The organism is Paenibacillus sp. JT31N11 (assembly GCF_056269285.1).
Genome location: NZ_JBWDNQ010000001.1, coordinates 1,499,456 through 1,557,126, shown reverse-complemented (window position 1 = coordinate 1,557,126; position 57,671 = coordinate 1,499,456). Strand labels below are relative to the sequence as shown.

The following is a 57,671-nucleotide window of genomic DNA, read 5'->3' as shown; positions in this document are numbered from 1 at the left end:
AGAATGCCGATGGTGTCGTAATTGGCGAGGAAATCCTGCCAATGCGGAATCGCCCGCATTTCAATCGTCGCCAGAACAGGTTCGCCCAGGTAGCCGCGCTCAAGTACCGTCTTCAAAGCGCGAATCGACTGGTCGTATCTCATGTTGGAATTTACCCCGAGCTTGATTCCGGCTTCCCCGCAGAGCTTCACGATCTCCCGCGCCTCTCCGATATTCATCGCGAGCGGCTTCTGGCATAAAATCCCTCTGATGTGAGGGTACTTGACCGCATACCGCACGATTTCCAACTGACGGTCCGGCGGAACCGCGATATCCAGTATCTCCACCCGGTCGTCCTGAATCAGTTCTTCCCAGGTCCGGTACACATGAGGAATTCCTCTAAGCTCCGCAGCCGCCTTGGCATTCTCAAACGTTCTCGAGCTTATTGCAAAAGGGTGAAAGCCCGCATCGCGGTAAGCCACAAGATGGCAATCCCGCATGATAAAGCCGGAGCCGATGCAGCCAATCCGATAATCCTTTCGCTCAGGCATTTCCGGTTCGACATTCAGATTCAAATCGATCATTCCCACGATTCCTCCTACTGATTGATTTTCAAACGGAATCAACCCAAATGCTGGCCGACAGCTTGATGACTTCCCCCGGCTCTATCCCTCGCGCTCCCGTCAACTCCTCTCCATAGGGCAGGTTAAACGCGTCCGTCAGGCATGTGTAGGGTTCTATGGAGTAAGCTGCTCCCCAGTCCGGACGGAACAGGACAACATACGGAAAACCTTCGCCTATCCGGAAAGCGATCGAATAACCCTGTTCCCCGATTCCGATCCGGCATGTTCGTTCCCCTTCGCTTAAGGCGATTAATGAACAGTCGAGCGGCGGAATCTCGGCGAGCGCGGCTCCCTCATTCAGCGCAGCGGCGAATGGCGTCACGGAAGGCCGTCCCGTTACGAAAGCCTGATTCGTTACCGGCCATTCCTCCTTGGCGGGAACGGTCAGGGTCAGTCGTTCACCCGCATCGAAGGGGATGTTGAAATAGGGATGAAGTCCGAATGCGAATGGCGCCGCTTCCTTCCCTTCGTTCACGATCGTGCCGTGAAAATGCAGCCTTCCTTCATAAAGGCGGTACTTGACGGTGAAGACGAGCTCATGCGGGAAGTACGCCAACAAATCCGGATGGTCCGCATATCGAAACCGGCTGATCAGATAAGCCCCTTCCTCCTGCGAGGCCCCGATGCCGACAACCTCCCAGGCTCTTGAGCACAGCTCCCCATGGAGATGATGATCGGGCGGTTCGTTGATCGGCAGACGGTAGCTTCTGCCCCGGAACCGGTATGTTCCATTCTTGATCCGGTTGGGCGGGAACAGAATCGGCGTACCGTATTTGAAGCTCGCCGAAGGCTCGCTTTTCAAGGCGGGCAGGCTGTCCGGAGACATCATTATCTGGCGGCCGTCACATTCGAAACGGTAGAGATTATTGCCCGCCTCCGGTATGATTTCTACGGTTGAACGGCTTTGGGAATCGCTTAATTCATAAATCTGCAGGCCCATTTTTTCCAACGGTTTTGCTGAATACGTTTTCATTTCATGGCGCTCCACCTTTGCATGAAGTTAACTGCCTATCTGTATCCAAACCTTGCCTTCCTCGATCTTCACGGGGTAGGTGCGCAAATCGACGCAGACGGGAGCGCGCTTGGCCTGGCCCGTGGGAATATCGAATTTGCCGTTATGCTTCGGGCATTCGATGATTTGGCCGATGACGAGCCCGTTCGATAAATGAATTTGCTCGTGGGTGCAAAATCCGTCGGTCGCGTAGTAATCTCCCTTATCCGTACGATAAATCGCATACGTTCCCTCTCCATGGTCAAACCGGATGACGTCCTCAACCTCAATGTCGTTATCCGCACATGCTTCAATCCAATTCTGCAGGCTCATCACATTAGCTCCTTCTACTAAGTTGAAATGATGCTTTTTCATTCCGTGCCCGGGCACGACTTAGGGTAAAAAAAATCACATACTCTCCGGGATAATAATATGTGTCTCTGTAAAATAGTATTCCTGCTCCGGAGGCTTGCCCAGGAAGCGGTGATCGAACAGAATTCGCAGCGCCCGGTAGCCCTGCATGGATGGATTCTGAACGATGGTAAAGTCGATGATGCCTTCCCTCATGCCCCGCTCCGTTTCCGGCAGCAGATCATTGCATACGACTCTCACTTTCCCCTCCCTTTTATGGCGTTTTATGGCATCTATACATGCGCCGACATCGCCGGTTGCCATATAAATTCCTGCAATCCCGGGTTCCTGCACGAAAGCCTGGTCGATCTGGGAAAAGGTAAGCTCGTATTGATCGAACCCTTCGGCTACTCGCACGATTTCGATGCCGCTTCCGCTCTTCTCCATATTGTTCTCGAAGCCCTCCACTCTGGATCGGTGAGCGTGGAAATTCAAGCTGCCGGTGACGACGAGAACCTTGGAATCCGCTTTCAAAACCCTGCTCATCAGACCCGCTGCAATCCGTCCGCTTCTGGAAAGATCCTGGCCGACAAAGCAAATTCGCCTTGAATGCTCCACGTCCGAATTGAACGTGACGACCGGTACTCCCTGGCTGGCCGCGCGATCGATGCTGGCTCTGGTAAGATCGTCATCCATCGCCGCAAACAAAATGCCGTCCGCCCCCATGTCTACCAGCTTGTCGATGGCGGAAGCGCCCTCTTCATGCTTGCGGTTGTCCACATATTCGTATTCCAGACGAATTCCCAAGTCCTTCAATTCCTCGGCTGCTTGCTGAATTCCATGTCTGACTTCGTCAAAAAAGCTGATCTCCCGCGGCGGCATCACCACCCCGAATAAAATGGGCTTCTTGCTGTAAGCCAATGCTTTCGCGGCCACGTTCGGCGAATAATCCATCTCCTTGGCAATCGCTAGTATTCTCTCTCTTACGTCCGGTTTGACGCCTGCACGTCCGTTGAGCACCCGGTCTACCGTGCCCCTCGAAACTCCGGCCTTGTCGGCGATATGCCTGATCGTGATTGTCATTGTTTCTCTCCTTGGTTGTCTTCGTGCCCGCGCACATTTCCAATTATGAGGGAGACCCGGAAGGATTTCAAGCATTTTTTTCGTTCGCCGTTATTTCCGGCCAGAACTGCCAATTGAGACCATCCGTACTAAAGCACGCTGTATTCTATCGGCAGGGATAATAAAAGAAGAAGTCCGGGCGCATTCAAGCCGCAATCGGACTTCTTCGATTCGTGTTCAGCCGCGTTCAACGATGGTTCCGTTGTCCTTCGTTTCCTTCCATTCATACGTCAGCAGCGAGGCAAGGAATACAAGCGCCAATCCCTGTCCCCAGCCTTGAACTCTTCGGCGGGGAACCTCCTTATAGCCGTCTGCGTTATTCATTACAGCCGTGCCCGCAGAAACATCCGCAACAGAACCGTTTTCCGTAATGCTGCCGAGAATGCCCGCAATCGACTTTTGAATATAGGTATTGTAGAGAGGGCTGCCTATTGCTTCGTTATAGCGAACCAGCGCAGCCGCAATTCCGGACGAACCCGACACCTCGGCATAGGAGCTCTCATCCTGCAGAACCGTATGCCACAAGCCTTCGTCCGACTGCAGCCGGACAAGCGTGCTTAACTGGTCGCGAAGCGAATCGTATATTCTCATATAGGACGGATGGGTGACTTCCACCTCCTTCAAAGCCATAGCCATTGTATAGGCCGCCCAGCTGTTGCCTCTCGCCCAGAAGACAGCCGACATATTGCTCTTGGCAAGATGATCCCAGCCGTGATAATATAAATTCGTATCGGCATCCTGCAGAAAATCCTCATGCCCGTGATACTGCAGCAGGCCATCCTCCGTATAATCGCTGTTCTTCAGCAGCGCTCCCATCCGCACCAGAAAATAACCGGCCATAAACATCGTATCCACCCAGGCTTGCTCCGGAAAGCTGTAGTTCTGGGATACCGTATGCTGAAAAATGCCGCCCGCAAAACGCGGTGCTTCCGTCCGCAAATATTCCGCCATGCTGATTGCAGCATCCAAATATTTCTCCTGCTTCGTTTCTTTATACAAGTGAATCAATGTATGCCCTATGGAGACGGCATTGACCGTTAATCTCGGGATGCCTTCCTCCAGCTGCTCATCCGTCCAGCGGACCAGGGACTCCAGATAATGCTGCTGCCCGGTGGCCTCATGGGCCCTCGATACCCCATATAATGCAACTCCTGCAGGCCAATCCCATGTGAAATCCATGCGGAACACACGCTCCGTCACCCGGTTGATCGCCTCTTTAACCGCTATCTCGTTGAGCTGCAGCTTCGGCAAACTCCAAACCTCCCTTTCGAAACCCGGTCATAAGCTTTCCCGGTTAATCAGACTATTTTTGGAAATCTATAATTTTCGGGCAGCACAAGCTCGGGCAGCTGCGTGATATCCTCGGGAATATCCGCCAGATAGAGATTGCCGTAACCGTTTTTGTCGCTTGTGTACAGAAGCTTGTTGCCATCTGGCGTAAACAAAGGATGCGCATGAACCTTCTGCACATGGAAGCTGCAGCGGTGATCGAGCAGGACGCGCGGCCCGGCGAAGCTGTCTCCCTCCCTCTGCCACAGGCACATGGAAGTGACCGTATCCCTGCTGTCGACAACGACGCGGGAGAAATCGCTGGAGTACGAGTGCCAGGTTGTAAACGGGAATTCCACTTCTTCCAGTCCTGTATTGTCCGGTCGGATTCTGCCGAAGAAATTAACGCCGCTTTCCCGCATACCGTGGTAGCCTACGTATTCTCCTCCAGCCAGCCAGTATTCATGGCCCACCATCTCCATCGGCTCGGTCCGGCTGCGGATTTTCCATTTCCGGCCCGTATCCAGATCCAGACCCCAGATCCGGTGATCGACGATATTCCAGGGGCCTTCATGGCAGAAGGTCAGCAGATTCGATGCGGTCGGGGAAGCGTTGATATGGCCGATGAAGCACTCATCCTCGAACACCGTCTCCACTTCCCCGGTTTGCAGCGATATGCGAAGAATGCGGCTCAGCGGCCGTGCCCGCATGACCTCTTCGAACCCGACATAGCCGTTCTTCAAATCCGACTCCACCCTGGAGGAAATATCTTCGCCCAGCGCCAGCAGCAGGTGTCCGCCGTCCGCCGTACAATTGAAGCTGCCGATATTGAAGCCCTCCGGCTTCTCATATAAGGTCCGCTGCTCCAATGTCTCCAGATCAAGGGCAACCAGGGAATGATTATGGTGAAAATAGACCTCGCTTCCTTGCGGATGAAGACAAGCGCTCAGGTAGGAAGGTCCTTTCCCCAGATCGGTCAGCTGGAGAATATGGCCGGTTTGCAAATCGATGCTGAACAGGTTCGAGGTATTGTCCCGGTCAGACCGGAACACCAGATTTCTTCCCTCGTTATACCACCCCTTCTCCGTAAAGTAGAGATGATAGCTGTGGCCCATATAATTCGTTAATTGGCAGATGTTCACGCCTGTTGTCCGGTCCTTGGCGAAGGACCATTCCGGCGCCCATATTTTTCCTTTGCCCATATTCGTCAAACCTCCTGTAATTATAATCGGGATCATATCTTCTCCTTATTTCTGCTGGCTGGCGGCATAGGCTTCATTCATTTCCTTCACGTACTCATCCCCGCCGCTTTTCTTCCACAGATCCATATCGGCTTGAAATCCCGCTTCGTCGATTTTGCCGACGATAAACTTGATTCTGGCATCGGCCGCGATCGTATCCAGTTGTGCGCCCTTCTCCGTGTAAGTTGCCGAGTATAACGGCTCGCCGGGATTCGGCACGACGATGTCCAGGTTGGCTTCCTGCACCTCCTGCACTTTGCCGCGCAGCGGGGTAGCCGGTTTAAAGGCGGTTGTGAGCACATCCGGAACTCCGATCAACAATTGGTTGAAGCTCTTGATATTGATATCTGCGGGCTGCGGGTCCGTATTCAGCAGGATCGGAATCATTTTGCCGTCCTCTACCTTGTAATGCTTGCCTTCAATGCCGTATGAAATCAGAATCTGCATATCCTTGTCTTCGATTTTGTCGAAGAAGCTCAGCACCTTTTTCAGATCCGCTTCTGTCTTCACCGATGACTTGGATATAAGGAAAACGCCGCCGTATCCGGTTGTCGGCAGGTTGTGCAGCCCTGTCGGTCCGCTCACGGCCCCGAACAGATCAATCGAGGCGGTCGTGTCGGGCTTAGCCGTCTTCATTGCTTCTTCGATTTGATAGGAGCGGTCGGCAACGTCAACGGCAACCCCGGCCTGGTCATTAATGATCGGGTCGTTCCACTTGGCGGAATCATAGACGGCAAAATCGGGATTGACCAGCTTCTCGTCATACAGCTTCTTGAAAAATTTAAGCGCTTCCATATACTCCGGCGTAAATTCCGCTTTTACCAGCTTGCCGTCCCCGCCCACGCCCCATTGATTCGGAACGCCGAACCAGGTCTGCATAATATCCCACGGTCCCGCATATTTCGTGACGACCATGCCATACGTATCGTTTTTGCCGTCCTTATCCGGATCGTTGTTCGTAAAGGCCTTCAGCATGTTATAAAAGTCGTCTATCGTCTTTGGTTCCGTAAGCCCCACATTGTCGAGCCAATCCTTGCGGTAGGATACGCCCAGTCTGCCGAGCGCCCTGGAGGTATATAAGCCGTAAACCTTCCCCTCTGTGGATACGTTGTTGAGAATGGTCGGATTCATTTTACTAAGGTTCGGATAATCCTTCAGGTAGGGGCCGACTTCCCAGAAGGCGCCTGATTTGATCGCGTTCGCTATGCTCGATATTTTCACGTTGGGAGCGAACATTACCATCGGCATCGAACCCGAGGCCAGCGTAATATTCATCTTGTCCAGATAGCCGGCATCCGGCGTGAATGAAATAGACAGCTTGGTATTGGTATATTCCTCCGTCTGCTTCCAGATGGTACTCTGCGATGTAATCATGTCATTATTAAAGCTCCTCATCATTACGCTTATGGGAAACGGAGCTTCTTCATTCGCCTGCGTTCCGCCCGCCGCCTGGTCCCCATCGGGTGTACCCGCTGTATTGGCGGTCTTCCCCGAGCTGCATCCCGCCGCGGATACAGCAAACGCCAGCACCAGGCTTACGAGAACAATAAATGATCGTTTGGACTTCATATTTTTTATCATTTTCATCGTTCCTCCCTTTATTATGGATCAAGCAGCTGCTGAGTCCTTCTAACCTTTCACGGCGCCAATCAGCACCCCTTTGGCAAAATGCTTCTGCAAAAATGGATACACCAGCAGAATAGGCAGGGTGCCTACGACAATCACCGCCATTTTGATCGATTGATCCGGTGGTTTGACGTAGTTGGGATCCATCGTCGAGATATCAAGCGCTCCGGAGGAAACAAGAATGATTTGCCGGAGCAGCACCTGAATCGGCCACATTTTCGGATCGTTCAAATAGAGCAGCGCATTGAAGAAATCATTCCAGTTCGTCACCGCATAGAAAAGCGCGAACGTGGCGATCACCGGCTTGGATAACGGCAGCACAATGCGCCATAGAATGCCGGTATCGGAGCAGCCGTCTATTTTCCCGGAATCGATCAGCTCTCCCGGAATCTCCTGAAAGAACGATTTCACGATAATCAGGTTAAAGGCGCTGATCGCAGCGGGCAGCAGCACGGCAAAATATGAATTCAAGAGACCCAGGCTCTTCACGACCAGAAAGGTTGGAATAATTCCGCCGCTGAATACCAGGGTGAAGATGATCATATTCATGAATACGGTTCTCCCCAGCATATCCCGGCGGGACAGCGCATAGGCCATCGTAAAAGTAAAAAAGAGGTTGATCAGCGTACCCGTAGCCGTGACGAATACCGATACAAGCAGGCTTCTGGGGAAGGTAGCGTCGTGAAAGACATACTTGTACGCATCAAACGAAATGGTCTCCGGGATGATGAAGAAAGCCCTCTTGATCATATCCGCTTCAGTTGCAAACGATCCCGCCGCGATGTACATAATCGGAATGATCATTACTGCCGCAATAACCGCAAGCAGCGCATAGTTGGCGGCATCGAATATTTTCCCGCCTATCGTGTTGTTTCTCATGATCCTCTCTCCCCCGATCAGTAGATGCCCGGATGGCCTGCCCGTTTGGCAAGATAATTAGACAGCAGGACAAGCATGATCCCGATTGCCGCTTTGAACAATCCGGCAGCCGTACTGTAGCTGAACGCGCCCTGCGTGATCCCGACCGTATAGACATACGTATCGAATACATTCGCGACCTCCCGGTTCAACGCATTGCCCATCAGCAGAACCTGCTCAAAGCCGCGGTCCAAAAAGTTCCCTGTGCGCAGGATCAGCAGCACAACAATCGTTCCCCGGATGGCGGGAAGCGTAATATGCCATAATTGGCGGAGTCTGCTTGCGCCATCCACGATGGAAGCCTCATATTGCTCCTGGTCGACTCCCGCAAGTGCGGCAAGAAATATAATCGTTCCCCAGCCGGCTTCTTTCCAAATCGTCTGGCCGATGATCATCGGACGAAACCAGGCTTCGCTCGTGAGAAAGTCAAAACGGTGACCCAGCAATTTGAAAAGCAGCTCGTTAATGACGCCTCCCTCCGTCGTCAGGAGGAGAAAAGAAATGCTGGCCACGATCACCATGGAAATAAAGTGGGGAACATAAATAAGCGTTTGAATGAACCGCTTGTAGCCGGAGATGCGGATTTCGTTCAACATCAAGGCCAGAACCAGCGGAGCAGGGAAGAAGAAAATCATGTCGTAGAGGCCAAGCAGGAATGTGTTGCGCATTAAATTCAGAAAAATCGGGTCCTGTATAAATTGTCTGAAGTTGTCCAGTCCTACCCATTCGCTCTTGAAAAACCCGAGAAACGGCTGGTAATTCTTGAAGGCGATCAAGAGCCCCCACATCGGCAAATACTTGAATACGATAAAATAGATAAGTCCCGGCAGTACAAGCAGCAGCAGCCATTTATCCTTCTTCACCCGTGAAAGCAAGCGCCGCCGGTTTTTACGGGGATCGGCTCTTTGGATCATGCTCCCCATGGGTTCGATACGCCCACTCATTGTTATCACTCCTTCGCATCTTATTTTGGGATTGCTCTGCCTTCGGTTTCACCATACGCACTGGCCGTTTTTCCCGCAACCGTACTTTTTTGATCAGGTCATTACTGGCCAGAACAGCCCGATAGGATTATTTTTCCGGACTTTGCCTTTATTGCAAACGCCATTATATTTCCCTGCTGGACTCCCGGTACTGGCCGGGTGTAATGCCCTGCTGCTTCTTGAAGATGCGGTTAAAATAACTCTGCTGGTAGCCCACGCCCTCGGCGACGTCGTTGATTTTCAGCTGCGTATCCCGCAGGAGCTCTCTGGCCTTGTCCATGCGCAGCTCCGTCAAATAATCGATGAAATTTTTACCGTACACCTGTTTGAAAATCTTGCTTAGCGTGACCGGATTCGTCCCGATGTGCTCGGCGCAGCTGTCAAGCGAGATCTCCTTCATATAATGGTTCTGCAAATAAATCATGCCTGCCTCGACTATTTTCTTTACATGCACATCCGCTCTGGCTTCGAATTCGCGCACAAAGGTTTGCACCACGTTATATTTGAACCAGTTGAACATTTTTTGCGGCTCGCGGATTTGCGACAGCTGCTCGTACATATTGACAGACTTGAAGATGCGGCCCGGACTCATCCCCGATTGGCGAATCGCATGCTGAATGCTGCCCAGCAGCTGCAGCATCCCCTGCTGCACTTCGATCTCATTCGAGCCAGTCAGTATTAGCGCGTCCATAAAAGCGGTGATGAAGCCCTCCGCTTCCTCCCGCTTGCCGGTCCGGATCGCCTGGATAATTTCCCGTTCCAGCACAAAAGGATAACGGAGCTCGCCCGAATCCTCCCAGACATTCTGTGATTTTAAATCGATGAGCTGATTCTGGCTTCCGAATCTCCGGTAGCCCGAGGCCTGCTTCGCCTCTTCAAAAAGGGAAGGAATTGCAATAATCGAGTTGGAGGATTGTCCGATGGTGATGCAAACATGCAGTTTCAACAGCTGATTAACCGCCTGCGTCAGTTCTTCGCTGAAAGCGCTGAACGCGTTATGGAAGGGCTGCTCATCCGGCAGCATCATGATCAAGCCGATCGTTAAGTCGTGAAAATTAATAACATCCGCCTGCTCCAGCATATTGGTTGCCACCTCAGCCGTAATATTGGCGGCCGCGAAGGTAACCAGACCTTCATCCCCTTGCGTGAAGCGGTCCTCCAGATTCTCGAAGCCTGTCAATTGAATATGCAGCACGAGGAATTGACGGTCATCTATTGCCCAGCCGTAACTGCGCATCCTCTCCCGTATGTCCTCTTCGGAGCAGGAGTACAGAAAACCCTGGAGCAGCTGCAGCAGAAAACCCTCCTTCACGTGGGGCAGCTGCTGCGCAAGCTTATGCTGAAGCGTTGTGCTCTCCCGGGTCAGATGCTGCCACTGCTTTTCAATCATCAGAAACTCGTCCCGGTGCTCCAGCATTTCGCCGGCAAGCGGCTTGCCGCCTGTCAACAAATGAACCAGCCGGTTCACGGGAGAATATATTTTTCTGGAGGCCAGCCAGGACAGCAATGCCGCAAGAAGCAGCGAGGCCATGCTTAAGGAAATAATAAATTTGGAAATAAGCACAACCGGCTTGGTGATAACGCCGATCGGCGCTGCCGAAACGTATTTCCAGTTGACGCCGATTCTTGAGAAGGTTCCATACGATACGGTATAGGTATTGTGATTCCAGCTGTAGAGAAACGAGCCTGCGTCGCTGTCCTGCAGGAATACCTGCTTTTTCAAAGCTTCATCGAAGGCGGTGGAATCGACTGTGCTCGAGTTGGAAATCAAGGTGCTCCCGTTTTCCTCCATCATGAAGGTGTCGCCGTCGTTATACGGCGTTAACGTTTTTAAGAAGCCTGCCGCCTTGTCCTGATCCAGACGGACCATGATAAAGCCGATCGGATGCAGATCATAACCCGGTATTTTATGAATGAGGGCCAGATCGGAGGTGCCGGGATTGTCCGGACTCGCCGCCTCCATCGACCAGAAGACCTGGTTTCCTTCCGTCAGCAGCGCATTATAGCTCTGCGCCAGCGGCTCATCGCGCATTACATCGTATTCCGGCGTGAATCTTACCGGCTGATCCTTGTTAATATACAGCTCCACCTGCCTCGCCAGGGGGTTCGAGCCCTGCATAATCTGAAGCGTCTTGGTAATATCCCGGGCCACTTGAAAATCCCGGATAAAGTCAACATTTTTAATGCTGTTGGAGAACTTGGGATCGAAGGCCCAGTGCGCCAGCGATAATTCCAAATACGAGAATTGATCGTCCATATTGGAGGCTCTTTGCCTGATCTGATTGGCATGCAGCTTCAACAGCTCGGTCTCCATCCGTCCGCCGGCCAGCCAATAAATAATCCCCCCGATAATGAGACCCGGTATGCTGGAAATAATCAGGATCAGGATCAAGCTTTTGCGATAATGCCTGCTCTTTAACAATTCATCTCACCTCCGGCTAAAATGACGGCATGATTTTCAGACGGATACATGTTGCGGGAACAGATTGACAGTAAGCGTTTACATTTATTCGCTTGACAAGCATCTAATCATCCTTTATTGCAGCATTATCCAGAGCCTCCTTTCTTCTCACAGGCTGTCAGTCGCGTTTGTTAACTTCCAGTATGTAATGCAGCGCTTTTTCCTGCAAGTGGACTTTTTTGAAAACTCGCATTATTTTGCCCATTCCTTAGCTGCTTGTTGATTCAGAGGGCATTCGAGCCCTTGGGATACCGCCGCACTCAAGTTCCTGAAGAGGGGTACCAAATAGTGAACAGAAAAAGGCGCCCCCTTAAGCACAGGGAGCGCCAGCCATATAATTGCAGCCTTCTTCACAGAAATCCGGGCAAACCGGTCAACTAAGTTCGTCGTCAAGGACAGCGATAGCCGTTTCTTCTTGCCGAGGTTCAATCAGATTGTAGCAGGTGTGTAGACATCCGTTGGTTTCAATGCATTAAGCATTGGAGCTCCAGTGCGATACCGCCTGACGTTCTCGCAGATAATATCCAGTGACCGTCCTGTGCGGTCAGGAACCTGCGGCGTGGTATGAGGTGTAATAAGCGTGCGCGGGGCATCCCATAAGGGGCTATCGGCCGGGAGCGGTTCCAGCGCAAAGGTATCCAGCCCGGCTCCGCCCAGCTTGCCGGCGTTTAATGCTGCAATCAGGGCAGCTTCATCGACAACCGCTCCGCGGGCCATATTGATGAGGTATGATCCAGGCTTCATCAAAGCAAGCTCCCGCTCGCCGATGAGATGATGTGTGGCGTTCGTAAGCGGCAGGGCGAGCACAACAAAATCGCACTCCGGCAGCATATCCTCCAGTCCCACGCCCTGCTCCTCGCAGAACAGACGATCAACTCCCGGAGGAAGCTCACCCGGGCTTCGGCGGTAACCGAGCACCTCCATGCCCATTGCCTTCGCCCGGATGGCCAGTTCCGTGCCGGTATGACCCATGCCGACAATTCCGGTTACTCTGCCATACAATCCCCGCAATTGATCCTGGCCCGGAATCCCCCATCGGCGGGCCCGCTGCGCGTCCAGGAAATCCGGATACCGGTAAGCCAGAGCCAGCATGAAGAACAGAGCGTGCTCCGCCAGTGCCGGCGCAGACCGTCCTGCAGAGCTGGTAACCAGGAGACCGCGCTCGAACAATTCGGGCCATGCGCATTTGTTCAATCCCGCATGATCGCAATGAATCCACCTCAGCAGCGGCGCATTCAAAAACCGCTCATCCAGATCGCCGCTCAGAACGGCAGCGTCCGCCCGTTCCAGGGCCGCTTCGATCCCTGAAGAATCGTCCGGACGAAGCCGGATGATTTCGGCTGGCGCGAATGCTTGGCAGAGTCTGTCCCAATGCTCATTCTCATACGGCACGGTTGTCAGGACAACATGAATAGGATTCATTATTTTCCTCCATTAATGAAAATTTATTTTCAGCCTCTTAAATATACTATACTGGCTCCGCCATCTGGCATCATATAGTCATTTTATGATTTCGTCCTTCTCGTGCTGATTATATTACACACCGGAAAGTTTAAAATTTGGCCTATAATTGCCGCCGGCAGGCCATTACGGGGCACATATTCCCTGCAATACAGGACTTTTATCCACTTCACCTCGCCTATCCTGGACCGTTTATGACCTTTCATCCCTGAAACCTGTTTATTCTGACAATGTCATAGGAAGTCCATTGAATGCCGGAGGGTTAAACCAATATGCTTATTATGCGGACTTGATCTACGACCAATAAAACGAATCAAGGAGGGATCCCGCCTGCTTTTGGACGATCGCAGGAACAAATGTCAGGGAATTATTCTTCGCATGATGGTGCAGCGGACCAAGAGTTTTGTCACTAAGGAACAATAATCCATGAATGTATCGGAGGTATTCGTTCAATGTCCAAAACAATAGAAGCGGAAAGCAGACCGAATTGGTGGGCCAAGCGCCCATGGAGACAAATTCAGACGAACTTGCGGGAAATCGATATGATGGATATCAATGCCGAACAGTTCGTTGAGGATCTCCAGGAATTTAAAGCAACCTCTGTATTGCTTAATGCAGCGGGCATTATCGCCAGTTATCCGACCAAGCTTCCCTTTCAATTCCAAAGTCCGTTTCTGCACGGAGACAGTCTGCAGGACATCATTGAAGCCTGCCATAAAGCGGATATAGTCGTGACGGCCAGAACCGACTTCTCCAAGGTCCGCAGACCGGTCTATGAGCAGCATCCCGAATGGGCATACAAGAGCGTCCAGGGGAATATCGTCGATTACAATGGCGATGTCCATGTGTGCCTGAACAGTGACTACCAGCAGGACTATGCAATCGAGATCATCCGCGAATTGCTGACCACTCATGACTTTGACGGTATTTTCTTCAACATGGGCGGCTACCAGGTGAAGGATTACAGCTACAACTATCATGGAATCTGCCAATGCGACAACTGCCAACGAAAATTCAAAGCTATGTTTGACCTGCCGCTGCCCATTAAGGAGGACATGAAGGATCCGGTATTCCGCAAATACAAGGTATTCAAAAACATTACGCTGCAGGAGCACTCCAAACGAATTTATAACGCGATCACAAGCATCAATCCAGACCTGCTCATCTCCAACAACCTTAACCAGCGCAGCGTGTACAGACAGGAATCCAACACGGCGATTGCCCGATCTCTGCCCCATTGGCAATATGATGCTTCCGATAACACCAAATTTGTTCTCGGCTCCTATAAGCCCATGATTTCATTAAATACTACGGTTGATTTCATAGATTATCAATACCGTCATGTCGCCGTATCCCCGCATCAGCAGGAGCTCAGACTGTACCAAAACCTGACCAACGGCGGCGGACTCGATTATTATCTGATTGGGCGGCTCGATAACCATGAGGATAAATCAGGCTATGAACGGATCAAGAAGGCTTTTCATTACCATGCCGAGCATCAGGACGAATACAGGGATATTACTTCCAGGTCGACCATTGCATTGCTTAGAGGTCCTGACGGCAGCACAAGCGAATATCAAGGCTGGTTCCGGTTCCTGGCGGAAAATCATTATATGTTCGACGCCATCATGGTGCCGGTGGCCGCCGAGGTGCCGTGGGACAAATTCAAAGCGGTCATTGTCCCGGATTACCAGGCGATCAGCGACGAACTTGTACGTAAGCTCGACGCCTTCGCTGAAGAAGGAGGCATTGTCATCTCGGTATCGCTCGGCGGCTTTTCCGATGACACCTACGAGAGACGATCTTCTCCCGCTCTCAAGTGTCTGGGTATTGAGAGAGTGAACGAGATTGTAGAGGATATGACCTCCTCCTGCTTCAAGCTGACCGACAAAACCGGATTCAGCCGTTTCCCTGTGACGGACCTGGCTTATATCGACGGAAGCTATATTTACGCTGACTATGAAGACAAGGTGGAGAAGCATCTGTCCCTGATTCCCCCGCATATGTTCGGACCTCCGGAACGCTGTTATTATACGCAGGTTACGGATCATCCCGGATTTACAGTCAATCCGTACGGCAAAGGAAAAGGCATCTTCATTCCCTGGCGGCCAGGTTCTCTGTTTCACCGCCAAGGGCATACAAACACGATAGATCTGATCGCGGATTTGCTGGAGCATACCGCCGGGTTGAAGCGCATTGAGGGCAATCTTTCACCGATGGTCGAAGCCGCCTTGTTTGCCAAGGAGGACGGTTCTTCGGAGCTGCTTCATCTGGTGAACGGATCGGGGCATTTTGGCGTAACCTTCTATGCTCCGGTTCCGATGTACAATCTTGTAGTCACGATTCCATATGATAAGGAGCAAAAACCGCAATCCGTCAAAAGCCTTGTCACCGGCAAAGATTACGAGTTTACAGCAGGCAGCGGGTCTTTATCGGTTAAGGTCCCGAGTCTTGAGCTGTTCGAGGCAATAAAAATCAGCTGATGGAGTGGCTGGCCGCAAGCTGCTATTGAACGGACTCCCGGCCCGGAGATCTGCTGCAGAGAGGGCTCATTCGGGTCGGGAAACAAGATCCCTCGTGGATCACACTAATTCAATCGAGGTGTTCCGAAATGACAAGGAAATGGGTCAAAATCAGCCTCCCGTTCATTCTCAGCCTGCTTGTTCTAAATGGCTGCAGCGGAGGCGCAGGCAAGGACACGGAAGAGACAGCCGACGGGACGGGTACGGCGGTTGAAGCAGAAGCGGGTCCCTTGCCCATCGAAATCATGACCAATTTTACCAATACCATACCCAAGCTGGATAACGCGTATTATTCCGAATTGCAAAAGCTCACAAACACCAAGCTCAATATTACTTTCGTTCTGGATGGAAGCGATTACAATTCGAAGCTGGATCTTGTGCTTGCTTCCGGAGATATTCCCGAAGTATTGAAGGCGGATTTTACCCGGCCAACTTTGGTCAACGCGATCAAAGAAGGCGCCTTTTGGGATCTGACTCCTTTTCTCGGCGATTTCTCCAGCTATCCGAACTTACGTGACAATATGGTTCCGGGCTCCTGGAATTACGTGAAGTATGACGGCAAAATTATGGGTATTCCGAGAAGCAGGGCGCAGATCGACAATACAATCATGATCCGTAAGGATTGGCTGGATAAAGCCAATATTCCGATGCCCGCAACCGTCGACGAGTTTAAAGAGGCGCTGAAAGCGGTCGTGAAAAGCAACCCGGCCGGCGGCAACGGTACGATCGGTTATGACATTGCCGATGCGGTGAGCTCCCCTTCCCTGAATGCGGCATTTGGCGTGCCTGAACCGACCTATGATGCGGATGGCGGTCTGATATATTCATATTTGACTCCGCAGTTCACCGAGCTGGTGGAGTGGTTCAGGGAGCTTTACGCGGAAGGGCTGATCGCGAAGGAATTCTCCGCTCTCACGGTCACACAGCAAAAAGATTTGTTTAGCTCGGGCAGAGCATTCGCATTCGATGCCAGCGCCTATTACAGCTTCGTATATACGGATAATGTGAAGAAAACCCAGCCCGAAGGAAACGTAGTGTCCCTGCAGCCTTTGAAAGGTCCCGGAGGCGACGGAGCGATGCTTGATATCGGAACCCGCGGCGGCCAGTACATCAGCAAGAAGGTACCCGAGGAAAAGGTATCGAAAATATTGGACTTCTTCGAAAAAACCGCATCCAGGGAGATCACTGATCTGGGTTACTACGGAAAGGAAGGCGTGCATTACAACAATGTGAATGGCGAGAAGGTCTTGACCGACCTGGGGAAACAGGAAATTACGGTCGACAGCATTGCTGCGCTGACTCCCGCATACTCCAAATGGGGAAAAGTGGCATATGCCGGAGCATCCAAAGCTGCAAACGAGGTTAAACAAAAGGATATGGAGATTTATGGCCAAATCGGCAGGACCGACGTGTTCGGGTATTTATATTCTCCGACCTGGGTCGATGTATGGCCAACCTACGAAGCGGAATTGAAAAGCACCCGAATCAAGGCCATTGTGGGCCAAATTACAATGGATCAATATAAGCAATATGTAGATAAGGTTAACGGCGATCCGAAAATCAAGAAAGCCTATCAGGAATTTGCCAAGGATCTTAAGTCGCGTACACAGCAATAGCCGAATCATGATCTCAATTTAAAGACTTCTGTAAGAAGGGTTGGATCTGACAAGGTCTTTTAAAGACTCCAGCTTATCCAACTCTCCTTACCGTTTCGAATGGAGGCTTGTAATGGAGCGAATACTGCCAAATCATAAACGATGGGCCAGAATAAAAAGGAACCGCTACATTTACCTGATGATGTCGGCGGGAATCATCTATTTCTTCCTGTTTAAATTTATACCTGTCTGGGGTCTTCTTCTCTCGTTTCAGGATTACAGCCCCTTCAAGGGCTTCTTCGGCAGCAGCTGGGTTGGATTCAAGCATTTCTCCGATTTATTTCAAAGCGGGCAATTCTATATTATGGCCAGAAATACATTTGTTATCAGTATATTCAACCTTGTTTTCTTCTTTCCTTTGCCTATTCTGCTGGCGTTAATGCTGAATGAGGTAAGACATGAATTTTTCAAGAAAGTAAATCAGTCGATTGTCTATCTCCCCCATTTTTTATCATGGGTCATATTGGTCAGTCTCACTTTCTTTGTGTTCTCTTCGGATATCGGCATCGTCAACAAGCTGATTGTCGCTTCAGGAAACCAGCCCGTTTTATTCCTCTCCGAGCCCAAGTTCTTCTGGATCCTGCTGACGCTGCAAAATATATGGAAGGATGCCGGATGGGGCACGATTATTTTTCTGGCTGCCATCGCCGGGGTCGATCCTGCCCGCTATGAAGCTGCCGTAATTGACGGAGCCAGCCGCTTTCGGCAGATCTGGCATATTACACTTCCGGCGATCCGGCCCACCATTATCATTTTATTGATTCTCCGTTTTGGAAACATGGCGGATGTCGGGTTCGAGCAGGTTCTGCTAATGATGAATCCATTGGTCAGCTCCGTGGCGGATGTGTTTGATACGTATTCGTATACCCAGGGCATTGTGGGCGGAAAAATCAGCGTAGGCATAGCCGTCGGGATGTTTAAAGGAGTAGTCGGACTTGTTATGGTGGTAACCGCGAATAAAATTGTCAAAAAATTGGGATATGAAGGAATTTACTAGTTTTTCATGGATCAACCATTTAACGCGAAGAAGGTGGATTGGATGAGCTTCGTTTACAAAAAAAGGCTGACAGCAGCAGATTGGGTCAACTACAGTGTGCTGACTGCCCTCTCCTTGATATGCATCTTTCCGTTTATCTATATTTTCAGCGTTTCATTCACGGACCCTTCCGTTTATGTGCCTTTGAAATTTTATCTTTTTCCTCCCAAATGGTCGCTTGATGCTTATCAATACATTTTGTCTACACAAAGCTTTATAAATTCCATCAAGAGCACCGCTTTTATTACAGTGGTAGGCACCATTCTGCAGGTTGCCGTTACGTTTACAATGGCTTACGGACTGACGAGGAAAGATCTGGACGGAAGAAAGATCATGCTTGGCTTCGTCATCTTTACACTTGTTTTTCACGCAGGCATCGTGCCGAACTATCTGGTTGTGAAAAGTCTTGGCCTGCTCAATTCGTACTGGTCGCTGATCTGGCCCAATCTGACCAATGCATGGACGCTGATTGTCGTAAAAAGCTTCCTGGATTCACTGCCTCCAGAGCTTGAGGAATCGGCGAAGATTGACGGAAGCAATGATGTCGGCATATTTTTCAAAATTGTTCTCCCCCTGTCCATGCCCGCCATTGCAGCCTTCACTCTGTTTTTTGCCGTTTCGCAGTGGAATATTTATTTTAATGCCCTGATCTATATATCCGACGCCAACAAATGGACATTACAGGTGCTGATTAAAGCGCTTGTTCTGGATTCCACACCGCTCGGCGCTTCCGGGACAGCCGCAGACGGCATTCCCCCTTTGGAAACCGTCCGTATGGCCGCGGTAACCTTTGCGATGGCGCCGATTCTGATCGTTTACCCGTTCCTGCAAAAATATTTCGCAAAAGGCGTTATGCTCGGCTCGGTCAAAGGATAAAGCCAGCCTAACGGTGATGGTTCCGGTAATCGCTGGGCGACATCTCGAATAACCGCTGGAAGACGCGATTGAAGGAACGGTGCGAAAACCCTGTTTTTGCGGCGATTTGACTGATGGCTTGGTCGCTGTCGAGCAGCAGCCTTGTGGCTTCCTTTAACTTGCATTGGGTCAGATAATCATGAAAGGAAACACCTGTTTCTTTTTTAAACAACCGGCTCAAATAGGAGACATTGATATGAAACAAGGAAGAGCATTCCGTCAGGGAAATATCTTTTTCCAGATTCTCGCCAATATATCTGCATACTTCCTTCACTGCTGCCTTGCCTGCCGTATTATTGCTCTCTCTCATGATCTTCAGATACAAAGGCAGCACCGAATCGATGAACCATAAGCATATTTCTTCCGAGCTCTGATACGTTCTCAATTGATCAAACAGATCATATTCCAATATACCCAGCGCTGTGCCGCATTTTTTCTCCGCCGAAGACACTAGGGCAGCCAGCAGAACATGATAGCTTTGGTAAACAAAATAGTAGGACTCCGTTCTGAGCACGGTTTCGTTGAATTCCCGTACCCCTTGTTCGAATTGGCCGGAGTCGCCGTTAAACAGCGCTTCCGTAATCATCGCTTCAATCTCATGCGGATACTTGGGGAACGTCTGCTTGTCAGTCAGGCTGTCATCATAGGACAGAATGGATTCCGAATCCTTCAGCAAACGAAATTGCAAGGCAAGCTGCGCTTCGCGGTAAGACAACGCGACATCCGCAATATGCGGATAAGACCTCCCAATGCCTATGGATGCGCGGATGTTCAGGTAGGTTTGCAAAGCGGATTGAATCCTTCCGGCATACTTTCCGGCTTCCTGCAGAACGAAGGCAGGCACAGCATCGTGATCGAAGCATAGAACAGCTATGCCATAGCCGCGGAAGTCATGCAGGACGTATCCCTTCTGAGACAGCAGCTCATTCATCACATTCGTTAAAGCGTAGATCAGCAGCGGTTTATCCTTAGACTGAAAACGTCCGCTTTTCCCGAAATCCTCAACTCTGACGAGCAGCACAATATAGGTACTGTCTGCATGAATGCCGTATTCGCTGCAGTCTTTGTGCAATGTGCCCGGGGACAAATAATCTCCTTCCAACAACTGCTGCATGAATTTTTCGATCAGGGAGAGCTCCGATTTGGCGATCCTCGCGCTCGATAATTGCAGCTGAGTGTTGAAATATTCAAGGCATTCGCCAATAAACGATATTTCTTCCTTGTGAATGCCGATCTTGTTTTTGCTCAGCCGTTTGCCGAAGTCTACCAACTGGCCAATCGGATGGTAAGCCCGTCTGGAGTTGAAAATAGTCAGAATAATGCCCAGCGCCAGAAATATCGTAACCGCAAAAATCGTTGTCCAGAATATCCAGCGCAGATCCTTTACAATCTCGGAGCGGGAAATAATGGACACGTACGTAATCCCAAGACTGGACTTTCGATAGGAATAAAAGTATTCGTTTCCATTGACATCCATAACCGAGGCATTGCTCGATTGCAGCTGGCTGGTAGCGATCGAACGCGTGACCTCCTCGCCCACCAGATTGTCAGCGCTGGTCTGCTTATTGGATTGAAACAAGATCTGGTCTGACCTGTTCACAACAAATATGGACTCGTTGCGGGTGAGCGACAAAATCGTGGAAAGATAGTTATTTATTTGTTCTACTTCCACTTGGGCCACAAGCATTCCCTGAGGATTCAGCGACGTTGTGGGCAATGTCATAATTAATGAGATATAACCGTCTCTTTGGCTTGCCGGAAGATATCGCCAATATGCGCTCTTATGAATATTGCCCAGAACAGCCAGATCATCTCTATACTTGAAATACGACTCATGTACATTACCCTGCTCGCTGGATAGGATGAGCCTTGAATTCATGTTCATGTAGTAGACGTTTTTGATGAATTTGTTGCGGTTAAGCAGCGCGGAGACCTCCGTCAAGATGGAAATATTGTTCTGGACTCTCGATGGTTCATCCAGCGTTAAGAAGGATTCGTATATGGCAGGGTCCAAAGCGCTCCTGGACAATTCCTCCACCACGTCGAACATGGCATCATCGATAAACCGTTCAATGATGTCCAGCGAATCCTGGTTATTCGTCTGAATATGTGCAATTTCCCGCTTCATTGAAGTGTTGTAATAGACGATGCTGGCCAGGACAAGAGGCAGACAGACGGATAGACAGCCGAGCCAGATCAGACGATATAAGTAAGATTTCATACCGCACGTCCTCCTTTAGCACTTCATGCTACACAGCTTGATTCTATTCCCGGCAGCCGTCGGACTTCAATGGACAATTATTTACCTTATCCCTTAATAGCGCGATTTTGGCGGATTTATTGGTTTTTTCAACGCCTGGCCAGCCTGTCTCCTTATATATATTAATCTTCACCTTTTAATAACACGCGGGTGACGCAGCCGGTAAGCGGCAATCGCAGCTCCCAGGCAAGCCAGGAAGCATAATCCGAACAAAATTCTCAGGCGCAGCTCTCCCTTTACGGGGGCTCCGGCCTCCAGATTCAATTGCCCCAGCAGCAGAGCGGCCAGGCCAATTCCGGCGATTTGCCCAAAATAACGGACCATGGCCAGCAGGCTGCCCGCCAGGCTGATTTTGCCGTCCGGGGCTGCGCTCATGATATCGGCGTTGTTCGCGGAATGGAACAGCCCTGTGCCGATGCCGAATAAAACCAGCTGCAGGACGATCGTCCACACGGTTATTTGCGGCATGCAGGCGATGAACAGCATGGACAAGGCACAGCAGGCCGCTCCGCCAGCGATCGGCATCAGACTGCCGTGCCTATCGCGGAATGAACCGGCAAAAGGAGCGACAATTCCTACCAGCAGCGGCTGTGCCATGAGCACTCCGCCCGCAGCGGCCACCGGCAAGCTTAACGGCCCCTGCAGATAAAAGGTGATCGGGATCAATGAGGCGCTCAGCGCCATATTGATGAGAAACGAGCTGAGGTTGCCGAGCCGCACCGTCCGCACGCTCAGCAGGGCGCGGTCCAGAATGCCGGATTGGACGCGTCTGCCGTACAACGTCAGCACAATCAACACGGCGACGCCCCCCGCAGCCTCGACCGCAGCCATCGGGGATGTGCTGCCGCTGGCGGTGTCGGCAGCAAGCAGCAGCAGTATGGTGCCCAGCGCCAGAAGCAGCGTTCCGGCAATATCCAGGCGGGCGCCGGCAGATCTGACGCTCTCGCGGGGAAACAGGCGCAGCCCGAGCAGGAACGCTGACAGACCGATCGGGACGTTGATCCAGAACAGCCACTGCCAAGCAGCCCAGCTCAGCACGAGGCCGCCGGCGGCCGGACCCATTAATGTTCCCGCGGCAATGACAACGGCGTTAAGTCCGAGCGCACGTCCCCGTTCATGCTCAGGGAACACCTGGCGTACCATCGCCTGGCTGTTGGCCATGATCATTGCCGCACCGATGCCCTGCAGGCAGCGGGAAGCGATGATCGCGGCAAGACCGGAAGACAGTGCTGCGCATAAAGATCCTGCGGCAAACAACAGGAAGCCGAGGCCGTATACCTTTCTCCGGCTCCAGATGTCTGACAATCTTCCGAAGAAAGGCAGCAGCGCGGCCATGACGAGCAGGTAGCTGGTCGCGATCCACTGGATTTGAGCCAGGGAAATTCCAAGCTGAAGTGACATCGTCGGCATGCTGATATTAACGATGCCGACGTCCAGAGTGGACATGAATGTACCCATGTTGACGATCAGCAGCACGGTCCATTTGGAGGAGGCTGATGGAATGACCGTTAACGTTTTCTCCTTGCTGGTCACATTGTATTGACCTTTCTCCAACAGGTATCACCCTCTCCATTACCTTGTTCACATCTTGCCTCAAGAGAATTCAAAACAACCCAGCACCGGATTGGCGCTGGGCATACAGCTTGCAGGCATGTACAGTTCTCCGTCTTATTTCTGGGCGCTCAGGGAGCGGTCATAGGCCGTTTGATAAACACTGACGACTTTGTCGACGCCGATCTCTTTTAATTCCTCCACATAGCTGTCCCATTCGCTCAAATTCCGCTGGCCGGTAATAAATTTGGCCAGATTCTGGTCGCGGGTTTTCTGCAGCGTTTGGCCTACGGTCGAAATCGTCTCCAGCTCCTCCTGCGTCATCGCGGGCCGCGGCTGCTGCTCGCTGTCATATTTGGGCGCCTGCTCGTAAGCATCCTGAAGCTCCGGCGACGAAAGCGAGAGATGCGCGTCATAATCGAACCACGTATACGTTCCATCCGTGGAGAGACCGGTTTTCTTGCGCATGTCGGACACATCCGTATAGCCTCCGGTAAATTGCTTCTTGCCGCTGTCGTCCTTGTACGTTTCGCCAGCCTTACCCCAGCTGACCAGCGTCTTGCCTTCCTCGGAATAGAAGAAATCCATATAATGCATGATTTCTTTAATTTTTTTCGAAGTCGTCGTCACCATTATGCCATTCTCCAGGAACTGTGTATAAGCATTTTTCTGCGGACCGTCCGGCCAGCCTGCCGGTGTCGGCATGAACAGCAGGTTGTACTGCGGATTCTGCTTGCGCATCGGCAGATTGAAAAAGTCGACACGGCTGATATAGTCGGCGGTGACAAAGGCGCGGTCGGTGGACATGAGGTCCTGCCACTGCTTCGTGTCGATGGTCAGGAAATCGGGCGGTATCAACCCTTCTTTATAAAAGGTGTTCAAATACGTAATCATCGTCTTGAAGTTGTCTTCGATTGGTCCGTAGCGCCATTCCTTCTTGTCGAAATCAAAATACACATCGTTGGTGCCGTCGTTGCTGTTGGTGCCGAATGCCGGAGCAAAGTTCCGCAAATACTGGAGCCCCTGCCGCCATGCCATGGGGAAGCTGTCCGGATACGCCTCTTTCAGCTTCTTCAGAGCGGCGTGCAGCTCGTCCCAGTTGGCCGGCGCGGTCAGGCCGTTAGCCTCGAAAATATCGGCGCGGTACATCCAGTTCATCCGGTTGGTTTCGCCGATGCCGTTATTCGGGAAAATATACATCTTGCCGTCGGCTGACATGGCATTCTGCGAATCGATCGGGAACTGCTCCATCCAATTTTGCAGGTTGGGCATCTCGTCCAGGTAATCCAGGATGTTGACAAGCGCCCCCTGCTGCCCGAATTTATCGGCTGTCTGCTTGTTTTGCGTATACAGCATATCCGGCATATCGCCTGATGCCACGGTCAGGTTAAGCGCGTTGTCCAGCTGCGCGTCGGGAGGAACCTGCACATCCAGCGTGACCCCGGTATGTTCCTTGATGTATTTCCACACCGGCCAATCCTTGTTGTACGGCCAGCTGGCGTTGGAATAATCAAGGAACGTGAACGTTTGCTCCTTGGGGGCAGCTGCCGCATTGTCATTGCCTGGCGCCGCCGCGTTGCCGGACGATGGTTCGTTGCTGCCGCCTTGATTGGCGCAGCCTGCCAGCATGACCGTCGTGAGCGAGGCGGCCAGTACCCACATCTTCATCTTCTTCATCGCGATCAATCTCCTTTTTGGTTTCATCTGCACCTCTACCCCTTCACCGAACCAATTAAGGCTCCCTTGACAAAATATTTCTGGAGAAACGGATAAACCAGCAGGATGGGAACCGTTGAAACGATAATGGTCGCATACTTGAGCGGCTCGTCCAGAACCTGGTTGTCTCCCACATTGGTGCCGCCGCTTGTGACCATCTGCGAAGCCATGACGATATTGCGCAGCACCACCTGAAGCGGATACAGCTGGTCGTTGCGCAAATACAGCAGAGCCGAGTAAAAATTGTTCCAGATGCCGACGGCGTAGAACAGCCCGATCGTCGCGAGAGAAGCGGTGGACAGCGGCAGCACGATGCGCACGAAGATGCCGATATCGTTCAGGCCGTCGATTTTGCCCGATTCCTCTACCTCCCTCGGCAGGCCGAGAAAGAAGGTGCGCATAATGATCAAATTCCACGTGCTGATCGCCGTCGGGACAATCATCGACCAGAACGAGTCGACGAGGCCCAGGCTCTTGACGACGAGGAAGGTGGGAATCATCCCCCCGTTGAAGAACATGGTGAATACGACGAGCATGGTGAACGATTTGTGGAACACCATTTCCTTCTTGGCCAGCGCATACGCCCCCGCCGCCGTAACCAGCAGGGAGAGCGGCGTCCCGACTGCTGCATACAGGATCGTATTGCGGTATGACGACCACAGCCGGGGATCGGTCAGCACGGCATCATAGGCACGGAGGTTAAGCCCGCGCGGCAAAAAATTGATCTGGTTCTTGATCACATACACGTCGCTGCTTAGCGAAACCGAGATCATATAAAGAAAGGGATAGACCGTGGCAAGAATGACGCCAAGCAAGAAAATAACAACCAACACACGGGATACGGACCAGCTGCGATTCACAGGTTACTCCCCCTCTCTACCACAAGCTCGTTTCGCTGATTTTGCGGCTTATATAATTGACCGTATAGATGAAGAACAGGCTGATTATACCCGTAAACAAATCTACCGTCGTGCCATAGCTGTAATTGCCCAGCGTCAAGCCCGTCCGGTACACGAACGTGCTGAAAATATCGGCGGTCTCATACGTGGCAGGGTTCATCAGCAGGAACACCTTCTCGAAGCCGATGTCGATAATATGGCCGACGTTCAGAATCAGCATAATGACGATGGCCGGGGTGATGCCCGGAATCGTCACATTCCAGAGCTGCTTCCAGCGGCTGGCCCCGTCAATCTCCGCCGCTTCATACAGCTGAGGATCAATCGCGGTGAGCGCGGCAAGGAAAATGATGGACCCCCACCCGGCATGCTGCCAAATATCGGCCAGCACATAGATCGGGCGGAACCATTCCGGCTGCACCAGCAAATTCACGGGCTGCAGGCCGAACATTTTCACGAAGTGGGCGACGATGCCGGTTGTTGGAGACAGAAACATAACGACCATCCCGACGACCACAACGTTGGAAATAAAATGAGGCACATAGCTTACGGTCTGCACGAACCGTTTGAACAGCACCTGCTTGACTTCGTTCAGGCACAGCGCCAGGATAATCGGCATCGGAAAGCCGAACACGACGTTGAAGACGCCAAGCAGGAACGTGTTGCGGAACAGCTGGAAGAATTCGGGGCTTTCGAAAAACATATGGTAATACTTCAGCCCCACCCAGTCGCTGGCCCAAACCCCTTTAAACAGATTGTAATCCTTAAACGAGATAACGAGGCCGAACATCGGCAAATATTTGAACAGGATGTAATACACAAGACAAGGCAGGAATAACAGCAGCAGGTATTTGCTCTGGTTCAGCCTCTTGAAGAATAGGCTCCTCCCGCCACGATGCGAAGCGGGTACCGTCCATGATTGATCCGCCGGTTTGACCTGCTCCATATGCTTTCCTCCCTTTACGTTGATGAATGCTCCTCCTCGATTGCCGGGAACTCATTGTGCGGAGAAGACGCTGCGATAATCATCGAAGCTGCTCCTGCCGCCTGTGCCGCTGCAGCTGTGCCAAACTTCTTGCTGCCGGTTATGTAACCGCTTCTGCAGCTGCCGCTCGCTTTCACAGGAGCATATCCGAATTTGAGACATTTGCTTATCGCTTGTCACCTTCCGGCTCGTTGTTCCATGCCGAGTTCGCCAAGCAGAGCAAGCAGGCTCTCAACACACTGCGCGGAGGCTTCCCTGCCGCCGTCCGAGAACGAATTGCCCATGGGGCGCTTCAGCTGCTCCTCCGTCAGCTTCGAGTGCAGGCGGTAGTGGGTCTCAACCATGACGCAGCCTTCATACCGGTCCTCGGCCAGCCTCCGGAACAATGCCCTGTAATCGACTTGCCCTGTCCCGATAGCTACCGCCTCCACGCCATTTGCTGTCTTGACCGCATCCTTGAGATGTATATGGCCGATCTTTCCCGCCAAATAATCATATCCGTCCGGGTACGGGAGCTCGCCGTCCGGGTCCCACATGTCGTTGCCCGGATCATAGAGCGCCTTCACGGCAGGGGAGGCAACGGCGTCGACGAGCAGGCCGACCTTGCGCGCATTACAGGCATGCACACCGGGATCGAACTCCAGCACGAATGTAATGCCCGCTTGTTCGAAGCAAGGCGCAATCCGCTTGATCTGTTCGGCGACCCGCGGCAGCGCCTCCTCGAATGGAGCGCTCGTCCAGAAGCTGAAGCCTCTCACCAGCTTCACCTCCAGTTGACTGGCAATCGCGATATACCGCTGCGCCAAGGCGATATGCCGCTCTACCTCGGCCGCGTCGTTCAATTCACATTTGAAAATCGGAGCCGACAGCGCGCAGACCGTAAGGCCGCTGTTATCCGCCAGAGCCTTGACAGCCCTAATCGCCTCATCGTCCAGCTCGTGAACAGGCTTGTCGTTCACCGAGCGGAGCTCTATCGCTTCCAGTCCGTACTGTTTGGCGAAGGCTATCGCATCGCCTGCGTCCTGGGACACCTCATCTGTCAATATCCCCAGACGAAACCGCCTCATAATGCCACCGTCAGCCCGCTTGCACGGCTTTCATTGGCGGCTTCGAGGAAACGGATGATTTCCAGCGTCTCTACGACGGCGACGCCGGGGCTGCCGTCCTTGAACATCTCCATTACATGTTCAAGCAGACTGGCGTAATAGGGCTTGCTTGAAGCGTTGTAGTCGACGAAGGATGTGCCTTTCTCGCGATGCACCAGCCCGCCGAACGTCTTGTTCCCTTTGCGGTTGCCGCGAATCGTCCCGACTCTGCCGTCCGCCCACACTCCGACCACCTGGTCGTGATCGTCGTTCGTCGTTACCGTCACCCGGGCGCATCCCGTTCCGAGCGTGCGGTACAGCATCTCTGCTGTATGAATGCCGTACCAGAAAAATCCCGGCTGAGTAGGCTGGATTTCCATCGGACCATAATAATCGGCGCCAATGATGCTTCCCTCCCCTTCAGCCAGAAGCGCCTGGCTGAGTGCTTCGGCATACCGCAGCGCCGAGCAGCTCATCAGGGGAAATCCGTATTCGGCGGCGAGTTCAGCCATCCCGCGGGCATCCTCCGAGCTCACGGCAAACGGTTTGTCGACGAAGACCGGCCGCCTTAAGGGGGCGATCCGCCGCAGCTGCTCCAGATGAACGCGGCCGTCCACGGACAGCAGCAGCACCGCGTCGCTCTGCTCGGCAGCCTGCTCGGGAGATTCCACAATATTGACGCCGTAAGCGTCAACAAGCTCTTTCTTAAAGCCCGGCAGCCGCGACCAGCTCATCGCAAAATCGGGCGAGCCCCCCGGGAAAGCAGCCGTCACACGTCCTCCAGGGACATGGTGCTGCTGCCCTGGATCGTTCAGAAGTCTGGCAAAAGCCGTTACATGCGACGTATCGAGGCCAATCATACCGATATTCAACAGCTTCTCCAAACGGCTCACTCCTTGTCTTTTTAGTTAAGTTTGATCTCTCTTCCCGTTCTTGCCGATTCGTAAATGGACAGAATGAGGTCAACCGATTTCCTGGCTTCCTCCCCGTTCACGAGCGGCTCGCGGTTATCTTTCACCGCGCTTAGAATATCGTCGACAAAGATATAATGTCCGTCAGTCGTCATATCCTCCGGCTTCGTGCGTCCCATGGTTGCCAGTGATTCTACATGCGGAGCCTGCTCGTCCGTATCTATCATTTTCCACTGCAGGATGCCGCTGTCGCCCACGATGATCGTCCCTTTCTCGCCGTGCAGCTCGAAGCGCGTTTCCTGATTCGGATACACCGACGTTGTACCCTGAATGACGCCGAACGCACCGTTGTTGTATTTCAATACGGCTACTGCCGTGTCCTCAACCTCGATATCACGCACGAGCGGTGCGGCATAGGCAAATACGGAAGCCGCGCCTCCCATCAAATACTGAATCACATCGATGCCGTGCACCCCCTGATTCATGAGCGCGCCTCCGCCGTCCCACTGCCACGTCCCCCGCCAGCCTGCGCTTTTGTAGTATTCCGGACTCCGGTAATATTTGAGATAGGCATCGCCAAGCACCAGCTTGCCGAGCTTGCCCTCGACAATCGCCTGACGCGCCGCCGTTACCGACGGCATAATCCGGCGCTGAAAGACGCAGCCCAGCTTCACGTTATAGCGGCGGGCGGCATCAATCATCTGCGACATCTTCTCCTTCGTAATGTCAAGCGGCTTCTCGCACAGGATATGCTTACCCGCCTGCGCCGCAGCGATCGCAATCTCCGCATGCATGCCGCTTGGCACGCACACGGACACGATGTCGATATCGTCGCGCTTCAGCAGCTCCTCATAATCGGCATATACGTTCGGAATGCCATATTCCCCGGCCATTTGCCGGGCTTTGTCCGGGACGACGTCGGATATGGCCGCAAGCTCCGCTTCCGGATGGTGAGCAATCGCTCTGGCGTGAAAGGGAGAGATGACCCCTGCGCCTATTACAGCAAATCGAATTTTGGACATTGTGCTTTCGTCACCTCATCTTTCAGACTAAAATCTTATTTTCCGTTACTGCCAATTGCGTGCGTCACCACGCTGCGTTGGCGCTGACCGATGCCCAGGAATGCCGCGTTTACCTCCCCTTTCGCATGACCTTCATAACGCTGCGGACTGCAGCGAGCATGTACCTCGATTGTACGCACCAGGGAGCCCTGCGCCTATCGTCTATATTTCGGAATATTCTCTCTATTGCGGAAAATCCGCAAAATAGTGAAGTTTTCGTAAAAGAGAGGATCCGCAAATTTTTCTTCCTATGGTATACTTTGTACTAAATTAAGTTGAAGGGTGGGTTTTGCGTGGAGCTGATAAAACCTTTCCTGAAATTAAAAGCGAATTCGTTATTTATCAGGCTGTTCACAAGCTTCTTAATCGTGATCGTCATGCTGGTGTCCTTCAACTTCTTCTCGATGACCTTCTCCAAGAACAAGATCCACGACGAAATTATCAACTACAATATGCTGAACCTGACGACCACAACTGACAGCTATGAGAAAGAATTCGAGCTGATCCGCAACCAGCTGCTTACCTTCTTCTTCAATGAGAATGTGCAGCAGATTTATTTTGATCAGCAGGCTGTTAATTACGACACGGCAGCCAAAACGGTGCAGGACATTCGCCAAATGACCTTGAATCCCCTCCTGTACGTAAACAACGTTATTCTCTATTACAAGAAGACCACGCTGGTGCTGGACAAGAGCTCGGTATCGAAAGACAGCACGTATTTCAGCAAATTTTATGCCAGCTTCGACTACCCTTCCGAATTTTGGAGCAGACAGTTTGACAAAGACACACGCTTCGAGGTATACCCGCCCGCTTCCTTCTATGAAATCCCCTTCCAGGGCGAATACAATCCGCTGGGACAGCAAATCCCGGTCGTGGTGAAAGCAAGCCTGTATCAGGATTTCTATATGGCCGCCTTCCTGGATGTACAGAAAATGTTCCAGGCTTTTCACTTGTCCATCAACGACAACTTCTTCATCCTCGACAGCAGGGGCAGAAAGCTGTTCTCCTCCTCGTCAGCCTCCGATATCGGGTCCTTGCCGGCGTTCGATAACACGAAGACCTACCTCAAGAAGGGGAATTACTATTTCTTCTATAAGAAAGGCTCCTTATCGGGGCTTACGTATGTAAACGTCGTTCCCGATGCCTATGTGGCGTCCCAGGTACGGCTCAACGTATCGCTTGTAACCCTGCTCATTTTCACAATCGGCATCAGTATCGTCACCTCGCTATTGTTCAGCATCAGCTTCAACAATCCAATCCAGCGCATAATCCAGTCGATTAAACAGCTTAACGCGCTCGTTCCGATACGCAGCCGGATCAGTGAATTCAATACGATCAGCAGTCAGATCAACAATATTCACAAAGACTTGAACCATAAAAATTCGCAGCTGAAGAGCTTCGCCTATATCAGCAGCCTGAAAAGAATCCACAATAATATCGAGATGGACTTTACGGACCAGCCGTTTGTATTCGTGGTTTTCGAATTAACGTATATGGGGCGCAGCGGCGACTGGAAGCGGACGGAGCAAAATTGGGCGTACTATGTGAAGGAGTTTGTCGATTACAACTTCAAGCTGCATTTCCGGGATCCGCTCACCTTCCAGATCGAAACCAATCAGGTGCTGTCGTTTGTTTTTATGGATGAAACGGACAAGCCGGCGCTGCAAGGCCTGCTTGAGAAATTGAAGCAGGTGTTTGAAATCGACAAGGAGGAGGGCTTCATCACGATCGCGGTCAGCTCGCTGTATGCCCATGCGGCGCCAATGACCGAGGCGTACGAGGAAGCGCTCAGTCTGATCAGGCAGCGCAGCCTGAACGGGGATACCCAAATCATTACAAGCGGGCAAGCGGCGGAGCCTGCGCCCATGCTGCTGTCGCCGCAGCAGGAGCAGGAATTTTACTTGAATTTACAAGCCGGCAACGAGAGCGAAACGCTTCAGATCGTACAGCGTCTGCTGCTGCAGCTGAATAAACGGTCGGCTTCATCCGCCCAGTTTTACCACTTCGCGGAAGAAATTATCCAGAAAACGGTGAAGACGCTCACCAGCATGCACGTTGCCTTCCATCATCTGACGACGCCCGTCCCGCTGGAGGAACGGCTGAGCTGCTGCTACAGCTATGAACAGCTCTCTTCCTTTCTCGATGAATTTCTGAGAGCGGCGACAGAGCTGGTTAACAAGAAGAAGGGGGAGCGTGATACGATCACGGCTTTCGTGGTGGAATATCTGGAGCAGCATTACGACGGAGATATTACGCTGGACCTGATCGCCGACAAGCTCGGCATAACGAGCGGCTACTTATCGACCTACTTCAAGGATAAAACGGGGGTTAACTTCATTGACTTCCTGAACGACCTGCGGATACGCAAAGCCAAAGAAATGCTTCTTTATTCCAATTGCAAAATCCAGGAAGTCGCCCGCAAGGCGGGCTACCAGAATATGAACTCATTCAACCGGATGTTCAAGAAATTTTCCGGCATTACGCCTGGAGAATTCCGCAAATCCCCGTCGTATGGACAGGGAATCAGAGATTCAATCGTCAAAAAAGAGGCGTAATCGCTCACGCCTCTTTTACTGAAAATAGCTTTCGCTATGCAAGAGCATAGTCCTTCAAGATGTCTTTCACCTTCACAGGGGCGCCAAGCTCCATGCTTCGTTCCATGGCCGCCATAATTGCCAGCGTATGACAGCCTTCTTGCAGATCAGGCTTCGGCACCTCGCCCTTATCCAGACACTCCGCAAAATATTCAATGTAATTCTGATACTCCCCCGCATGATGGCTCTCCCGCTCGAAGCGGAAATAATACGGATGCTTGTCTTCGAACGAATGCGTAACAGCCGGCTCCGGCGGAAAATGAGTATGGTACAGAAGCTTGGAATAGACCGCGCGGCTTGTTCCCTTCGTTCCCCGCAGCGTGCAGCTGATTCCCGGATCGACGTTGCGGAGCGTCGGCTTCGTATAGGAGCCGCTCACCTGGGCGATGCGTCCCTCGGTGTCCTTCAGGAGAAATCTCATTGTATCGGGAACAGTCAAGCCGAACTCCTTGTTTGTCGTGCTGGAATGCCCATAGCCGAATACCTCTTCAATATCCGGCAAATACCAGGCAGCCAGATCCACCGCGTGAATCATGAAGTTGTACATCCAGCTGAAGCCTTGTTGCCGGCTCCAGCCCTTCTTCAGAAACCACCGGGAGTCCGAGATATAATACGTCTCGACCGTATCGATTTCGCCGTGACGGCCGGCCAGATAGTCGCTGCGCTGATGCAGCATCGGCTCGAAGAAGCGGCTGCTCTGCCCGACAAACAGATGTTTTCCGGATGCCTCCGCACTCTTGAGCAGCTCCCGGGCCTCATCCAGCGAAGTCAGCATCGGCTTCGTCACGATGACGTGCTTGCCCGCATCCAATGCCTGCTTGATATGCCGGCCATGCAGCTGGTCGGGCGTGTATATCGCGATGACATCAATATCCGGATCATTCAGCAATTCCTCATAGTCAAGGGTGTAACGGTCAAGCCCGAATTCGGCAGTGCGGGTTTTGCAGGCTTCTTCATTAATATCGCACATGTTGACAAGCTCCCAACGGTCGCTCTGGATCGCCGCTGACAGAATGCTGCGCCCTTCCCCAAGTCCTATGACGCCCAAACGGTATTTTTTTAGCATCGTGTCCATTCATCTCCATTGCGTAATAGGTTCAGCCGTACAGCCAATCCAGGGAACGGGTGCTCTCGCTTAGCGGGGATACGTCCCGCTCATTTACAGGCTGGTCGGCCGGGATGATGCCGACAATCGTATAAGCGCCTTTGCCGAGATTAAGCGTATGCCGCCCGGCTTCATACAGGAATGCATGCACGTTGACGCTCGGGTAGAAGCCCGGCTTCACACCCTTGCGCAGCAGCGGCGCGAGGCCTCCGCGGTCGTCGGCATGCGTATTCTCGTCAAGCGTCGGCACCTGCAGCCATTGCTGCTCTGCCGAGTTGAAGTACCCCACAAGCACGCGGGCGGGCACGTTTATTTCAAACTCGACGGCAATGCCCTTCTTTGCCGCCTCTTCGCGGCTGAACCGGATTCCGGTCAGTCCGCCCAGCTCCTCTGCGCAGCTTTGCGCAAACACATCCCCGTCGGTAAACAGACAGCTGTTTTTTTGGACTGTATACGTTTCGGCATGCGGAGACAGCAGCGTGAAGGCTGCCTGCCGGTACGGCTCGATTGTTTCCTCGCTTGTCACCTTCATCGGAAGCTTGCCGGCCTTCAAGTCATTCACGCGGGCGGTAAAATGGTTGAATTCGTCCTCATATACGGGGAGACAATCCGTCCAGTGCTTATACTTCTGCCCGTTCGGAACCGGAATTTTGCGGTGCGGCGTCTGCATGCTGTTCGCATACAGATAGGTTTTCCCGGTCAAGTCCGTCAGCTTCCGGTACCACTCCAGGCTTTCCTTCAAATAGACCGAAGCCTCTTCCAATATATCCACTCGCTCCGTGTAACTTCCGTTGACCGTATTTTTGAACAGCAGCACCTTGACGGCGGCCCGCACCTTGGCGCCGTATGAGGAGACCATGTATCGGATCGCCTCAATATCAGTCGCGATTCGTTCGAACTCCTCCGCGTTGCGGCTGACGTGAGAACGTGCCCGTACAATCGCCTTCCAGGCGATATCGGCAAACATCTCGGCCGCCTCTACCACATCAAGCGGCGTTTCCCCGATATGCGGCTCTCCCTTGACCTCCCTCTCGGAGTATAGCTCCAGTCTCTCGCCCTGCGGCGCATGGTCCTCCCACAGCGCCTTGTAGGGCGAGTACCGGTCCGGATTGGTCAGCTGGCTCATCGTCATGCCGAGCGACAGCGTCTGCCGGTTGCCCTCCGTAATGCCGAACCGGCGCAGCAGCCGGGGCGCGCATTCGCCAAACGCATCATAGGCTTCCAACAGAGCGGCCCCCGCTTCCCGCGAACCGAACCTGTCGGCGAGCTCATCTGTCCAGTAATACTGTTCGGTTTCCGCGTCGCGGTCCGGATTCCAGGCATATCGAGCCCAGGCGGCGTACCAGATCCAATCGCGGTCCGCCTGCTTGAGTCTTGGCGTTACCTTATCCGCGCTGTACGGCCAGTCCCAATAGAACAGCGGGTAAACATGCAGGCCGTTCGCCTGCTGCCGGTGCTTCGCCGCCTGCATGCTCTTCTGAATGAAGGATGGCGCACCGTAGCGGAACGGCTCCAGATTCGCCAGAATGTGAATGTTGACGATATGGACCGACTGCATGGAGCTGAGATTATTATGCGTCTCTACCCACCCGCCTCTCGGCGTCCAGGTCGTCAAGGATTCCCCGTTGTATTTCGCTTCGGTATACAAATTCGAGTACAGCGGCAGCGCCTCCTCGATAATCGGCTCGGCTTTGACCGCATGCGCCCTGAGAATAATCGGAGGATTCTCCTTCACGCTCACATCCTTGAGCCCCTCCTTCATTCCGGCAATGATCGTTTCCCTGAACCATTCGGAGCCGTATACGCCCCCATGAAGCGCTTCGCCCAGACAAAGCATGATGCCGACGTTCGGGAACGACCGGACGAATTCGGCGATGGATTTGCGCGTATAATCCGCGGTAATCGGGAGCGGTTTCGGCTGATGCAGATCGAGTCCGTGCTTCTCGGCAAAGGGGAGGGGAATATGAATATTATAGAAATTCAATACGACCCAAATCCCGCGTTTGTCCGCCTCGGCCGTCAGCCAATGGAACATCGAAACATTGAGCCGGTACTCCTCCTCCGTAACCTCCAGCGCCTCCGGATAGTCCTTCAGCTTCACCAGCGAAGCGAACGGGTGTCCCGACCAGATATAGACGACGTTGCTCCGCTGCCCGCAAAGCATATCCAGATAGTCCAGCCACATGTCCTTATCATAAAACCACGGGAAGCGCTCCGGCGTGATCGGGTACTCATAGGTTCGGCGCGGCGGCTCGATCAGTGTCTTCTGCAGGCCCAGCACCGGCCCGCGAAGCTTGAATTTCGGCGTTTCGCCCTGCGCGAGAAGCTCCGGAATCCGTCCGGCCCTGCGGATTTGCCGCGCCAGCTCCTGTGCGCCGTACAAAGCCCCGGTATCGCCTCCTCCCGCCACGACAACAATATTCCCCGGTAGCGTCGCCAGGTAGAAGCCTTCCTTGCCCGGCGCTTCCGAATGATAAATGAGAACCTCCTGTTCCTCCAGCGCGCGGATGAACGCCGACTCTTCCCGGCTGCCGACATAAATCTTGATTCCCTGCTGCTCCCGGTATGAATTGGCCGTCCATGGCGCGTCCGCCCGCTCTGCCCGATAGCCGCAATCCTGCAGACCTTCCGTCAACAGCTTCAAGCCGTGAATCAATCGCGGCGAAGCATTGTCCTGTACGTTCAGATATACCTTCTGCATGCCAAACCTCCAGCGTTATGATTGAACTTCCGTACCGGCCAGGATCCAATATTCGGGCCGGTTTATACGATTCCCCGCATCAGCTGCGTCTGCTCCCAACAAAATCACTATTTGGCGGTATGCACTTCGGCGTGCAGGGTCCGCCCGGTCTCATCTGCTTTGCAGAAGCGGATTTCGGTATCGCCAAACCGCTGGCACCAGCTGTCTGCTGTCCCCAGATAGGGGGCGGCAAGCTCGCGCACGTCATCGCTCAGAAAATCCCTGGCGGCAAGCCATACGCCGCCGTTTGCGAAGCGCCGGCTTTCCTTCATGGAAGCGGGGAAAAGCCACTCGGCGGCGATGACGACGGCCCCTTCCTCCGACCGGCGTCTGATTGCGGCGAGCGTACCGGCCGAGAGCCGGGAACCTGCCGCGATAATCAGCTTCGGGCTGCCAAGCTGCTCATCCTGGACATGCTCGTCGAAGACAAGGACATTGTTCACGGGATGGAACAGCGGATGCATGGATGTCTGAGGCAGCTCCGCGCAGCCGCCGGGGAGCGGATAGCTCGCCGGCGGCACCCTCATCTTCAGCTCATGACGCGGAAACGAATAACCGGGGATATGCATGCAGCTGCCGTGCGGCGGAATCGTCCCATGGCTGAGCAGATGCCATACCGCGAACAGGCTTGCCGACGTCTGCGGCGCGGCAAGCTCCCGGTTGCCGTACAAGCGGTCGTTCTGGCCGTAGTTGCTGTCCTCCGAGACAATGACTGCAATATCCGCATCGGCTTGGCTGTGCCGCCAGTCAAGCGGATGATTGGGTACATAATCCTTGACGAAACGCTCCCATACCTCGCCGAATTCCGTCAGGGCAAACCGGTTGTCCATGCGGTGCAGCAGCACGTCGACGTTCTCCGTGAAAAGATGCGTCGGGGCCATCAGGTATCCCATCCGCAGTGCCGATTCGAACTCCTCCGGCGAATGGCCGGGAAAGCCCGATATGCGGGTAAACCAATGACCGATGTCGGGTCCCCACAAATCGGCGCAGATCCACATCGGACGGCCGTATTGCTTCGCGGCCCCCAGTGCGGTTCCCAGCTGGAGCGGCTGAAACGATTCCTTCATGATCTTCGGACATACGGCCATGCCGGCCCGCGCCTTCGCATGAAACAGGACCGGAAACACATGCTCCGATACAAGCGGTGCCGCTCCGGCATCCAGCCCCTGCTCCGCCAGCAGCTGCCGGACATGCTCTGTCCGGCGGCTGACCTCTTTCACCACATGGGTATACGACTCTTCAAGTCCCATCCCGTCTGTCGCTCCCCAATGCGGGAACCAGCCGTCCTTCCGGTACTGCCTTGCATTGATTTGCAGATGCTCAGGCTCATCGTAGAGGAGCCCGATCATCCGTCCGCTCCGGGCCGCTTCCAATATGGCTTCATCCGGCACATCCCAGCGGTTCGTACCTTCCGTCCACGGACCGTTGATATTGCCGTATTCGTTGCCGAGGCAGACGTCCATACCGAGCCGGACCATGTCGCGGAGCATATCCGTATGGCCCTCCAGCCCCGGCAGCATATGGTGCACATAGAAATCCGCGCCCAAACTCTGGAGAGCCCTGACAAACTCTTCCCCAGTCGGCGCCGGATCCTGTGACAGATAAATCCTTCCCGTTCCGGTGCGCATAATCCGGTCGGAAGCCTCCCCCGCCCACGGATCCTGCCACGCCAGGACCGGACCCTGGATGCCAAGCTTTGGCCGCCGCTCCGGCTGAGACGGTAATTTCACCATAATTGTCCTCCTTCCTATTATTGGGCTGCTCCCTCGAATATCACGGTTTCGCCGGCACGAAGCGCAAGCACGATCCGCTTCTCCGCGGTCCCGGCCATAACGCCGTCCCGATGCCAATTCGCCCTGCCCTCGAACGGATTGACCAGCCGCAGCGTTTCGTCCCGTTCACTGAATACCGTGACGGTACGGACCCGACCTCCTTCCTTCAAGCCCGACAGCAGGAACGCGCCTTCCGCGCGGATGCCGGAGAACGAAGCGTCCCCGAAGCGCCGGGCGAGCCCGCTGAACACGCGTACCTCCCCCCGGACGCACTGCACATACATTTCGAGAACGGCAGCCGCTGCAGCGATTGAAGCCTCGACCTGCATGGTATCGCCGCCGGTAAATTGGCAAAATCCGTTATAATTCGCATTGTGCCGCGTCGCGTATCCCGGCATCATGTAGACGTCCCTCAGCAAATGCAGCGACATAAGCGCCATATCGGAGCTGCCAAGACGGTTGTGCAGAATGGAAGCCCATGGCATCGACCAGCCTGCCCAACGGCCCATCCCCCGATCGACCCACGACTTGTAGGAATTCGATATAAGCTCCCGCTGCTCCGGATCCGACGGATCCATCGTATCGAACGGGAATATCCCGGCAAGATGCGAATGATGGCGGTGGGATTCAGCCAGAGGCTGCCCTTCCCACAGATACAGCTCGAGGCCCGGCTTGCCCCCGAACTCCTGATACTGCCGCGGTCCTGCCGTGTATGGTGGCAGCTTCGTCCGAATGTCGGCGACGAACGCCGCATAATCCGCGTCCAGCCGGTATTTTTCCTCAAGCTCCAATAGCTTCTCGCACAGGAACCGCACATTTACGAGAAAGAAGGTGGAATTGCGTCCAAGCCCATTGGGCGATGATCCGCCGTATTCCGGGGAAACCGACACCGGAAGCGAATAACCCCCGTCTTCCTTGTCCATCATCGCATGAAACACATTGAGTGTTTTCCTCATGAACGGATACACCTCGCTGACGAGGTATTCCTCGTCGCCCGCATATCTGGCGTACTGCCACATCATCTGCGCGACCCACGAGGTGTTCGCCTGATCGATCGTGCCCGTCCACATCCCGCCGACCGGCCGCCCGCGGTCATCGACGGAATGCCCGAGCATATAGCCGTCGTCAATGCCGGCGAACTGCCTGGCATTCAACCCCAGCACGGGCTTCCAGCCGTCGATCATCCTGAAGAGCGGCTTCAGGCTGTCCAGCAGATTGGAGCCGTATGCCGGCCACAAGCATTCCTGGACATTGATATTAAAATGGTAATCGCAGCTCCAGGGAGGATTGCGGTACTCCTCGGCCCATGGACCCTGAAGCGTCGGGGCCAGCTTCCCGGGCATCGAGCATCCGAGCATCCGGTATATTCCCAAATAGTACATGTTCTCAATCTCGCGGTCCGGCAGCGCGATGTCAGCCGCCTGATCCCACAAGGCGCGCCAATGCCGCTTCGTTTCGTATAAAGCTTCTTCATAGCCGGCCCGCTTGACGGCATCCAGTTGAGACTGGGCCGCCTGGACGGCCAGTTCCGCTGTTTCCCCGTATTCGGCGGAAATTGCCAGCAGGTTTCCTGACAGCCCCGGCAATACCGCGCACGCCGGATCCTCCGGCAGCTCCTGTACCCATCCGTTCCCGTCCGGCAACTGCAGCACCCGCGGAGCCGGAATGCCAAAATCGTCGAAATAGGCCTTGACCTTCGCGAATGAATAGGATGGCATCGCCTCAACGCACTCAACCATGCCCGCGTCAGCCGTCAGCAGCAGTACCGGCCGGTCGATTGGTATGCTGATGCGGATGGTTTCCGCCTTCCCGTCCAGGAGGCAGCGAATGACTGCCTCTCCTTCATCCAGAACAAGACAGGCGGATTCAATCTTCACTCCCGGCCGCAATTTAATGTCGTACCGGCCCATCGCGAGCCTTGTCGGCCGTTTTTCTTTGCCGTTCATCTCCATTGTCGGATAGAGCCGGCGGGCACCCTCGAAGTCGCCGCTTTGCAGCAGCGTTTTCAAACGGTCGTACGTACAATCATCAGCCCGGACGGTTCCTCCGCGGTGATCCCAGTAGTCGGCCCTGTTGACGGTGAGCCTGACGGTTTGCTCCTGAAACCAGACCAAGGCGCCGAACACGCCGTTCGACAGCGGCATCCCTTCATGGCAGTGGCCAGTTGCGAGCGGCCATTGTATTTCATAAGCCGGTTTGATCGGTATGGCCTTCATGTCTCTCCACTCCCTTCCAATCCTTTCTCTGCACGACAGACGGCAGATAAGCTCAAAACAAGCCGGGCTTCAGAAACAGCTCGATCACCGGTACCGCGACATCCGGCTTCTTGACGGGAATGCTCAGCGAGACGGTCCCGGCATCCCGGCCTTCGCTGAATGCTCCCGCTGTCATCGTGCTCTGTCTTGCGCCCTGCTTCATACGGATTTCCGAAGCGTCGTTAAGCAGCTGCGCATATTCGATTTTTCCCGCCAGGCCCTTCAGATGGATCGTCTTGAACGGCCAGCTTAATACATGCAGGTAAAGCCGATTGGTCACGGGATTATATGTAAACCGGCAATCGTCTGGAGGTTCAATGCCTTCCGGTGCGGCCGTGCAGCCATAGATCGACCGGCTGTGACGTCTCATCCAGGCGCCTATTCCCTTCAACCGGTCCAGCGCCCGCTCGTCTATTTCGCCCCGTCCCGTGGGACCGATATTAAGCAGCAGATTGCCGCCCTTGCTCACGCTTTCGATCAGCATTTTGATCAGCATATCGACACTCTTCCACGACTCCTCGTCGCGGTAATATCCCCACGAGCCGCTGAACGTATGGCAAGCCTCCCAGACGACGGGACGGCCGTCCACCTTCACCCACTCCTTCGGCATGTACTGCTCAGGCGTGGTGATGTCGCCCTGAACTTCCAGCCGGTCGTTCATCAGAATGTTCGGCTGCAGTCCGCGGACCATCTGCACGAACTTCTCGCTCTGCCACTCGTTCTTGCCCTTGCCGGGGAAGCCTTCCTCGGCGGCAATGGAGAAATCGAGAAACAGCAGATCGATTTGGCCGTAGTTGGTAAGCAGCTCCCGCGTCTGCCCGAACATATAATCCACATAGCGCTGAAATTGGCGCTCCTGGTCCAGCGCAACATATTCGCTGTTATAGCGCAGCGGATGCTTGACATCGACGGTGTAATCCGGATGATGCCAGTCGAGCAAGGAGTAGTACAGGCCCGTCTTCATATTCCGGGCGCGAAAAGCGTCCACCATCGGCCTCAGCAGATCGCGCCCCGCCGGAGTGCGCGTCGCTTTGTACTCCGTCAGCTCCGAGTCCCAGAGGCAGAAGCCCTCGTGATGCTTGGTCGTCACGACGAAATAATTCATTCCCGCATCCGCCGCCGCCTGCGCCCATAGCTCGGGATCGTACAGGTCGGGGTCGAACCTCCGGAAATACTTGTCGTACTGCTCCGTGCTCATGAATTCACGCGACTTGAGCCATTCATGACGGGCGCCAAGCGTATACAAGCCCCAATGGATAAACAGGCCGAACCGGTCATGCGTGAACCAGTCGGAACGTCCGGCCGTTTCAATATTCGTACTCGCAGTCATCTTCTAATATCCTCCTTCATTGCCGCTTGTTCTGTCCTGCAGCTTTGCTTTCTTCTGATTTTCCCCAATTGATACTGCCAATACGCCGGATCCGCTTGGCCCTGCTGCCCCGTCGATGTCCATTCCAAGCCCGGGCTTCGAGCTATTGGCACAAGCAGGATGCAGAACTTATTCCGCCTTCTGCAGCGCGGACCTGCCGCCGTCGACGACAAGCGTCGTCCCGGTAATGAACGCGGCCTCGTCCGACGCCAGGAATACGGCTGCCGCCGCTACGTCCTCCGGCTGTCCGAAGCGGCCGATGGGACACGTCGCAAGCATCGCCTTCGTCTTCTCCTCGCGGTTCGCAAACTGCCGCATATGCGCTTCCGAGAGCGGCGTCTCAATAAAGCCCGGGCATATGCTGTTTGCCCGGATCCCCTGACTGCCAAAATCGACGCATATTCCGTGGGCCATCGCAATCATGCCGGATTTCGAGGAATGGTAAGGAAAATGATTTGCCTGCGTGCGGTAGGCATGCGTGGAGGAAATGTTCACGATGCTCCCGCCGCCGCTCTCCACCATGAGCGGGATGGCGTATTTGCTGCAGTACCAGCTCCCCTTCAGATTAATCTCCATAATCCGGTCCCAATCCTCATCCTCGGCCAAGACGACCGACTTCCCTCCGGATACTCCGGCATTGTTGACGAGAATATGCAGAGCGCCGTATTGATCGTACGCCGCCTGCATCAATGAAGCCGCTTCGTTCTTCCGCCGCAGATCCGCCTTGAAGAACAGCGCGCTGCCGCCGGCTGCAGCTATTTCGCCGGCAACGTCCCGACCGGCATCGGCAATGTCGTTCACCACGACATTGGCCCCTTCTGCGGCAAAGCGGAGGGCGATCGCCATGCCGATTCCGGAACCCGAACCGGTCACGACGGCCGTCTTGCGTTCCAGTCTCCCGCCGGACATAGTCTTCCACCTCTTTCTCCAGCCTTTATTTCGTCCCAAGGAGCAGGGCATCCCCCCGAATGGAGCGGATGCCCTGCTTCATCGATCGCTTCTGTTTATTTCATCGCTTTCTCATAGATGGCCATCGCCTTGTCAAGACCGACCTTGTTCAGATCGGCGAGATAATCCTTCCAGACATCATCCTTGTTGATGTCCACAACACCCATGATCGCCTTCGTCGCGAACTGGTCCGCTTCGCTCCAAACGCCGGTCATGACCGAATTCACCGTATTCGTCTCGTCCTCGGTCAGATTGGCGCTTTGCGCATACAGCGTCTCCATCGCTTTAAAGGCCGGTGCCGCCTCCTGATCAAGCTGGAAGGCGGGGTCGCCCTTCTGCGCATCGTCGTTCTTCGTCAGGTAATAGTCAAATCCGTACTGCTCGAGCACCTTCTTGCGGTCCAGACCCTCCTTGTAGACGGGAATTCCGTCCTTCATCTCGTAAGTCAGGCCCTCTACGCCCATCTGATTGAAGAGCGTGCCTTCCGGCGTCGCGGACCAGTCGAGGTATTCGAGCAGACGGTTCAGCTTATCCGGCTGATCGGCCAGCTTGCTGCTGAAGATCGAGCCGAACAGCGCGAAGTCCGGTCCCTTGAACATGACGGGCGTCCTGCCGCTTGCCTGATCCTCGACGAAGTAAGACGAATATTCCCAGTCGGCGGCCGCATTGTCTTTCTCCAGGCTGATGATTTGGCTCACCCATTGGAAATCGATGACGTCCTTGCCGTTTTGCCGGTTCTGATTGAACTGGTCTTCGGTTGCTGTGGCGAAATCCTTCTGGATCAGGCCCGCTTTGTACAGCTTCGCCAGATAAGAGAGCAGCGCCCGCTGCTTGTCGGTTGCCGGGGCAAACACGAGCTGACCGTTAAAATCGGGATCATGCCAGAAGCCGGTCCAGCCATTCGAGCCTCCGAAATCCGGCGGAATGCGGAACGTATTGCCGAACGCCATTTCCAGATTTTTGACGCCTCCGCGTACCCCGATTCCAATGAAGCCCGGATTTTGCTCCTTGATTTTCAGCAGCGCTTCGTACAGCTCATCCGTCGTTTTCGGGAAGGCCGTGATGCCTGCCTTGTCGAACACATCCTTGCGGTAAATCCAGGTCATCGGGTCGAAGGTCGTCGTAATAAACGGCATCATATACACTTTTCCATTCACATTCGTAAATTCCTGGAGCATCTGCCACTGGTCGTCGGTGTACAGCTTGCGGTAGTTCGGCAGCTTGTCGATGTAGTCCCCGATCGGCAGCAGATAACCGGCGGCAGCCCATTTCTTGACCGCATTCCATTGATTCATGTTCGGGATAAAATCGGGATAATCGCCTGATACGAACATGACATTGTACTTATCCATGCCGGCCGAAAGCGGGATCGCCTGATAATCCCATTTCATATTGAATTTCTGCCCGGTCTGTTTCGTATATTCGTTTGGAACCGAGTTTGGCGCGTATTTGGTTTGGCTGACGACCGTAAGATTGACCGTTTGGTCTGCGCTGTCCGCATTTGTGGCGGCGTTTGCCGGGCTGGTGGTTTCTCCCGTTCCGCCGTTATTCGTATTCGAGCTGCATGCGGATACTGCGATCATCGCCGACAGGGCCAGCACTGTGGTGACCCATTTCCTTTTCCTCATTGTTCTTCGCCTCTCTCTGATTGGAATGAATGCCCGACTTCCCTTTGAATGTTCCTTCCCCGCCGCCACACCGGAGTGCTGCATAATCTTGACGCGGAATCGGCGGCTCCCGCTGTAAGCGACGATCCCCCCTTTCTCCCCAACCGTCCGGAATAAGCCGCGAAGACTTGCTCCGAATTTGCACGGGCGGCCTAGCCCTTGAGCGAGCCGATCATGATCCCCTTGACGAAATATTTCTGGATGAAGGGATAGATGACCAGCATGGGAATAATGGAGATGACAAGCGTCGCATACTGCACGCTTTGCGGGGTAATCGCCGACTGAACATCCTGCGCCAGCGTCACGTTCCCCTGAGCGGCCAGCTGCTCGGCCAGCGAGTTCTCCAGCACGATGTCCCGCAATATAAGCTGGAGAGGGTATTTTTGGAAATCATTCAAAAACATCATCGCCGAGAAAAACGAGTTCCAGTGAGAGACGGCATAGAAGAGCGAAATGGTGGCCACCGGGGCCGCTGATAGCGGCAGCACGATGCGAATCAGCGCGCCGAAGTCGCTGCAGCCGTCGATCCTGGCCGCCTCCTCCAGCTCCACCGGGAACGACCGGAAGAAGGAAATCATGATGATCAGCCACCATGGACTCATCAGATAGGGAATAATGAGCGCCGAATAGGAGCCCACCATGCCCAGCGCCTTCACGACCAGGAACAAGGGGATGATTCCCCCGCCGAAAAACATCGGAATAACGACGTAGGTCATGAAGAAGCCGCGAAGCACCAAATATTTTTTGGATAAGGAATAAGCGGTAATCGTCGTCAGAATCACATTCAGGATCGTTCCGGTAACCGTGATGCCCACCGAATTGACGAATGACCTCGGAATGTGGACGTCTTCGAATAAAATGGTATGGTACGCGCTTAAATTGAACCCCTTCGGAAGCAGTGTAACTTCCCCGCCGGCCACGCTTTGCGGATCGCTCAGCGACACCGCCACGATATTTAATACGGGAAGCAGCGTTGCGATAACGACAATAACCATCACGATATGGATAACAATATCAAGCACTCTGGAGCCCAGCGTCGTGTCTCTGACCAATGTCCTCACTCCTCTCCCGCATGCTTACCATAGACTTTCCTCCGTCACCTTTCGGGCCAAGAAATTGGCACTGACCAGAAAAATGACATTGATGACGGAATTAAACAGATCAACTGCTGCGCCGAGGCTGAAGTCCATGCTGACCAATCCTTGGCGGTAGACATAGGTCGAGAACACATCGGCGGTATCGTAGGTAAGCGGCGAATACATCAGCAGCACCTTCTCCGCGCCGACGCTGAGCACGCCCGACAAGCTGAGAATCAAGGTAATGACAATAACGGGCTTGATGGCCGGCAGCGTAATATGACGCATCTGCTGGAGGCGGGTCGCCCCGTCGAGAACGGCCGACTCGTACTGCTCGGCGTCCACCTTCGACAAGGCGGCCAGATAGATGACAGCCCCCATGCCGAGATCCTTCCATATATGCGAGCCGATGAACAAGCTGCGGAACCACCCCGGAACGCCGAAGAAGTAGATCGGCTCAAGCCCCAGCTTGATGAGCAGAAGATTGACGATACCGGATTCGGGAGCGAGCATCAGCTTCATCATCCCGACGACGGCGACAATGGAAAGGAAGTACGGCAGGTAGCTGACAGTCTGGACAAAGCTCTTGTAATACCGGCTGCGGAGCTCGTTCAGCAGCAGGGCAAACAGGATGGGAACCGGAAAGCCGAAAACAATGGAATAGACGCCGAGCAGAAACGTGTTGCGCAACAGCTGCCAAAAATACGGTCCGTTGATAAAGGTTTTGAAATTGTCCAATCCAAGCGTCCCCGCCCAGGGCGAAGAGAGGATGCTGCTGACAAAATTTTGTCCCGCCTGCAGCTGGAATTGTTTGAATGCGATCAGGACGCCGTACATCGGCACATACGAAAAGAGAAAGAAATAGACCAGTCCCGGGACGAGCAGCAAAAGCAGCACTTTCTGCTGTTTCATCCGTTTCCACATATTCGCTTCGCGCCTTGCCTTACGGATCGTTCCGGCAGCAAGTGTATTCGTACCTGTACCCATGAACCAGTGGTCACCAGCCCTTCCAGTAGATTGAGCGTGAATGAAAACGCTTTATTGGCCCTAACTCTACCGGAACAAGGCTGAAATCGTAAAGGAACAGTTCATTTCGGGCATACATTGTTTGCAAAAATCGGGCAGAAACCCAATAATGGCGCGGTTTGTTGGAGGTTGGGCCGCATGTATGCCCTCACCTGCCGGAATTAGTCCATTAATGGGGGGAACAATTCATTTGCGGCATCCATTTCATTGTTAGTGCTCTCTTTTTTCCAGTTAAGCCTCAGGATTTGAGCGATTCCCGGTACGTGGTCGGCTGCAGCCCGACCGCGCGCTTGAAGGCGCGCCGAAACGTCTTGTCGCTGTTATATCCGACCTCTGATGCGATATCATTGATGCTCTTCTCCGTTCCGTGCAGCAGCTGGCATGCCCGGTCCATCCGCAGCTTCTCCAGATAGTCGGAGAAGCTCTCTCCGGCATGCTCCTTGAACAGCACCGATATAAAGCTCTCGGACAGCTTGAATTGCATGGCAAGCTCGGTCAGGCAGAAGCCGGAATCCGTAAAGCGGTTATGAACGGTTTCCAGCATGGCATCCGCCATCCTGCCCTGCTTTTGTTTCTTGTTTGCGGCGACATGACCGCAAACAATGCGCAGCGCTTTCTGCAGCGACGGCCAGGCAGCTTCGGCCTCAAGCTCCTGCAGCCAAGGCGCAAGCTTCGCGCTCAGCTCTCCGAAGCTGTCGGAGCCGAACTCCATCTGCTCCAGCAGCTTCTGCAGCGTACCATGGACTTCATGGGAGAACTGCTTGGCCGTCGCAGCGTCCAGACGGCGTCCGGTAAAATTCTCTTCGCCCAGATGCCGGAGCAAATGCTCCAGCCCGTCCACATCCCCGTTCTTCGCGGTATGAAGCAGCTTAAGCTCCAGGTCGATTGGATAGTAATAATAGCCGGAGCGCTGCCCGCGGTCCCCGTACCAGATCGCACGGCCCTGGTCGCCCATAACATGATAGTCCGCGGCTTGTCTCGCTTCATGATGGGAGCGCCATATTTCGATCAATTTGTCCGTCCATCTGCCGACTCCAAGAATGAGCCGCATGCCGTTATTGCCCTGCAGCAGACGGGACTCCTTCAGCCATCTCTCCTTCAATCGCTCGCGCTCGGAATCCGCGACCGGAGCGGGGAGCGAGACGATCAGATCGGCATTGTCCGCATTCATGTTCAACCCGTAATGAAAGCCCTCCATCAGACGTTCGATGCGGCTTAAGATAAGCGCCTGGGCTTCATCCGTATCGATGAAGCTTCTGTGATCCATCGTTTCCTTGTGGACGGACACCGTCACGGCAAAATAAGCGTCTTCCGGAAGCAAGATCCTCCCTTCTGCCAGATCAGCCCTTGCCTGCTCCTCCTCCTTGTAATAGCCCTTGAGCAGACGCTCAAGCACGGACGCACGGAGCAGCGGCAGCTGCCGCTCCATTCTGCTGCTGAGCTCCCTCAGCGATGCGGTCAACTCCGAAAGCGGCTTGCTGTTTCGGTAGGCCATCCAAAGCGCCGCGAGGATGCCGATCCCCAGAATGACGGATGTGATGGCCAGGATCATCCGCTTGATATATTCCGCTTTGGCCAGCACGACGCTTGCGGGCACGGCGGCTACAAAGGTCCAGCCATTCTGGTCGGATTCCATATGGGAAACGAGCATTTTAGTATCGTTCAGGGTTTCGAAGGAGGAGCCGGATTTCTCCGGGTAATTCCCCGGCAGCTCCGCCATATCCACGCTCATTCCCGAGGAGAAGGCCGGAGCGATCATATGTCCCTGGTTGTCCCGGATGTAGGCGAAGCCCCCGTTCTTGGCGACCAGCCGGTGAAACAGGCGCGCGATATCATTCTGATTGATAAAGACGATAATCGAGCCCTGCGCCTTGCTTTGAAAGCCGGTCGGAAGCGGATCCACGTAGGCGATGAGCTTCTCCGACGCATCTCCTCCGAAGGAGACGTCGTTCAGATTAAAAAACTGCTTCTGGTCAATATGCCTGACCGCGTTGTCGATCCAGGACTGGAAGGGCTGTCCGTCGATCCGCATGTAGTTGTCAGCCAAATCGAATGTCGTCCGGGTCGTCACGACCCAACGGCTGTTGTCCATCACGATGTAAATATCCCGAAACAATTTGTTCGCGATCACATACCGGTTCAGACTGGTCCGCAGGAGCGAGAAGTTGTACATCTGCTCGGGAGTTGGCGGAATGCCTGCGGTCTGGGTCAGGTTAATGATTTCGTTGTCTACCGAGAGCGCCGACACGAGATCGTCCGTCTCCAGCAGCAGCCGGTCCACGATATCCTGGCTCATTCTCAGCACCTCCAGATTCAGGTCCGTAGCGTCTTCAACCAGGACCTCCTGCGTCCGGTAGTATTGATAGGCTCCAATCGCGATGGGAATAAACAGGATGAGCAAATACGACAGCGCAAATTTAACGAACACCGATTGTTTCGCTTCTCTCTTCGACAAACTGGGCAAACCTCGCATACGGAACGACTCCCCTTTTCGAAACCCTTTTAAACCGCTTACATAAACCCGTTCTAAAATATTCGATTCAGGTTTAGCGGTCGACTTTGAAAATCCAGGGTTGTTTCCTTCATTATCCATGCTATCATTGGATGATTTTGAGAGTCAATTTGTTTTAAGCTTAAATCCCTCCTGTTTTTAGCTTTCTTTTAACTAAATTTAACTAAACTATTCTAAACGATTTATTCAACTCAAACACACTGCCCGCAGTACACCCGGCTTGCGCTGTTGTCCAAATTGGGATGCAGACATTATCAGCGCGGTCGGTTACTCCGGCAGCTTCCGGGAAGCCGCTACCGTTATCGTGCGGAATTCCGGAAAAATATTGCATGTCCGGTCGCCTTCCTCCGGCCGTCTGCTGGCCGTATAGTAGTGATAGAGTATACCATTATCCGTAATGACCGACGGCTTATGTGCAAAAATGGAATCAAGCTCCCCTTTCTCCCCGACTGTAATGATCGGCTCCGGATATTTACTCCAGCTCAGCAGATCGTCCGATAAGGCGATTCCCTCCTGTGCCTGCTTATAGTCGTAGCCGAAGAAGAACATAACCCAGCGGCTGCCGTCCCGCAGCACGCAGGGATCGCTGACGAATCCGCTGTCCCAGCGGTCCGGCGTCACCCTGATGACGGGATTGTGCCCATGCCGCTTCCAGTGGACAAGGTCGGTCGAGGTGGCAAGACCGGTCTGCTCAACCCAGCGTCCGTGATTCCGGTCCTTGGCATTATAGAACAGGTAGAAGCTCCCCTCATGCTCAAGCAGGCATTCCTTGTACAATCCGCCCCGCTCCCACGACTCGCCGTCCTCCGGGACCAGAACCGGATCCTTGACCCGGGTCCAGTCAAGGAGACTTTCATCCTCTGTCCAGGCGAGGCCGATTTTGGCCGAGCCTTCCTCGTAGCCGTCTCCGGGATAGGAATGATAGGCGAGCCAATATTTGCCGTTCCATTTCTTGAGCGTGCCCGGCCCATGCATATCGTTGTCGCGCATGATCCAGGTTCCGGCGATATTTTTCGAATCCCATTCCGAGCCTTCGTCCCGGCGCAAAATCGTGGACAGATGCTCCCAATTCAGAAGATCGTCGCTTATGGCGAGCGCCGTTTGGTAGCCCGCCCCGTCAAAGCCGACGTACATCATATAAAAGCGGCCCTTATGGCGGAATACGAACGGGCAGTCGACCGCGTGATAATCGAAGGCTCCCTGCACGCCGGAGCCGACCAGCACCGGCTTCTTCCATTTATAGGGCGTCAGGCAGCTGGCGATATCCATCATTATTACTCCCTCCTATACATTTCTTGCGCTGCTGTCAAGCAAATGCAGGCTCCGTCCTGTAACGCAGCCGCAGCGCATTGGACAGAACAAGTGCGATAATCCAGGAAGGATTCCACACATTGCTGTGGCCGCGCTGATGATAATGAGTCTGGTAGAATCCTTCTCCCTGCTCCCCGACAACCGTAAAACCCCATTCCCCCGGCTTCGTGCAGATGCCCTGTCCCATCGCTTCCATTACGGTTTTGGCGATTTCCGAATATGCCTTGTTCCCGGTCATCCGGCCGAACCACCACAATTCATAGGTGGGAAAGAACACATCCAGATGATGATTCTGAACACTGACACCCGGCCAGCCGACAGCGTTGAATTGGTTCTCGCGAAGCGGCGCGCCCGGGTCGTACTCTGGACTCCAGACATAAACGAACGTAAGCAGCCAATCGGCAGCCACCTCCGCCCACTGACCGTAACGGGCTTCTCCGGTGAGATCGAACAACTCAAACGCCGCCAGAAAATAATACATTCCGGCTTCCTTGTCTTCGCACCTTGCGTCCAGCGTCGACCGTGCGAACGGCCGCTCGAATGTGCGGGCATGCAGATCATAATAGCGCTCCAATACAGCCCCGGCATGATCCAGATACTTCCGGTCGCCGGTTGCCCTGTATGCTTTGGCTGCCGCAATGACGCATGGAACGCCTGCCCCTGTTACCATTGCGTCGCAAGGACTGCCGTCCTTCAGCCAGCCTGTCGGATAGATCCCGGACGGCAGCGCAGCGCGGCAGAAGAAATCTGCGGCCTCGCGCAGCTCTGTGATCCATTGCGTGGGCACGTCCCTGCCATGCTCGCGGTACAGCAGGATGATATCGGCCAGATCCGAAATCGTCTCCCCGTAAGCCCGGCTGGAAACGACAGATTCACCGTTTAAGGTAAAATTCCCCCATGTCCGGCTCTCCGGCTCATACGAGCAGCTTCTCAATCCCGGCACCCCGGTCCCGCTCCCCTGCAAATAAAAAGCGACCGCCTGCCCGCACCTTGCAATGCGCTCCTCGTCCCCTTGAACAAAGCCGAGCATCGCATCGCACCAGGCCAGCTTCAGACATTGTCCCGTCCATCCGTACAGAAAGTGAAGAGGATGCCGGTTCACTTTGCCGAAATCATTGGAATCGTTGAATTTGATATAACCGGCGGCTCCTTCGGAGCTGCGCCAGCGGTCATCCAGCGCATTCGTCTTCAGCCTTATGATCTCGTCCAGCGTCAGCGGGCTCGCTCCCTGCGGTTCGAACAGCTGCCAGCCCTTCCGCACGGCCTCGCGGAATCCCCAGCCCGTCTGCGGGAGCCTGCCCCAATCCAGCATATAATGCTTGGTTAAGGCGTAATCCGCAGGAAAGTCCAGGTAACCGCCGGAATAGGGCTCCGTTTTGCTTTTGCCCACATAATAGATGTCCTTCCCGCCATTAAACATCAGAACGCCGCTCATGGCAGCAATTGCTGTATGGCCGTCCTCCCGCAGGACGCCAAGCGAGCCGTAATCTCCTTCGCCATCCTCCGTGTATGCAAGGGAAGGGGCGGAAAATAACGAAATATAGCTTGTTTCCTTCTTCTCCGTCCATTCCACGTTGACACAGGGGATAGGCAGCCGGTGCTCCTCACATATGAATCCCTCTTCCGCACCCAGCTTGGGGACAATTCTCCGGGGATCGGATGACGGATTATTGTTATAGATCATATGGGGAATCGTTATATTCTCCTTCTCCCGCTCCGGCAGCTCGAATACGATGCCGACGGCCGTATCGGCCAGCAGCTTCCCGCTCCTGTTCGTCCAATTTACAATCAGATGCAGGACCTGATGCAGGCCGAACGATAATTCGAGCATCACGTCAAGATCCTTGATCCGGCCATTTATCAGAATCGATGCCGGGGTGGATGAAACGCGGGGCTGATCCATAAGGACGGGCTCGGTATTCCACGGCTTGCCGTATGAACTGATCATCATCCGGCTCAGCATTCCCGCAAAATAAGGGGTTGTGAGCCCCACTCCGCGCAGGATGAACCGGATGCCGTCCGGACTTTCTATAATTTCCGCAATTTTGCCGTTATCTTCGCTTGTTAAGGCATGAATGGTCATAAAATCTCCTTTGGGGGTGTATAATTTCCGCTTGCCTGGCAGAGCCGGATTTTCTACTATTATACGGTGCATGCGAGCGGGCTCTATAGGTGATAACGGCTTATTCTATAGGCGAAATGCACTCCCGCCCCGCCGCAGTAATGTATTAGCCCTATTCTGTATGTAAAATGATCTATATCATTCCTTGCCTATCCTCAATAGAATAAAAGGGAGCTTAAGCCTTTATTACATTAGCGGGGTGAGTTTTATGAATGGACGATTGCGGCATCTGAAGGGGGATCGTTTTTTCAAAGAGAAAACCGGCATTTATTTAAACCGGATCAGAGAAGCGTTTATGACGCCCAAGCATACGCATGATTTCATCGAAATCTGTTATGTCGATGAAGGCTCCGGCTATCATCATGTCCATAACCAGGTATACCGGGTCAAACACGGAGATTTGTTTGTCATTCCGGTCGGGACTTCTCATGTCTTCCGGCCGTCATCGCCGAATCAACGCGAGCCGCTCGTCGTGTACAACTGTATTTTCAGGCTGGACGTGCTGGACAAATGGAGGCATCTGCTCCCCTGTGACTCCAGCGTTCACTGCGTTATTTTCCATCCTTCAGGGATGGAGATCCCGTATCTGCACATAGGCGACAAGCATGATCAGATCCGGCCCCTGATTACCAGCATGCATATGGAATACCTGCGAAAATATGAAGGCTATGAAGCGATTTTGTCGAGTATGCTCATGCAGCTGCTGACCTTGGTTCACCGTATCATGCATGAAGAAACCGTCACCCATGACGTTCCATGCCGAAAGACAGGCAAGCTGGACGATGCGATGCAGTTTATCCGGGAGCACTATTGCGAATTTCTTACCGTCAAACAGCTGGCAGACTTTATGTATATGAGTCAGAGCCATTTTCAGCGTTCGTTCAAGAGGTCGACAGGCCTCACCTTCACGCAATACCTGCAAAATTTACGCATTCAAAAATGCTGCGAGCTGCTGGAGACGAGCGATCAGCCCGTTCACCAAATCGCAAACATGATCGGGTATAAGGACATGAAATTCTTCCATGCGCTGTTTCTGAAAAAAATGGGACTGACCCCGCAGCAGCACCGCCGGATCCATCAGGCTGAGGATTACCGCGCTATTTGAGCACTGGAATGATGCGCCGGTCCAGGAAATCCGCAGGTATAAGATATTCATTCTGTCCTTTGCCAGGAAGACAGGACGAGCGTTCTGCCAAAGGATCATGCGTTTCCAGGCCGGTTTTTACCGCTTACAGCATGCTTTTGCTGCTATTCTGCCGATCCAGCAAGGAAAAACCTTATTACAGCGGCTCCCTGGTTATTTTCACCGGTCGAAACCCTATCCAGACCGGTTTTTACCGCTTACAGCATGCCTTCGCTGCTATTCTGCCGATCCAGCAAGGTAAAACCTTATTACAGCGGCTCCCTGGTTATTTTCACCGGTCGAAACCCTATCCAGACCGGTTTTTACCGCTTACAGCATGCCTTCGCTGCTATTCTGCCGATCCAGCAAGGTAAAACCTTATTACAGCGGCTCCCTGGTTGTTTTCACTTGTCGAATCCCTGTTTAGCCTCTGCCCACAACGCCCGCAAAGTCCTAATGACCTTTCCGGCAAGGAACCTGCATAAAACCTTATCTCATATTTTTCAAGAAACAGAAAATACCATCATCTGGAATCATATTAAGTTTCTTCAAATTCTATAGAAATTTATAAAACAAAAGCAGGCTGCCCAAAGCTTCTTGCAGGCAGCCTGCTTCCTTTATGATGCCTAGATATTCAACATGGCTGCCTATCCGCTGGTCCGTATGCCTACGGCTTAAAGGCCGGTAAAACTGAGCTTGCTGGCCCATTCCTCGCTGACACGGACATATTTGATCGTTTTGCGCAAATAGGAAAAGGCGATATGCAGCTTCCCGTCGCCGGTGGAAATAATGCTGGGATAGGAATAGCCCACTTCCCTTTCCTTGTATTCCAGATCGGCCGTCTGGACGTTTCGGATGTGGGGCCACGTTCTTCCCTCATCCTCCGATACGGCCAATGTGAGCGGCGTCCGAAGCGTCTTGCGCCGGAAACCGTCCCCTTTCTTCACCCAGCGGAACTGGTCGCGCTCGATCGAGGAATTGTTGAAGATGAGCGCCCAGCGTCCGTCCGGCAGAGCAGTTGCCTGCATGGAGGAGTTGTTGTTCGGCAGCATGCTTTTCTCGGGAACCGACCAATTGCGTCCATCCGGAGAGACGCTTGTATAGATCCGGTCGGCATGGCGGCTGCGGAACATGGCGTACAGACTTCCGTCACTCCGCTCGATGACATTCATCTGCACGCAGTGAAGGCTGTTCGGCACCTCATGCTCTTCCCATGTGCCGCCCTGATCCGGGCTGATTTTGACGACGCTGTAATGCCCGCCGGATTTGCAATAATAAGCCGGCAGCAGCCAGGCTCCGTCCCTCAGCACAACTACCGGATGCCGCAAGAAAATGCCCGGTCCGTCAAACAGTGTTTCCGCTGGTCCCCAGGTCTGCCCGCGGTCCTCCGAAATGCGGCTCACAACCCTTGACGTCTTCTGATCATGGGGCTGATTGGACGTATGGAACAACCATACCTTCCCGCCTCCCGGCTCCTGAAACAGGACGGGATTCTGCTCGGAGCGCACCGGGTCGCTGGCCAGCACCTCCGGTTCCGACCAGCAGCCCGTGCCAGAGGGCAGTCTCGACATGACGATATTCGTATCCGGATTCCCTTCCCCGCTGCCTGAAAACCAGACGCACAGCAAGTCGCCATTGTCGAGCGCCAGCAAATTGGCCGAATGGCTGTCCGCTTCATATTTTATCGGAAGGAAACCTTCCATCACTTCCGGATCGTTTTCCGATGGCGCAATGACTCCGTTAAACCGTTCCATTCCGCTCACACTCCTTAATGTTTCACCCTGCAGTCGAAAATCCGCAATCATTCCGCTTCCCGCTCCTCTCCTGTATAAATCCGAATTTGCGAGGCATCTGTTTCCGGTGCGCATTCCACCCTATATAGTGCCGCTCCCGTGCCGTGGATCTCCACATTGGACGTTCCGGCGCCGCCTACCTCCATAAACGGCTGGTCCGCAGCCTGCGGCGATATCCTCTCCAGCCGGATATCGCCGCATTCGTGAAGCGACAGCAGCGGACCCTGCCCAGTCGTGACCGTCACATCGGCAAAGCTTGCATTTCGTACGAATTCCATGGAAATCCCTTTCTTCGAGACGATATTCACATCGTGAAACCGGATATTTTCAATCGGCATTTCCGCAAGCCCCTTCATATGAACCGCCTGGTTGGCGCCCGTACAATAGATATGCTCGAACAGAAAATCGCGGAATACCGGGGTTCCCTCCGATACCGGCTCGACAACCGGGTGTTCCGAGCCTGCATGGCTGTAGAACATGCTGAAGGTAATCGCTTCTTTGGGAATGCCGACCATCCTGATGTTTCGTACCCGGATGTTCTCCACTACACCGCCGCGTCCCCTTGCCGTCTTGAACCGCAGACCGTTGTCGGTGCCCATGAACAGACAATCCGTGATGGAGACGTTTCGCACGCCGCCGGACATCTCGCTGCCGATGACGAAGCCTCCGTGTCCGTGATACACGGTGCAATCATGTATGCTGATATTCTCGCACGGCGCACCGAGCTCCCGCCCGTCCGCATCCTTGCCCGATTTGATGCAAATGGCATCGTCGCCAACGTCGAACTGCGAATCGGCAATCTCCACATAACGGCATGAATCGAGATCCAGACCGTCTCCGTTCTGGGAATACCACGGATTTTTGACGGTTATGCCGCGGATCGTGACATGCTCGCAAAGCCATGGATGCAGGCACCAGCTGGGGGAATTTTGAAACGTTGTCCCCTCGAGAAGTACACGGCGGCACCGGTCCAGCTGCAGCAGCGCCGGTCTCAGGAAGTCCCGCGCCGGAAGGTAAGCCTCCGGTTCAGCTGCGCCACCCTCAATCAATTGCTTGGCGATCGCTGCTCCCCGAATCGCCTGCTCCGTCGGCCACCACATCCGCCCACTTACGTCCGTCACGCCGCCGGAGGAGGTGAGCGCCCTCCACTGATGCTCGGTCATCTTCATCCGTTTGACTGGACGCCACGCATCCCCCGATCCGTCGAATACGCCTTTTCCCGTTATGGCGATGTCATGCAGATCGGCTCCGTAAAGCGGCGAGATGCAGCGCACCGTTCTCAAGCCTTCATAGCTTGTATGGATGAGCGGATAATCGTCGAAGCTCCTGCTGAACAGCACCAGCCCTCCCCCCTCCGCATGGAGGTTGATACCGCTTTGCAGCCTGAGCGGACCGGTCAGCCATATGCCCGGCGGAATCTTCACCGTTCCGCCCCCAAGTGAGGAGCAGGCTTCAATCGCGCTGTTAATGGCAGCGGTATTCATCGTCGCTCCGTCCCCGACCGCGCCGAAATCGGCGATGGAATACACCTTATTTGGAAATGACGGCAGCTCCGGGTGATTGTTTTGGATGCCGGGCTCCGACAGGGACCAATGTGTCAAGTGAAACTCCTCCTCATGTCTTGTCTGCCTGGCGGCACAGGGGTATCCGGCAGAAAGCGATTCTTTCTCTTTTCCATGTATACGTCACATACAGATGATCTCCGCGAGCCACAACGGCCGGATAGGAATACTGCTTCTCGCCCTGATCGAGCAGGAGCTCGGAGTGCCATGTTTGTCCGTTGTCTTCCGATAATCGGATGACCAGCGGGGTTCGGGGGCCTTTGGTGCTGCCCGCCTCCGGGCGCACGGGATTGTAGACTAGCGCGAGCAGCCCGTCATCCGCCCTGACCAGATCGATTCCGCTGTTGTTGTTGGGGAGGTCCGTCGGATACGCCGGACTCCAGGTTTTGCCGCCGTCCCGGGAATCGCTCCGATAGATCGCGCCTTCCGTACTGCGGGTCAGCATATGTACGATGCCCGGATGAGATTCCCATATTGCCGGCTGGATGATGCCTTTGCCAAGCAGAACGCTGTGGTCAAGAGGAACCGTTTCGCTGCGGACCCAAGTTTCGCCTCCGTCCCGGGACAAATCCACAAAGGCGTCCCAGGCTGGCTCCAGCGATGCAGGCGCCGCAATCGTGCCGTCGGACAGGATAACCGGTTTATTTTTCACCGGCCCTCTTCCTCCGATATCCCCTTCGACGAGCTGCTTCGGAGGACTCCAGGTAATTCCGCCATCCGCAGAGCTCATGACCATCGTCATCCATGACGATATGGTTTTTCCAATTTTATAATAGAGCATGATCAATCCGTCGTCCCGGCGAAAAAGCACGGGATTCCAGTGCGGCATATCGTCTTGGTCCGCCAGCTTCTCCGGGGACGACCAGACGCCGTCGGTTCTACGTGCTGCCCAGATTGCCACATCTCCGGCTCCCTCCCGGGAACCGCCGAACCAGCCCGCAATAACCGTTTCATCCGGCAGCACGACCAGCGTAGATGCGTGGCAGCTCCGGAACGGCCGCTCTTCTTCAAAAATAAACTCCCTCGTCAATTCTCCATATGGACTCATCGCATTTGCTCCTTTGCCCGGTCCAGGGTA

Annotated in this window: 41 protein-coding genes (1 of these 41 cut by a window edge); 6 read left to right on the top strand and 35 right to left on the bottom strand. The window is 53.8% G+C overall.

Annotated elements, in window-relative coordinates; all coding sequences use genetic code 11:
• From AC0YNV_RS06735 to AC0YNV_RS06685, 11 genes are all read right to left on the bottom strand, one after another.
• Window positions 1-563 carry the 5' portion of a Gfo/Idh/MocA family protein gene (locus tag AC0YNV_RS06735; protein ID WP_475766899.1) on the bottom strand. It extends 529 nt beyond the left edge of the window, so the window shows 563 of its 1,092 coding nt (coding positions 1-563); it begins with the start codon at window positions 561-563; its stop codon lies off the left edge, out of view.
• Between the two features lie 28 nt (window positions 564-591).
• Window positions 592-1,575 (bottom strand): aldose epimerase family protein, encoded by a 984-nt coding sequence (locus tag AC0YNV_RS06730; protein WP_475766897.1) that lies wholly within the window; start codon window positions 1,573-1,575, stop codon window positions 592-594.
• 27 nt (window positions 1,576-1,602) lie between these two features.
• A complete protein-coding gene (locus tag AC0YNV_RS06725) occupies window positions 1,603-1,926 on the bottom strand; it encodes a MocE family 2Fe-2S type ferredoxin (RefSeq protein ID WP_475766896.1) in 324 nt (107 codons plus the stop codon).
• 75 nt (window positions 1,927-2,001) lie between these two features.
• On the bottom strand, window positions 2,002-3,027 hold the full coding sequence (locus AC0YNV_RS06720) for a LacI family DNA-binding transcriptional regulator (protein WP_475766894.1): 1,026 nt from the start codon (window positions 3,025-3,027) through the stop codon (window positions 2,002-2,004).
• Window positions 3,028-3,243: 216 nt separating this feature from the next.
• Window positions 3,244-4,317, bottom strand: coding sequence for a glycoside hydrolase family 88/105 protein (locus AC0YNV_RS06715; protein ID WP_475766892.1), 1,074 nt, complete (start codon window positions 4,315-4,317; stop codon window positions 3,244-3,246).
• Between the two features lie 47 nt (window positions 4,318-4,364).
• Window positions 4,365-5,537: an oligogalacturonate lyase family protein gene (locus AC0YNV_RS06710; RefSeq protein ID WP_475766890.1), complete on the bottom strand. Its 1,173-nt coding sequence runs from the start codon at window positions 5,535-5,537 to the stop codon at window positions 4,365-4,367.
• 45 nt (window positions 5,538-5,582) lie between these two features.
• Complete coding sequence (locus AC0YNV_RS06705) at window positions 5,583-7,163, bottom strand: extracellular solute-binding protein (protein ID WP_475766888.1); 1,581 nt, start codon at window positions 7,161-7,163, stop codon at window positions 5,583-5,585.
• Between the two features lie 42 nt (window positions 7,164-7,205).
• The gene (locus AC0YNV_RS06700) at window positions 7,206-8,081 is read right to left on the bottom strand and encodes a carbohydrate ABC transporter permease (protein ID WP_475766886.1); all 876 of its coding nucleotides are present in this window, start codon (window positions 8,079-8,081) and stop codon (window positions 7,206-7,208) included.
• Window positions 8,082-8,098: 17 nt separating this feature from the next.
• On the bottom strand, window positions 8,099-9,043 hold the full coding sequence (locus AC0YNV_RS06695; protein ID WP_475767319.1) for an ABC transporter permease: 945 nt from the start codon (window positions 9,041-9,043) through the stop codon (window positions 8,099-8,101).
• A 184-nt stretch (window positions 9,044-9,227) separates the two neighbouring features.
• Window positions 9,228-11,525, bottom strand: a complete 2,298-nt coding sequence (locus AC0YNV_RS06690; protein ID WP_475766885.1) for a helix-turn-helix domain-containing protein — start codon at window positions 11,523-11,525, stop codon at window positions 9,228-9,230.
• Window positions 11,526-11,993: 468 nt separating this feature from the next.
• Window positions 11,994-12,986 carry a D-2-hydroxyacid dehydrogenase gene (locus AC0YNV_RS06685; protein ID WP_475766883.1) on the bottom strand — a complete coding sequence of 331 codons (993 nt, stop codon included), beginning with the start codon at window positions 12,984-12,986 and terminating at the stop codon, window positions 11,994-11,996.
• 491 nt (window positions 12,987-13,477) lie between these two features.
• Between AC0YNV_RS06685 and AC0YNV_RS06680 the strand changes: the two genes are divergently transcribed.
• The 4 genes from AC0YNV_RS06680 (at window position 13,478) to AC0YNV_RS06665 (ending at window position 19,114) form a co-directional block, all read left to right on the top strand.
• Complete coding sequence (locus tag AC0YNV_RS06680) at window positions 13,478-15,508, top strand: alpha-amylase family protein (protein WP_475766881.1); 2,031 nt, start codon at window positions 13,478-13,480, stop codon at window positions 15,506-15,508.
• Window positions 15,509-15,636: 128 nt separating this feature from the next.
• A complete protein-coding gene (locus AC0YNV_RS06675) occupies window positions 15,637-17,163 on the top strand; it encodes an extracellular solute-binding protein (protein ID WP_475766880.1) in 1,527 nt (508 codons plus the stop codon).
• 112 nt (window positions 17,164-17,275) lie between these two features.
• On the top strand, window positions 17,276-18,199 hold the full coding sequence (locus AC0YNV_RS06670; RefSeq protein WP_475766878.1) for an ABC transporter permease: 924 nt from the start codon (window positions 17,276-17,278) through the stop codon (window positions 18,197-18,199).
• Between the two features lie 6 nt (window positions 18,200-18,205).
• Window positions 18,206-19,114 (top strand): carbohydrate ABC transporter permease, encoded by a 909-nt coding sequence (locus tag AC0YNV_RS06665; protein WP_475766876.1) that lies wholly within the window; start codon window positions 18,206-18,208, stop codon window positions 19,112-19,114.
• Window positions 19,115-19,121: 7 nt separating this feature from the next.
• On the opposite strand, the gene AC0YNV_RS06660 is transcribed toward AC0YNV_RS06665, so the two are convergent.
• The 9 genes from AC0YNV_RS06660 to AC0YNV_RS06620 form a co-directional block, all read right to left on the bottom strand.
• Window positions 19,122-21,374 (bottom strand): helix-turn-helix domain-containing protein, encoded by a 2,253-nt coding sequence (locus tag AC0YNV_RS06660; protein WP_475766874.1) that lies wholly within the window; start codon window positions 21,372-21,374, stop codon window positions 19,122-19,124.
• Window positions 21,375-21,542: 168 nt separating this feature from the next.
• Entirely contained in the window at window positions 21,543-22,967 is a 1,425-nt protein-coding gene (locus AC0YNV_RS06655; RefSeq protein WP_475766873.1) for an MFS transporter, read from the bottom strand.
• A gap of 114 nt (window positions 22,968-23,081) precedes the next feature.
• Window positions 23,082-24,641, bottom strand: coding sequence for an extracellular solute-binding protein (locus AC0YNV_RS06650; RefSeq protein ID WP_475766871.1), 1,560 nt, complete (start codon window positions 24,639-24,641; stop codon window positions 23,082-23,084).
• 35 nt (window positions 24,642-24,676) lie between these two features.
• Entirely contained in the window at window positions 24,677-25,540 is an 864-nt protein-coding gene (locus tag AC0YNV_RS06645) for a carbohydrate ABC transporter permease (RefSeq protein ID WP_475766869.1), read from the bottom strand.
• Between the two features lie 16 nt (window positions 25,541-25,556).
• Window positions 25,557-26,522, bottom strand: a complete 966-nt coding sequence (locus AC0YNV_RS06640) for an ABC transporter permease (protein WP_475766867.1) — start codon at window positions 26,520-26,522, stop codon at window positions 25,557-25,559.
• Between the two features lie 14 nt (window positions 26,523-26,536).
• The gene (locus AC0YNV_RS06635) at window positions 26,537-26,698 is read right to left on the bottom strand and encodes a hypothetical protein (RefSeq protein ID WP_475766865.1); all 162 of its coding nucleotides are present in this window, start codon (window positions 26,696-26,698) and stop codon (window positions 26,537-26,539) included.
• Window positions 26,699-26,737: 39 nt separating this feature from the next.
• Window positions 26,738-27,628, bottom strand: a complete 891-nt coding sequence (locus tag AC0YNV_RS06630; protein ID WP_475766863.1) for a sugar phosphate isomerase/epimerase family protein — start codon at window positions 27,626-27,628, stop codon at window positions 26,738-26,740.
• Window positions 27,625-28,539: a Gfo/Idh/MocA family protein gene (locus AC0YNV_RS06625; protein ID WP_475766861.1), complete on the bottom strand. Its 915-nt coding sequence runs from the start codon at window positions 28,537-28,539 to the stop codon at window positions 27,625-27,627. The genes AC0YNV_RS06630 and AC0YNV_RS06625 overlap by 4 nt, the downstream gene beginning before the upstream one ends.
• A gap of 11 nt (window positions 28,540-28,550) precedes the next feature.
• Window positions 28,551-29,579 carry a Gfo/Idh/MocA family protein gene (locus AC0YNV_RS06620; RefSeq protein WP_475766859.1) on the bottom strand — a complete coding sequence of 343 codons (1,029 nt, stop codon included), beginning with the start codon at window positions 29,577-29,579 and terminating at the stop codon, window positions 28,551-28,553.
• Between the two features lie 332 nt (window positions 29,580-29,911).
• On the opposite strand from AC0YNV_RS06620, the gene AC0YNV_RS06615 reads away from it, so the two are divergent.
• Window positions 29,912-32,173 (top strand): helix-turn-helix domain-containing protein, encoded by a 2,262-nt coding sequence (locus AC0YNV_RS06615; RefSeq protein ID WP_475766857.1) that lies wholly within the window; start codon window positions 29,912-29,914, stop codon window positions 32,171-32,173.
• A gap of 34 nt (window positions 32,174-32,207) precedes the next feature.
• On the opposite strand, the gene AC0YNV_RS06610 is transcribed toward AC0YNV_RS06615, so the two are convergent.
• The 12 genes from AC0YNV_RS06610 to AC0YNV_RS06555 form a co-directional block, all read right to left on the bottom strand.
• Window positions 32,208-33,287, bottom strand: coding sequence for a Gfo/Idh/MocA family protein (locus tag AC0YNV_RS06610; protein WP_475766855.1), 1,080 nt, complete (start codon window positions 33,285-33,287; stop codon window positions 32,208-32,210).
• 22 nt (window positions 33,288-33,309) lie between these two features.
• Entirely contained in the window at window positions 33,310-36,018 is a 2,709-nt protein-coding gene (locus AC0YNV_RS06605; protein ID WP_475766853.1) for a beta-N-acetylhexosaminidase family protein, read from the bottom strand.
• A gap of 107 nt (window positions 36,019-36,125) precedes the next feature.
• A complete protein-coding gene (locus AC0YNV_RS06600) occupies window positions 36,126-37,790 on the bottom strand; it encodes a hypothetical protein (RefSeq protein ID WP_475766851.1) in 1,665 nt (554 codons plus the stop codon).
• A gap of 17 nt (window positions 37,791-37,807) precedes the next feature.
• Window positions 37,808-40,045, bottom strand: coding sequence for a glycosyl hydrolase family 95 catalytic domain-containing protein (locus AC0YNV_RS06595; protein WP_475766850.1), 2,238 nt, complete (start codon window positions 40,043-40,045; stop codon window positions 37,808-37,810).
• A gap of 52 nt (window positions 40,046-40,097) precedes the next feature.
• Entirely contained in the window at window positions 40,098-41,414 is a 1,317-nt protein-coding gene (locus tag AC0YNV_RS06590; RefSeq protein ID WP_475766848.1) for an alpha-L-fucosidase, read from the bottom strand.
• A gap of 168 nt (window positions 41,415-41,582) precedes the next feature.
• Window positions 41,583-42,362 (bottom strand): SDR family NAD(P)-dependent oxidoreductase, encoded by a 780-nt coding sequence (locus tag AC0YNV_RS06585; RefSeq protein ID WP_475766847.1) that lies wholly within the window; start codon window positions 42,360-42,362, stop codon window positions 41,583-41,585.
• 95 nt (window positions 42,363-42,457) lie between these two features.
• Complete coding sequence (locus AC0YNV_RS06580) at window positions 42,458-44,029, bottom strand: extracellular solute-binding protein (protein ID WP_475766845.1); 1,572 nt, start codon at window positions 44,027-44,029, stop codon at window positions 42,458-42,460.
• Between the two features lie 191 nt (window positions 44,030-44,220).
• A complete protein-coding gene (locus AC0YNV_RS06575; protein ID WP_475766843.1) occupies window positions 44,221-45,120 on the bottom strand; it encodes a carbohydrate ABC transporter permease in 900 nt (299 codons plus the stop codon).
• A gap of 24 nt (window positions 45,121-45,144) precedes the next feature.
• The gene (locus AC0YNV_RS06570) at window positions 45,145-46,131 is read right to left on the bottom strand and encodes an ABC transporter permease (RefSeq protein WP_475766841.1); all 987 of its coding nucleotides are present in this window, start codon (window positions 46,129-46,131) and stop codon (window positions 45,145-45,147) included.
• Window positions 46,132-46,408: 277 nt separating this feature from the next.
• The gene (locus AC0YNV_RS06565) at window positions 46,409-48,643 is read right to left on the bottom strand and encodes a helix-turn-helix domain-containing protein (RefSeq protein ID WP_475766839.1); all 2,235 of its coding nucleotides are present in this window, start codon (window positions 48,641-48,643) and stop codon (window positions 46,409-46,411) included.
• A 306-nt stretch (window positions 48,644-48,949) separates the two neighbouring features.
• A complete protein-coding gene (locus AC0YNV_RS06560; RefSeq protein WP_475766838.1) occupies window positions 48,950-49,954 on the bottom strand; it encodes a glycoside hydrolase family protein in 1,005 nt (334 codons plus the stop codon).
• A gap of 34 nt (window positions 49,955-49,988) precedes the next feature.
• Window positions 49,989-52,076 (bottom strand): hypothetical protein, encoded by a 2,088-nt coding sequence (locus tag AC0YNV_RS06555; RefSeq protein ID WP_475766836.1) that lies wholly within the window; start codon window positions 52,074-52,076, stop codon window positions 49,989-49,991.
• 247 nt (window positions 52,077-52,323) lie between these two features.
• Here AC0YNV_RS06555 and AC0YNV_RS06550 point away from each other — a divergent pair, with 247 nt between their 5' ends.
• Complete coding sequence (locus tag AC0YNV_RS06550; RefSeq protein WP_475766834.1) at window positions 52,324-53,220, top strand: AraC family transcriptional regulator; 897 nt, start codon at window positions 52,324-52,326, stop codon at window positions 53,218-53,220.
• Between the two features lie 692 nt (window positions 53,221-53,912).
• Here AC0YNV_RS06550 and AC0YNV_RS06545 read toward each other — a convergent pair.
• Genes AC0YNV_RS06545 through AC0YNV_RS06535 form a run of 3 tightly spaced genes read right to left on the bottom strand, consistent with a single transcriptional unit; the run spans window position 53,913 to window position 57,641 of the window.
• Window positions 53,913-54,992 carry a sialidase family protein gene (locus AC0YNV_RS06545; protein ID WP_475766832.1) on the bottom strand — a complete coding sequence of 360 codons (1,080 nt, stop codon included), beginning with the start codon at window positions 54,990-54,992 and terminating at the stop codon, window positions 53,913-53,915.
• A gap of 47 nt (window positions 54,993-55,039) precedes the next feature.
• Window positions 55,040-56,632, bottom strand: a complete 1,593-nt coding sequence (locus AC0YNV_RS06540; protein ID WP_475766830.1) for a glycoside hydrolase family 28 protein — start codon at window positions 56,630-56,632, stop codon at window positions 55,040-55,042.
• A gap of 13 nt (window positions 56,633-56,645) precedes the next feature.
• Window positions 56,646-57,641 carry a sialidase family protein gene (locus AC0YNV_RS06535; protein ID WP_475766828.1) on the bottom strand — a complete coding sequence of 332 codons (996 nt, stop codon included), beginning with the start codon at window positions 57,639-57,641 and terminating at the stop codon, window positions 56,646-56,648.
• Window positions 57,642-57,671: the final 30 nt, after the last annotated feature.

What these genes read in the sequence shown, in the direction of transcription:
- AC0YNV_RS06730 (WP_475766897.1), bottom strand. Translation starts at nt 1,575, where the DNA reads ATGAAAACGTATTCAGCAAAACCGTTGGAAAAAATGGGCCTGCAGATT.
- AC0YNV_RS06725 (WP_475766896.1), bottom strand. Translation starts at nt 1,926, where the DNA reads ATGAGCCTGCAGAATTGGATTGAAGCATGTGCGGATAACGACATTGAG.
- AC0YNV_RS06720 (WP_475766894.1), bottom strand. Translation starts at nt 3,027, where the DNA reads ATGACAATCACGATCAGGCATATCGCCGACAAGGCCGGAGTTTCGAGG.
- AC0YNV_RS06710 (WP_475766890.1), bottom strand. Translation starts at nt 5,537, where the DNA reads ATGGGCAAAGGAAAAATATGGGCGCCGGAATGGTCCTTCGCCAAGGAC.
- AC0YNV_RS06705 (WP_475766888.1), bottom strand. Translation starts at nt 7,163, where the DNA reads ATGAAAATGATAAAAAATATGAAGTCCAAACGATCATTTATTGTTCTC.
- AC0YNV_RS06700 (WP_475766886.1), bottom strand. Translation starts at nt 8,081, where the DNA reads ATGAGAAACAACACGATAGGCGGGAAAATATTCGATGCCGCCAACTAT.
- AC0YNV_RS06695 (WP_475767319.1), bottom strand. Translation starts at nt 9,043, where the DNA reads ATGGGGAGCATGATCCAAAGAGCCGATCCCCGTAAAAACCGGCGGCGC.
- AC0YNV_RS06685 (WP_475766883.1), bottom strand. Translation starts at nt 12,986, where the DNA reads ATGAATCCTATTCATGTTGTCCTGACAACCGTGCCGTATGAGAATGAG.
- AC0YNV_RS06680 (WP_475766881.1), top strand. Translation starts at nt 13,478, where the DNA reads ATGTCCAAAACAATAGAAGCGGAAAGCAGACCGAATTGGTGGGCCAAG.
- AC0YNV_RS06675 (WP_475766880.1), top strand. Translation starts at nt 15,637, where the DNA reads ATGACAAGGAAATGGGTCAAAATCAGCCTCCCGTTCATTCTCAGCCTG.
- AC0YNV_RS06670 (WP_475766878.1), top strand. Translation starts at nt 17,276, where the DNA reads ATGGAGCGAATACTGCCAAATCATAAACGATGGGCCAGAATAAAAAGG.
- AC0YNV_RS06665 (WP_475766876.1), top strand. Translation starts at nt 18,206, where the DNA reads ATGGATCAACCATTTAACGCGAAGAAGGTGGATTGGATGAGCTTCGTT.
- AC0YNV_RS06660 (WP_475766874.1), bottom strand. Translation starts at nt 21,374, where the DNA reads ATGAAATCTTACTTATATCGTCTGATCTGGCTCGGCTGTCTATCCGTC.
- AC0YNV_RS06650 (WP_475766871.1), bottom strand. Translation starts at nt 24,641, where the DNA reads ATGAAGAAGATGAAGATGTGGGTACTGGCCGCCTCGCTCACGACGGTC.
- AC0YNV_RS06640 (WP_475766867.1), bottom strand. Translation starts at nt 26,522, where the DNA reads ATGGAGCAGGTCAAACCGGCGGATCAATCATGGACGGTACCCGCTTCG.
- AC0YNV_RS06630 (WP_475766863.1), bottom strand. Translation starts at nt 27,628, where the DNA reads ATGAGGCGGTTTCGTCTGGGGATATTGACAGATGAGGTGTCCCAGGAC.
- AC0YNV_RS06620 (WP_475766859.1), bottom strand. Translation starts at nt 29,579, where the DNA reads ATGTCCAAAATTCGATTTGCTGTAATAGGCGCAGGGGTCATCTCTCCC.
- AC0YNV_RS06610 (WP_475766855.1), bottom strand. Translation starts at nt 33,287, where the DNA reads ATGGACACGATGCTAAAAAAATACCGTTTGGGCGTCATAGGACTTGGG.
- AC0YNV_RS06605 (WP_475766853.1), bottom strand. Translation starts at nt 36,018, where the DNA reads ATGCAGAAGGTATATCTGAACGTACAGGACAATGCTTCGCCGCGATTG.
- AC0YNV_RS06600 (WP_475766851.1), bottom strand. Translation starts at nt 37,790, where the DNA reads ATGGTGAAATTACCGTCTCAGCCGGAGCGGCGGCCAAAGCTTGGCATC.
- AC0YNV_RS06595 (WP_475766850.1), bottom strand. Translation starts at nt 40,045, where the DNA reads ATGAAGGCCATACCGATCAAACCGGCTTATGAAATACAATGGCCGCTC.
- AC0YNV_RS06590 (WP_475766848.1), bottom strand. Translation starts at nt 41,414, where the DNA reads ATGACTGCGAGTACGAATATTGAAACGGCCGGACGTTCCGACTGGTTC.
- AC0YNV_RS06585 (WP_475766847.1), bottom strand. Translation starts at nt 42,362, where the DNA reads ATGTCCGGCGGGAGACTGGAACGCAAGACGGCCGTCGTGACCGGTTCG.
- AC0YNV_RS06580 (WP_475766845.1), bottom strand. Translation starts at nt 44,029, where the DNA reads ATGAGGAAAAGGAAATGGGTCACCACAGTGCTGGCCCTGTCGGCGATG.
- AC0YNV_RS06570 (WP_475766841.1), bottom strand. Translation starts at nt 46,131, where the DNA reads ATGGGTACAGGTACGAATACACTTGCTGCCGGAACGATCCGTAAGGCA.
- AC0YNV_RS06565 (WP_475766839.1), bottom strand. Translation starts at nt 48,643, where the DNA reads ATGCGAGGTTTGCCCAGTTTGTCGAAGAGAGAAGCGAAACAATCGGTG.
- AC0YNV_RS06560 (WP_475766838.1), bottom strand. Translation starts at nt 49,954, where the DNA reads ATGATGGATATCGCCAGCTGCCTGACGCCCTATAAATGGAAGAAGCCG.
- AC0YNV_RS06555 (WP_475766836.1), bottom strand. Translation starts at nt 52,076, where the DNA reads ATGACCATTCATGCCTTAACAAGCGAAGATAACGGCAAAATTGCGGAA.
- AC0YNV_RS06550 (WP_475766834.1), top strand. Translation starts at nt 52,324, where the DNA reads ATGAATGGACGATTGCGGCATCTGAAGGGGGATCGTTTTTTCAAAGAG.
- AC0YNV_RS06545 (WP_475766832.1), bottom strand. Translation starts at nt 54,992, where the DNA reads ATGGAACGGTTTAACGGAGTCATTGCGCCATCGGAAAACGATCCGGAA.
- AC0YNV_RS06535 (WP_475766828.1), bottom strand. Translation starts at nt 57,641, where the DNA reads ATGAGTCCATATGGAGAATTGACGAGGGAGTTTATTTTTGAAGAAGAG.